Origin of the sequence: Peribacillus sp. YIM B13482, from assembly GCF_042787975.1 — a bacterium.
GTDB lineage: Bacteria > Bacillota > Bacilli > Bacillales > DSM-1321 > Peribacillus > Peribacillus simplex_A.
In genome coordinates, this window is sequence record NZ_JBHZPF010000032.1 from 1 (window position 1) to 54,490 (window position 54,490).

Here is a 54,490-nt window from a genome sequence, read left to right on the forward strand (position 1 = left end):
AACTCTAATGAATATTTTGTCATAAAAAATAGCACCTCCAATTGTTAGATAGTGTCTAACAATTGGGGTGCAGTTCATGATCAGGTCTTCTTTTTGTTGACATCCACTTCCCCTGCAAAGAGGATGCCGGGATGAAAAAAACACGGAGTGGGGCGAATCCACTCCATGTTTTCGTAATGATTAATTTTTCATCTTAAAATAGAAAGGTATCAAGTGAGTATGGTCCAGCTCCGGTTATCGCAACGCCAATCGCCACTGCAAGAATGGCAAGATTATATTCATACCCATTTTGAGTTGCCCAGTAGCCATTTGCTCCGTGGACTTTAACGATCGCAACGAGCATTGTAAGCGCAATTAATATACCTGCAAAGGGTGTAAGGAAACCTAAAGCAAATAAGGCTCCGCCAATAAGCTCTGATAGACCAGCGAATAGGGCCATGGTAACTCCTGGCTTCATCCCAATCGAGTCAAACCAGCCTCCAGTGCCTTTCAAGCCATGACCGCCAAACCATCCAAACAATTTTTGAGCCCCATGACCAACAAACGATAATCCGATTGCTAAACGTATAACTAATAAACCTATACCAATCATTTATGATTCCTCCTGGAATTTATATTGAATTTAGATATATTTAATTCGAGATTTATTTTTAAAAAAATATCGCAAATATTATCTCTAATTAAATTATCTTTAATTAAAGATAATATTTTTTGAGTGATTTGTCAAACATAAATTTAACTCTTATGGCTCATTCAACAGGAAAGGTTCTGAAAAAATCGGGTGAACTCACCTTGGAGCGAAACAATAAATCAGACACCGTAACACATTCATAGCCGTTTTTATATAAATAATCCAATGTCGATTCTAACGCCTCCACCGTTTGGGGACGGTCGCTCCAATCGTGCAGGAGAATGATATCGCCAGCTCGTAACGACTTAATGATATGATTGGAAATTTTATTTGGAGCAGGTCTTTTCCAGTCTTGGGGATCCTGATGCCAGGACCACAGTACAACCATATATCCTTTTTTTACAGCTGTATTGATGATTATATCGTTATAAAGTCCACCTACAGGACGATATAGCATAGGTTTGTATTTGGCAATATCCCAAATCACTTTAGCTGTTTTATCTAATTCAGAAGATAATAAATCAGCGGTCATATTTTTATCAAAATAATGATGATAGGTGTGATTGGCAATTTCATGACCTTCTTTTATTTCTCTCATTAAAATGCCAGGGTTACTTTTCACTTTATTACCAGAAACAAAAAAGGTAGCTTTGGCGTTATATTTAGCCAATATATCGAGGATTTGAGGTGTATACGAAGGATGTGGCCCGTCGTCGAAAGTTATGGCTACGATTTTTTCTTTCGTATTGCCCTCCCAAATAACATTACCTGTTTTTTCATATACCTCTCGACTTGAAGTAATGGCATGAATAATTGGAGTGTCAAATGATGAAAAAAGGATGAAAACTGATAAAGCCATAATTAAAGTCTTCAAACGAATGCCCTCCTGTACATGTATATAGGACATAGTATATGGAGTTCAATTTTATTTATTAAGGCGCCGGCCAAGAATAGGAGCCTGTTTAATATTGTTGATTGTAGGCGGAGGATGAAAAGGTTTAAAACTGTTTGTTACTTAAAGATATTTAAATAATGAACATTTGCAATTTGATTGTGTCCCTTTTATTGATGGTATTCAATTTAAGTTTTCCCTTTCATCGGCGTATATGAGGCTTTAAAACGCCATTTATTAAATAAATTCATATAGGATACCTTAGATGGATCCAATATTACCTGATAATCAATGTCAGTAATTCCATCATAGCTGGATTTCCTATTGTTCTTGTTGTGACAAACTATGAACCGACACAAGATGTTAATGTTGAAATGTGCATCCTTTTAATGAAAAACAGGCAGTGCGCCCGTAGCGTTTGCCTGTTTTTTATATAGAAAGAAAAGGTTATTCTTATGTATTCGAATGGAGAAAGAATCGAAAAAGGAGAGATTGACCGTTAAAATAAATCATATAATAACATGGGTGGTTATCAATGGGAGATGAACGGGATTAAAAACCTGTACCAGTTTTATAAAAAAGTTCATTATATTTATTTAATAATTGATCAAGTTGCTGGCTATATTCAACGGCAACATGGGAGTTTAAACCATCTTTAGCGACAATCTTGATAAGTTCATTTCTCTTTAATTCAATCTGTTCGAGAAATTCATTCTTTTTAGCCATTATATTTCCTTTCTGGCCCCAACATTTTTTCATGGTACCCTTTATTTATGTGTTCTGTTGTAAAATTTGTATGAATATAACAATTATATCGGCTCGGACTAATGAATTCAAATAAGTTAACTTAATGAAAATTAAGCTGTGGCCTCCTTCTCCTTTAAATGTTTGGCATTTAGTTGTCATTAAATATTCACAGTTCCATAAATGTATTTTTTTATCTTATTTGTTACAATGTTTATAGGTTGACATACATAGGAGTGAGCTCATTTGAATGATATTAATATGTTTTTAGCTTTTGGGGCGGGCTTCTTGAGTTTTATTTCGCCATGCTGCTTACCGCTCTATCCAGCCTTTTTATCTTATATCACTGGTATGAGTGTTGGTGAAATCAAATCCGAGAACGCCATGCTCCAAAGTAGAAGTATGCTGCATACTTTATTCTTCCTTCTTGGATTTTCTCTAGTTTTTATTGCAATTGGTTTTAGTACGACCTTTTTAGGTTCTGCTTTCTCGGATTACAAAGAATTGATTCGTCAGATTGGTGCGATCCTGATTATTATTTTTGGATTATTCATTGTAGGAATCTTTCAGCCGAAATCCTTGATGAAGGATAGTCGTTTTGAATTTAAAAACCGACCTAGCGGATATATAGGTTCGATTCTTATCGGACTTGCTTTTGCGGCTGGATGGACGCCTTGTGCTGGCCCACTATTGGGTGCTGTCATCTCTTTGGGTGCGACTAATTCTAGCGCTGCCATGAGTTATATGACTGCCTATATATTAGGCTTTGCCATCCCGTTTTTCATATTATCCTTCTTTGTCGGAAAATTGAAATGGATCAAAAAGTACAGCCAATACATCATGAAGATTGGCGGATATTTAATGATTGTAATGGGTGTGATTTTGTTTTTTAATTGGATGACCAAAATAATAGCAGTCCTGTCTAGACTATTCGGTGGCTTTACGGGGTTTTAGTCCATAATAAGTTATTTTTTCAAAATTATTCTAATGGGAGTTTCCTTGATTAGGTTTTATTGTGCTGTTCGAAATTTGATTCGACCTGGTGACGATGGATATTACCATGCCAATCATGAAGAAATTAAGAAGAAAATTTGGGCTGCAAAGGATATAATTATATTCTCGATGGGTCAGCAGAAAAATGGTGTTGAAGCTTGGGCGAAAGACTTTTATCGTCAAGCCTTTTGTCGAGAGCAGGGTATTAAATGCCATCAATAGGTCGCTAAATTAAAAACACGCTCCTTGTTTATCTCAAATAGGTAATATATACTTTGTTTATTCATTGAAGTCATATATAATTTTTAATGGTACTTACCTATTTTTAATTAAAAGGGATGGTTTGATGATATATTTATCAACAGGTATAGCGATTGTGATGGCTATGGGTGTTTTCATGTTACGGATGAAGGAAACGAAAAAACCAGTGAACGAAAAGAAAATCATCTTACCGCCGCTGTTTATGAGTACGGGTGTTTTGATGTTTATTTTTCCAATGTTCCGGGTCACTCGATACGAATTATTGGAGGCTCTTGTTGCAGGGATGTTGTTTTCCATCCTATTAATTAAAACATCCAAATTCGAAGTTAGAGATGAAAAAATTTATATCCTGCGCTCTAAAGCGTTTATATTCATATTGATTGGTCTCATGGTGATACGGCTGGTGGCGAAACTGATGCTGGGAAGCACGATTGAAGTCGGCGTCTTGAGTGGTATGTTTTTCTTACTTGCATTTGCTATGATCGTTCCATGGAGAATTGCCATGCTATATCAATACAAAAAAGTCAAAGCTGCCAGTTTAAGTGGAAGTAATATGGTGTGATACATGTAAAATAGGATCAAAGGGATAATCCAGGAAACCTGAGTCGATATCATAATGACTCAGGTTTTTTGAGCTTTTCAAGGCTGAATCATTGGCGCAGGAAGAACCCTAGTGATAACATGGCTTTAACCACATTTAAAGGAGATGTTGATAAAATGGTAGATGAGGTCATTTTAAATGATGTTCCACTGCATGTTACTGATTTTCTTACTGAAAATGTAAAGGATTCTGAAGGTAGAGAAATCAGAAAAGCCAGTTTTAATTTCAAGGTTACAAATAGTGAATATCATGATATTACAACACTGCTTTATCAAATGGTATTTGATTTAAAGATTCCTCAGTCAAACGAGGAATTTCGAGCAGAGATCTTTAACTATGCGACTTCGGTCACGAATCTTTATGAAGAAAATGCCGTAGGGGATTTTTCACTGGTCTTGCTGGAAGTGAACGATCCGGAATGATTACATTGCCAGTCTTGTAAAGATATGGGTTACTGTCTATAATAATAGTAACGATCATTCTATACATATGAGGTGGTACTTTGCTTAGTGGATGGTTTTTATGGTTTATTCTATTTTGGGTAGCCCTTTTAATTATTTTGATGAGCATAGGTGGCTTTTTCATGTTTCGAAAGTTCCTGAAAAGATTCCCCAAAGAAGACGGGAAATCCGATATGGATTGGGAAGAATACTATTTGGACCAAACAAAGCACTTATGGTCAAATCAACAAAAGGAATTACTCGAAGATTTAGTGAGCCCTGTACCGGAACTTTTTCGTGATGTTGCACGCCATAAAATTGCGGGGAAAATCGGAGAGTTGGCGTTAAAGGAAAAAGCGGGCGATATTACGGAAGATCTAGTGATACGCGGCTATATCATTGCCACACCAAAACGTGACCATAAATTTTTACAAAAAAAATTAGCTGAAAGAAAAGTGAATATGGGTCCATATGAACACTTATTCAGCTAATGATGAAAAGGGCAGACTCTTTTGAGTTTGCCTTTTTTTATTCTGAATAATTGAAAAGAATGGGACAGTGTGGTAATAATTAGAACGTTTGTACCCAAGCCATGCTATTCTTTAAATTTTTGATATAATAATAGTAAGTAAAAGTGAGGACGGAGTGAAACTATGAAATTTATCCATACGGCTGATTGGCATTTAGGGAAAATCGTACACGGGGTACATATGACAGATGACCAAAGGCATGCCCTTTTGCAATTCATAGAAATTGTTGAAGAAGAAAAACCTGATGCGGTTGTGATTGCCGGTGATCTTTATGATCGTTCGGTTCCACCGACTGAAGCTGTGGAGCTTCTTGATGAAATCCTTTATACGATTAATGTGAAAATGAATACACCAATCGTTGCAATATCGGGAAACCATGATTCTGCGGAAAGGCTTGCATTCGGTTCATCATGGTATCGTCATAGTCAGTTATACATTCATGGGAAATTGACAAAAATATTTGAGCCGGTTCGCATTAAGGGAGTGAATTTTTATTGTGTTCCATATGCAGAACCTGGAACGGTTCGCCATCTTTTTGAAGATGAAAGTATCCATTCCCATCAAGAAGCGATGAAGCGGATAACCGGAATGATTGCAGAGACTTTCAATAAGGATGAACCGAATGTCTTCGTAGGACATGCTTTTGTATTAGGCGGAAAAACGAGCGATTCAGAGCGAGTTTTGTCAGTAGGTGGTTCCGGATGTGTTTCATCAGACTTATTCGATGCGTTCGATTATACGGCACTTGGACATTTACATAGTCCTGACGCGATACGTCATCCTAAGGTGTTTTACTCTGGATCACTATTAAAATACTCTTTTTCTGAGGCCAAGCAAAATAAGTCGCTTTCCATTGTCGATATGCAAGAAGATGGTAGCTTCGATATACGCTATCGATCTTTGGCGCCCAAGCTGGATATGAGGGAAATATCCGGAACGATGGAAGAGTTACTAGATCCCGCTTTTTATCAATTGCAAAAAAAGGATGACTACTTGAAAATAACATTAAATGACGAGGGGTCACTCATCGATCCGATTAATCGTTTGCGCCAGATTTACCCGAATGTACTACATCTGGAACGAAAATGGGATTTGACCGACCTTAGAAGAAAAAAATCCTTCTCTTCTGTAAAAGATGAACGGAAATCAGAATTGGACCTGTTCGAAACGTTTTATCAAGAAATGACAGATCGGGACTTTGATTCTCAAAAGCAAGATTTGATGGTTTCGGTAATTGAAGCCGTGAAGAAAGAGGAGGCTTTGAAATGAGACCCCATATTTTAACGATGCAGGCATTCGGACCATATGCAGGGAGGGAAACCATCGATTTTAATTCCCTTGGAGAACGGACCATGTTTGTCATCTCGGGAAAGACAGGCGCAGGGAAAACAACGATATTTGATGGGATCAGTTTTGCGATTTATGGAAAAGCCAGTGGTGAAGACCGAAGCGGGCAAGATTTACGAAGTCAGTTTGCCGAAGATGATGTGATGACGGAAGTCTCGCTGCAATTTACCCTGCGTGGGAAAACGTATTGGGTGACCCGGTCACCGCAGCAGGAACGAAAGAAAAAAGCAGGAGAAGGAACGACAACGGTTGGAGCAAAGGCTGAATTATATGAGATATTGGCTGAAGGAAAAAAATTGCTTGGTGCGAATGTGCGTGAGGTTGAGGAAAAAATCAAATTACTCATTGGACTTGATGCCAATCAATTCCGGCAAATCCTGATGATTCCACAAAATGAATTCCGAAAACTGTTAACTTCCGACAGCAAAGATAAAGAACAGATTCTCCAAAAATTATTTCATACTGAACTTTATAAACGAATCGAAGAAAAATTAAAAGAAGAGGCTTCCATCCTTAGAAAGCAAAGTGAAAAAAGCGCTCAGAGGAGAATTGAATTAATGAAAGGCATCCAGCCTGGTAATCATGTAGAATTGCAGGCACAATTGGAAGCGGAAGTGCCTAACGAACAGCTGATCTTACCACTGTTACAGGAAGTCATTTTGGCAGCGGCAGAAAAAAAAGAGGATGTAAATAAACAAATACAGGAAAAGCAAAAAGCTCGTGATCAAGTAAATCAAGAGCTTTCAAAAGCGGCTGATTTAATCAATAGATTTTCGGAAAAAGAAAAACTTCGAAAAGAAAAGGAGAACCTTGAAGCAAAGCAGCCTGAAATGGAACTCGTGAAAGACCAAATTAAAATGGCACATAAAGCGGCTTCGCTTGAAAAGCAGGAACAATATTATTTGCGAATTGGCAAACAAGTCCAAGATGCGAATGCTGAACTTCAAAAGTTAAGTGTACAGGCCGAGAAATTACAGGCTGAACGCATTGAGAAGCAGGATTCCTATGAACAGGAAATGTTGAAGGAAAACCAGAGGGAGCAGGCCGTACGGAATGTTCATCAGCTTGAGCAGGTAAAAGAGGCTGTCATGACTTTTGCAAGCTTAAAAGCACAAGTTACGTTAGATGAAAAAGAGTGGCGAACTAGTAAAGGACTTCGAGAAAAAAATGTTTCGGAACATCTGGCAATCGAAGAGGAAGCAGAGAGAGTCACTCATGAAAAAACAGAAGTGGAAAAAGCGGCGGTTCTTCATCGTGAAAAGGAAATCGAAGCGGAAAGAAATGATCAATCGTTAATGAAAATAAAAAAGCTTCAAGAAGTTCTTTCCGAAGTTCAGAATACGAAGCGGGTTCTGGAAGAAAAGAATATTCGGTTCAAAGAGATTCAAAGAATTCAGATTCAGGAAAAGGAAAAACTGGAAGCCCTGAATCAAAACTGGCGATCAGGCCAAGCGGGTATGCTTGCGTCCATGCTGCACTCAGGGGAAAATTGTCCTGTGTGCGGTTCGCTAAGTCATCCAAAACCAGCGCAAATGCATGAGGATATGCCAACGGATATGGAACTGAAAGAGCAAGAAAACAGGCTGAAAACTGCAGAACAACAAAAAAGCCAAGCCGAAAGTGAATATTACCAAGCAAAATCAAAGTATGATGCACTGGCCGAGTCTTCAAAGGAAAAGATGATGGACTTACAAAATGACATGCCGGAGTTTAGGTTTGAAGACATTGATGATCATTTGAAACAGTTTATACAAAAAGGAAAAGTGCTGCAAGAGCAGTTAAAAGAATTGGTACGGAAAAAGTCATTATTTAATGATCTTGAAAGCAGGTTGCTGGAATTAAAAGCGAAAGCATCCCAGTTAAAGGAGAATCTTGCTTCTTTAGAAATTAAAGAGGACCAAGGGAAAACCAGGTATATTGAAAACTCTACAAAACTGACAGGTTTAACCGATTCCCTGCCAGACGGTATACGGACAGAGGAAGAATATAATGCAGCCTGCCAAATGGCTGTAAAAACGCAAAAACGCTTACAAATTGCTTTGGAAGATGCACAAAAAAACCTTCAAATGGTGAAAGAAAAAGAATCGGCAATCAATGCAAAAAAAGAATCCCTAAGTGGAAATATAGAGGCATTAAATCAAGAATTGAAAGAGGAACGGGAAAAGTTAATTACGGATATGACCAATCAAGGCTTTTCCAATTATAAAGAATATACAGCAGCCAAAAAGTCGGAAGCGGCTCTTGGGAGTTTAGAGGACCAAGTTATGCAGTATAATCAAAATTGGCAAAGTGTTTTAAGTCTGTTTCATGATTTGGAAATGAAGTTAAAAGATGTAGTCAAACCGGACCTTGAAGGATTGAAAAAGACATTTGATTTCATAGATGCAGAATTGGAGTCGCTACGCCAAAATCAGAATGAATTACATGCCGAAAAACGGACTAATGAAGAAATCGAAAGGAAATTGGCGCATATCAGGGAAGATCAGAAAAATCTGGATGAAAGGTACAGTATCGTCGGTCATCTGTCTGAGATTTCCAAAGGTCAAAACTCCTTCAAAATAACTTTTGAACGGTATGTATTGGCAGCCTTTTTGGATGATATCCTAAAAGAAGCCAATTCAAGATTACTGAAAATGACAAGCGGCAGATATCAGCTGCTGCGAAAGCTGGATCCTACACGCAGGAATATCCAGAGCGGTCTGGAGTTATCCGTGTATGACCAATATACAGGACAGGAGAGGCATGTCAAAACCCTTTCGGGAGGAGAGAGCTTTAAGGCATCCCTTGCACTTGCTTTGGGTCTTGCGGATGTCGTCCAGCAGAATGCAGGCGGGATCTCACTCGAAACGATGTTCATCGATGAAGGTTTCGGTACCCTCGACCCTGAATCTCTTGATCATGCGATTGAAGCATTAATGGATATACAAAGCACCGGGAGATTAGTCGGGATAATTTCTCATGTTCCAGAATTAAAAGAAAGAATAGATGCCCAGCTCCAAGTCATCTCGACACAGAAAGGGAGTCGTACGTCCTTCTATTTTGCTGGATAAATCAAGAAAAAAAGAATGGCTAAGGAGTGAATGTGGCTCCTATGCCATTCTTTTTAATTTTTAGGAATGAACTACTCTATGTTAATATCATCAGCTGTTTTTCCGGGGGAAAACTTATGGATGCGAATCACCAATATTGGATTTGAGAATTCAGCGGTAATTCTTCGTGAGCAAATCGAAAAGGGGAAAGGGATTTTTCTCTGTGTGGGTATTGTATCCGCTTTTTTTTCAAGTAATGGCTTATGAGTATCATCAACGATGATCGATAGCTCATTATCACGTAAACAAACTTTAATATCTTTCACATCATGATTTTCCAAAACCGCTTCCACCATATACTCATCGTCACTTTCGTATATATCAATTGAAAAAAGTTGATGATCCAACGCACAAGTTTCCGGATCCAGAAAAAACTTTTTTACCCATTCATCAAACTTTTCAACCTCATTCATTTGCAATCCATGTTGATTGTCTTGCATGTTGATACCCCCGGTTTTCCTTTGTTGTATTATATGTTGAATTATGAATGTGGTGATTGATAAAGTGAAAATGGATGATGGAAATATACAGGAAAACGTGGTTCAAAAAATGCAGGAATCAATGTATAAAAAGTATCCAACGATTTTTAGAAAAGTAACCAAAGCACAGGAACGAGGGCTGTGTGTGTATTAACGGGAATCATAAAGTAGAAGGAAGCTAACAGTGATGACCAATTCTAAATGAGCTGGTCATCTCTTTATTTACATGATCATTTTGATCTATAACGCGTCACCTCCATCTTAATATTCAAAACTAGGCTTTACTGCTGTCGAAATGAACAAGCTCAATCCTTGTTAGTACCGTTATAAATATCATAAGGAATGTAATTTTTAAATAACTCACCGCCGCCTCGTATTGGAATCTTAATGAAGAAAATACGCCCTCTTATCACTTCCCGAAATAGTGGAAATTGCTGTTGTTGCTGTAAAGGCGCCATAACCCAAAAAGACGCTCTTTAAAGCGCCCGATTGCTTACATTTAATGATTGAAAGAGATCACGATATTTGTAGATTAGCTTTTCATAGGATGTCGACTTCTTACTCTTTTTCTTCTGATTGGTCAAAATAGCAAACCTTACTTTAGGTTGAAAAAGGTGGAGGGGGGCGCTATTAATTGATCAAAGAAGTGTGGAAACAATTCCTCAATTGCTGCTTCTCCTCCTTTTAATAAAACATGAGGATGGTAGCTTTATGGCACTCTTTTGCCTAGCGGCTTTTCCCGTCCATCTTTCACCTGCTTCCAAGATGATTAATTCTCGAAAAGTATGTGATAGGGCTTGGCAGCTGTTTCCCTGCGATGCTTCCTCCGATAATTATTGCTTTCTCCAATATGATTCGTCCCCCAATCCCGCTGCAAGTATTCGTGTTCTCTCGATAAAACTACTTTCCTTATAGGTGAACATCAAATGAAGTCCCATCCACCAATAATTCGTGAGACTCACCATCTGCTATATCGTCGGTAGTGAATGAAAAGGACTTGAGCCCTTCGATTTTTTCTTCGGAATCGACTAATAAGCCAATTGTGCCTTTTCTTGTTTCTCCTGGTTGGTAATCTAATCGACTTACTTTTTTTGTCCCCATAAAAGTATCCCCGGAGTGGATGAAATTTTTAGAAGGCACATTATATGTAAGGTCATCATTGAAAGTAACATGTTCCATGCTGAAGAACTGCAGTTCCTTGGGCCCTTTATTTTCCACAGAATAAGTTATTTCAAGATAAGTTACCTCTTTGCCAATATCCGTTTTAGACCAGGCAGACTGCTGATCGATTTCCTCCATGGTTAAATTCTCTTTATAGTATATCGAATAGGCTTCTTCAAAACTCAATCCCGTATAGGATTTGAGCTCCTCCTTTACTTCATCTGTGAGTGAAGAAAATTGAATCATGCGGATATCCTTGACTGTGATGGCCATGGGAGCCAATTCAAATGACTCATTTATATACTTTGTTTCTAGTAATGTGAGTGTTCCCCAATCTTTTTGGCGGACCTTATCGCCGACTCTTTCAAGATGGGTCCCGCCATATTCCTGTACCTCAGGAATTTTGGACTCCTTGGCTTCTGCATTTTTCCGTTTTTCGGTTTTATTATCGCTGCCGAAATAATTGAAGGCTATAACACTTGAAAAAATAAGCAATAATCCAGCAATTATTGAAATGGTCCATCTTTTACGAATATTTGATCACTCCTTAAACTATCGATGTCATAAACTATAATATACCTTTTTTTCACAAATGAAGGAAGAACACCCATCTTGTTGCCGAAAATCGATATAGTTTGCATAGAAAATTTAACTGCATTCATGTTGCTATATAATTATTTCTCTTTTTATTAAGGCATTATTCTTTAATTAGACTACTGGGGCGTTATATCTTTTTATCAAAAGCGAAAACAATGTAAAAAGGAGAGAAAAACCAACAAGGGGCTTTTTGAGATAAGTAGGGGACATAACGGGCCATCTTCTTAGCGGAAGCAAAAGTCTTCATGAGCAACGGCTTTATTAATCTATGCGTAAACTTGCCGATCAGGAACTATTCTTCCCGTGCCGTCAGCGATTTTAGGCTTTTTTTTGGAGGAATCCGGATTCCAGGGCATCTGACGTCAAGATGGTCTGGCACAACATAATCTGGTGGAAAAAAAAAGAAAAAAGCCGTGGCTATTCATCTGGGGTACAATGGTCTTTCTGTCTTGATCTCTCCATCCTTGGTGTGTTTTCGCGAGATTTCTCAGCTATAGTACAAGCGATTTTATATTAAAGTCATATCATATTACAAGGGAAAATCCTGAGAAACTGAGGACATGCTAGGTAATGGATCAATGGATGATGAAAATGGCTTAGAAACGAACAAATAGAAAGGTCTTTACTTCCTGGATTTAATTTTTGCTTTGAGTTTCCAATATAAACAGCCAGAACTAAATCTTTTGTTTATTATTGATTCTTCTATGTACTTGTTTTTTCATCTACCTGGAAATCCATCTCTTTAGTCACAAATTTTTTAAAAAAAGGAGACGTATATGGAATGTGGCCAATTAACAATGGTAAGGAAAGGATACATCAGCCGAATAAAAGTAAAATGCTGTCCCAGCAAGAGATAAAAGCCATTGAGTCTTGGATATCTCAAATGTGGACATACCAATTTTATAAAACCGCAAGACAAATAGTGTTTACTGCTAGTAAAACGCTAAAAATCAAGCATAAAATGATTGGGTATGGTTTAAACCGAGTTGTCTATGATTTAAATAATGGCTATATATTAAAAATTGCATTATCAGAAGTAGGCTTAATAAGCAATGCAAATGAGGCCTATATATATAATAACTGTAAGAAGGAAGTCAAAAAGTATCTATGTCCGGTTAAAGAGTATGGGATGGGCTGGGTTATCATGAAGAAGGTGGACACGCAAGTGTCAATCATGGAATATACGAAACTGATCAAGTTGGAATTGAAATTCCTGAGGTACGGTATCATTCCAATAGATTTGCGTTTAGATAATGTCGGATTTACTAAGAATAATAAAATGGTTGTCATTGATTACGGTCTATTCACCATGGATCTCATAAGTCCTATGCTGCGAAGGTTAGTTTGATGATGTTTTATCCAATTTTTTGAGAATCCAAATCAATTAATCCCAATGTGAATAATAGAAATTTAATTTACAAATTTAACCTATTTGAACCATTTCACCGCGAGCATATTAATGGGTATTAAATATATTTAGGTAAAGACCTCGCTAGAATATTCAAATTGAAAGTTTTCACAAAGAAGTGGTGGTCAAAGAAGGATTGGGTAATTAGAATTTGGGTAATAATCTTAAAAGCTTCACGAATTTACTTAATTCCTAACATATTTTCACCAATAACAAAGTTGAGTGCTCCACATGTAGCGGTTAGTTCTGCAAGTAAAGGTTCTGACAAGTATTTTTTAATTACATTTGGATAGATTATTTCACCTTGGTAGAGAAACATTTCGGAAAAGGTTACGCCAACACCTAAAGTACTAGCTAAAACCATGCTAGTAAAACCATCAATCATTAAAAAAGTCGTTACCCTTCAAACCCATGTCAAGACAATGAATTTCCTATTACCAAGCATATAAAACCACCTTAATCAAGTATTCATCTGAAAGGTGGTTTTGTTATGCCATTCTTAACCATTTTGTGACCTATGTTTTCTAAATAAGGTAGTTCATTTTAAACTATAGCTAAATTGAATTTTCTTAGGTTCCATACAGTGAAAATGGAGAAAGTTGACTTATCAAGTTGTACCAACAAATGCCCGCTTGCAATTCCGGTCGAGCGATTCGTGCCGATACAAACAAGCACTAAAGGGTCTTGCTATCATTCGTCCCTTATTTTAAAGCTAATAAACTTCTGTTCCATCATTTCATTCATCGCATATTTGACGCCTTCTCGACCAACACCGCTGTCCTTCCAGCCGCCATAAGGCATATTATCAATCCGATAAGTTGGGATATCATTGATGACGACTCCACCTGTTTCCAAGCGTTCTGCCGCATAGAAAGCACGTTCTATACTTGGTGTCATCACTCCTGAGTTCAATCCGTAACGTGAATCGTTTGCATCCTTGATGGCATCATCCAGCGTTTCGAATGGGAAAATACAGACGATCGGACCAAATACTTCGAAACGAAATACCTTTGAGTCACGATTTACATTGGTTAAGACGGTAGGCACTAGTACATTGCCTTCCACTGTACCGCCGCACTCGATTTTTGCTCCTTCCTGTACTGCCTCGTCAATCCAACTTTGTAACCGCTCCAATTCTTTTTTTGAAATAACCGCTGTAATATTTGTATTTTCCTCCAGGGGGGAACCGATGACAAGCTGTTTTGTTGCACTGACGAATCGTTCTAAAAATTGTTGGTATAGTGATTTGTGGACATAAATTCTTTGGATCGAGATGCACACCTGCCCATTATTCGTAAATGAACCCATCACACTTCGTTGAATAATTTTATCGATGTCGACTCCTTCATCAATGATGAAAGGCGAATTGGATCCGAGTTCAAGGGTAAGCTTACGGAAGCCTGCCTGCTGCTGGATAAGGTGTCCGACCTCTACACTGCCTGTGAAAGTCACTTTTTTTACATGTGGATGGGTTGTCAACGCTTCACTTAAAACATCTCCCTTACCCGGAATGATGTTCAAAACTCCCTCCGGAAGCCCTGCTTCTTGAAAGATATCGGCAAGAACCAGTGCACTCAAAGGGGTTTGTTCGGCAGGTTTTAACACGATCGAATTACCAGCCGCAATAGCTGGACCAACTTTATGGGCGACAAGATTAAATGGAAAGTTAAATGGGGTAATTGCCGTTACGACGCCAATCGGGGTACGAATTGTGAAGCCAAAACGGTTTACCCCACCCACTGCTGCATCCATCGGAATTTGTTCCCCATAATTGTTCTTTGCCGCTTCTGCAGCAAAACGATAGGTCTGAACCGTACGATTCATTTCCTCACGAGCATTTCGAATCGTTTTCGCCGCCTCTAGAGAAACGATTTTCGCAAGCTCTTCACTGCGTTCTTCCATGATTGCTGCAGCTTTCACTAAAATTTCGGCTCGAGCATGCGCCGGGTAGGATCGGTATTTCTGAAAAGCTGCATTTGCCTCAACTATTGCTTCAATGGCATCCGCAGGCTCAGCCTGTCCGATTTGTGCAATTTCTTCATTTGAATGGGGATTAAATAACGGCTCATACGATTTAGCTTCCCGCCATTTACCACCAATCCACAATTGCCACTTTTTCTTCATCTGACATTCCTCCAATACTACATGTTTTATAATTTACAAATATAATCACCCAGTGTTTTCGAGAGCTTTACATTTTCCGAATAATCGACATCCACATCAATCAAGACAATTTCCTGACTCGAAATCGCTTCTTCTAATGCATGAAGCAATTCATCGGAATGGGTTACTTTCACTCCTTTAACACCAAAACTTTTTGCGAAGCTTAAAAAGTCTGGGTCGGTAAATTCAATCGCATTCGTACGATCAAATTTATTCAATTGCTTCCACTCAATTAGGCCGTATTTTGAATCATGGAAAATGACTATCACGAAGGCAAGGCCCAGACGTTTTGCAGTTGCCAATTCAACCCCATTCATTAGAAATCCGCCATCCCCTGTAACCGCAATGACAGGTTTATCAGGTTTTGCCAGTTTTGCCGCAATCGCACCGGGAATGGCAATCCCCATCGATGCAAAACCATTAGAAATGATAGTGTGATTAGGCTTTTCCGGTTGATACATCCGGGCCATCCATAATTTATGTGCACCCACATCAGAAATGACAATGGCATTTCCCTTTTCCGCCTTTTTCAAATCAGCGATAATCCGCTGAGGGATGATAGGGCTTCCTGATACATCATCTGAAGAATGAAATTTTTCAATAATTTGAGACCTTAATCTTTTCACTTCTGGCCAAAGCTCTTTTTTAACTACATCAGTGGTCAAGGCTTCAAGTGACTCTGTTACGTTCCCGACCAATTCAGCTTGAACGGGGTAATAAGCATCAACCTCAGCCGGTCGAGCATCAATATGAATAATCTGATTCATTGCCTCATCGTTCCAATACTTTGGCAAATATTCGACGAAATCATAGCCGACGGTGATAATAAGATCGGCTAAATCAAACCCGCATAGAACATAATCCCTTGCTTGCATCCCTACTGTAAAAAGGGTCAACGGATGGTTAGAAGGTAAAACTCCTTTGGCCATGAACGAATTCACAACAGGAATTTGTTTCTCTTCAGCAAATTTACGTAAGGACTCCGTAGCTCCATCGCGGATTACGCCATTACCAGCTAGAATAATAGGCTTTTTAGCGCGATTTATTAATTCTACAGCTTTTTTGATTTCTCCTTCGGCTGGATTGGATCTAGGCATTGGTGTAACCGGAAGTGGCTCACCTTCTGTATCCATCATTGCCACATCTTCCGGGAGCTCGATATGAACAGCACCCGGCTTTTCAATGACTGCAGTCTTAAATGCTTTACGGATAATTTCCGGAATCGTATGAGGCACCTTAATTTGTTGATTCCATTTCGTTACTTCCTTAAAAACTCCAATAATGTCCACATATTGATGCGACTCCTTATGAATTCGATCAAGCCCCGCCTGACCAGTAATCGCAACAACAGGGGAATAATCCAGATAAGCACTTCCTATCCCTGTTAATAAATTGGTTGCACCCGGTCCCAATGTACTCAAACAAACGCCAGGCTTTCCAGTTAGCCGCCCATAGATGTCTGCCATAAATGCTGCAGCTTGTTCATGGTGGACTAAGATAAATTTAATATCAGAGCTTATTAGAGAATCAACAAGATCCGTATTTTCCTCACCAGGTATCCCGAAAATATACTGAACACCTTCATTCTCTAAACATCTTATAAACAAATCAGATGCCTTCATACTATTCCCTCCTCGACCATTGATTTCTTCCCTATATGTTGGCTTTGCCTACATGAAATTATGTAATTGAGTATTAAAAATCTTTTCAATAATATTCGCTCCCTTGTATAAAGAGATTCAAGTTAGAGTAAATTAAATACAATATAATCATTACTAGGAGGGGTAAAATGGATATCGCAAGTCGTTTAATTATCATTTCATTTATTACTATTGCACTTGTTGTAATAGCACTTGTCATTTTTCTAGTCTATTTATTAATATTAGACCGAAATCAGAAGCATCACGCTATACTACGGAATTATCCAGTACTAGGGAGGGTCCGCTATTTTTTAGAAAAAATCGGACCGGAATTTCGGCAATATTTATTTAACGAGGATACTGAAGGGAAGCCATTTTCAAGAGATGATTATGAACATATTGTAAAAAGCTCAAAATATATGCGGGATGTAATCGGGTTTGGTTCAAAACGTGATTTTGATGAAGAAGGCCTTTTTGTTCGGAATGCTATGTTCCCCAAATTAACCGAAGAAGAAAAATTCGATAGAGAAACAAAGGTGATAACTAAAAGATATATCTTATTGAGAGATCCGCTTCTTATGCAGCGAAAGGAAAAATGGGAGGATGAGGAATCGTCTGCCTACTTATTACATGACCATGATGCCGTAATCATTGGCCCAAATACAAAACATCCATTTAGATTAAAAGGTTTAATTGGGATGTCGGCGATGAGCTATGGTTCATTAGGACATAATGCCATCACAGCTTTATCAGAAGGATTGGCTTTAGCGAAAGGCACATGGATGAATACTGGGGAAGGCGGACTCTCTTCTTATCATTTAAAGGGTGGCGTCGATATTATTATGCAGATTGGCCCAGCCATGTTCGGAGTGCGCGATAAGCATGGCGAAATGGATTGGGACGAGTTAAAGCGGAAAAGTGAAATTCCTCAAATAAAAGCATTTGAGGTTAAGCTCGCTCAAGGTGCCAAAACACGCGGGGGACATATCGATGCTGAAAAAGTTACTCCAGAAATTGCCGAAATTCGCAAAGTGGAACCATTCAAATCGATTGATAGCCCCAATCGTTTTCATCAGTTCAATGATGTACCGACAATGTGTGAATTCATTGAAAGAATCCGCAGCCATACGGGTAAACCTGTTGGAATGAAGATGGTTGTAGGAAGTAATGATAGCGTAGAGGAATTAGCCAAATATATGAAGGAAACCGGCAAAGGTCCGGACTTTATCACTGTGGATGGAGGGGAAGGCGGAACAGGAGCTTCTTATCAAGAATTGATTGATAGTGTCGGTTTGCCGATTAAATCAGCCCTGCCAATTGTTGTCTCCACCCTTCAAAAATATGGGGTACGCGACCGGGTTAAAATTATTGCTTCAGGTAAACTGTTCACCCCTGACCGGATTGCGATTGCTTTGGCGATGGGGGCTGATCTTGTCAATATAGCTCGTGGATTCATGATTGCCATAGGATGTATCCAAACATTGAAATGTCAATCTAATGCCTGTCCAGTTGGGGTAGCCACAACAGACCCAGAATTGCAAAGGGCTCTCGTAATTGACGAAAAGAAATACCGCGTCGTCAACTTTCTCGTGACACTTCGAAAAGGACTATTTCGAATTTCAGCAGCAGCAGGTTTGGATTCACCGGTTCATTTTCAACCTAAGCATATTAGTTATAAGGATGAAAAAGGCGTCGTGACATCACTGGAAACCATCATTCAGGAAATCAGGCAGCAAATAGGGTGAAATCCTGATTATTCTTTTCTCCTATTAATATTAACTTTACTTTCTGTTTATTATCTGCTTCCTGGTTTTGTGAAAAATAACAATGGGATGTTGTAAAATAATCAGTCCACTATCTACCAAGAATTCGCCTTTAAGGGAGGGTAAATTGTGAAAAATATGGGATGTCAATGCAGGTCCAATGTAGAATTGCAGCAACTTGTTGATGAGGCAAAAAAAATTACCGTTAAGGGAAACGTGGCAAACTATATACCGGCTCTTGAAAAGGCGAATCCTGGAGATTTATCTGTGGCTATTTACTATCCTGACGGAAAAAGATATTGTGCGGGGGATGTAAGTGTCAAAATGACCCTCCAAAGCATTTCAAAAGTATTGACACTTGCTATGGTATTAATGGAAAAAGGAGAGGACTATGTCTTTTCTTATGTAGGAAAAGAACCTACCGGTGATCCTTTTAATTCCATTGCCAAGTTAGAGACAAACAAGCCATCCAAGCCGTTAAACCCGATGATCAATGCAGGAGCATTGACTGTGACCCACATGGTTTCAGGTGACAATGTAAATGAGAGGTTTAAGCGTATTTTATATTTTATCCGGGAGTTGACCCAAAATCCTATTATCGATTTTAATGAAGCAGTTGCCAGTTCAGAATACAATACAGCAGACTTAAATCGGTCGTTAAGCTATTTTTTAAAGCAGCATAATGTAATAAACGAAGATGTGGAGGACTTAATCGAATTGTATTCGAAGCAGTGTGCCATTGAAATGGACAGTCAGGATTTGGCGAGGATAGGCTGTGTGCTGGCCATGAATGGGAAAGATCAGTTGACGGGAAAGCAAATCATCCCCGGAGACATTGCTCGTATTTGCAAGACATTCATGGTTACCTGCGGCATGTATAATGCCTCAGGTGAATTTGCCATTAATGTTGGCATTCCGGCCAAAAGCGGCGTGTCAGGAGGAATCATGGGGGCTGTCCCTGGAAAATGCGGAATTGGAATTTATGGTGCAGCGCTGGATGAGAAGGGGAACAGCGTTGCCGGGGTAAAACTCTTGGAAATGATGGCGAAAAAGTATTCATTAAGTATGTTTAATACTTAAACAAGGTTTCCTGTTGCACATTTATTACAGATAGTCCTACAGGTCATGTTTGAATATTCTCATAGAAGCCGTATAGTTATCTTTTTAGAATATGTATGATTTCGAAATGACTTCCCTTATCAAACTCAGTTTTGGGATATTGAATGTAGTTTCAAACTACGCATTTTCATATTGAATCCTTCATGCTTTAGCGAATGTTTAAGGTTATCTGTTACTAAGGTAACCGCCCCCCGGCTTCATTTCATATTATAATAAAATTTGTCCATTGCAGAGATAACAAATCTGTTTTTAGCTTGATGGAGATGTTGGGCCCTGCAACAAGTTGCTTTCATATTTAATCTGGTTCTTAATGCTGCGGCAACCTTTTTCTCGCGGGCAAAATGGATAGATTAAGAGTGTTCAAGAAGGAATAGTTAGTGAGTAAGTTTTTTGTAGACTAATAAATGAATAAAATAGATGACTTCTTTATTGATACTGGATAGCATTCGATCTAGTATTCGGTAGCTCCCACGTGATGCACGAATAAGCCCACGCATCGCTTTATACTTTCAAAATGTTTCATCAATCTTACAGATCGCCATTCTTTAAGAACAATCTAAGGGTACCAGAAAATTGTTTATCCTGGGTATATCCGATAAAGGCCATGTCGTCATATCATATGATTTTGTATAATTCCAATTTTTGTATTATTTTTTTGAATATTTAAAAAGTATTTGTTGGTTTCTGTAGTTTTATATTAGATTCTGTGGTTCCTGTGATAAATTAAAGCTACTTTTTAAGAGAAAATACTACATTAAATAACAATATCTGTGTTTTTGGGGTTAATGGCATACAAACTTCAAAGAACCGGCAGAAAGAAGCTTAATAATTCTCACAAATGAAAGAAAGTTAAAAGGAGAAACAAATATGAACGATCTACAAAAGCAAATACTCTTTTTCCTTGAGGAATGCAATAGAGAAAGGTGTGTAAGTAAAATTGCTGAAAAATACAATAAAAGTCTTGAAGTGATAAGGGCCGAGTTAGTGATACTTGTGAACAAAAACCTCATAGATATCAAAAAGAGTACGACTGGGAAGATAAGCAAAGCAACGATAAAGCCAGAAGGTAAACAATACTTCAGAGACGCTATTGCAATTGTTACTAAGGAGTCAGTACAAGGGCAAATCAATGAATTGAGACAAAAGTTGTCAACTCTGGAAGCCTCATTTCTACAAGCACAAGCGAATCCAACTGCGGAGAATAAACGGTCACTACTAAATAATGCGAATACGGTTCAATCAGTGGCTAATGGATTAAACTCATTTTTTAAAGCTGGAATGGATATCTTTAAGTAAATCGTTTGGTTGTTCCGTCATTAGCATCAAAAGAAAGAGTGGCTGATGCCTCCAATTTTTCTTCTGGGAGCTCTTGTACAATCTACATGCACCTGTGGCCAAAACAGGACTCGCTCATTTCTATTGTTTAGGTGAACGGGTTAGAGCAGAGCTGATGAGGTTAACTAATGAGTGTCATACATAAATACTTAATAACCAAAGTGTCCGAATCAGTTGAATAGAACTAAGTGGGTTTTACTGAAAAGGGAGCACATGGATGTGGATGTTTTAAGATTTAAAGAGCGTGAAACAAACGTAATCGGTGTAAATGACACAGTGAAAGATACAGGCGTTCCACGTTACTTGCTATAGAAAAAATTAATATAAAGAAAGCCTGCTTCCTTGAATATAAGGTTCGTAGGTTTTTTTTCACTATGCCTTAAGGAAATCTTCATGTCCTGAAAACACTCCATTTAATAGTGAACATAAATTCAAGGGCGATGAAATCCTGAGATTAAGCGAGTATTTGTGAGAAAATCATATTAAACTGAGGTAGTTGAAGAAGAAAAACCGGAAATTCGGTATGGACATTTGTAAATAAAAAGTGGGGTATGAAAAGATACTAATGGCAATAAACCGAAAAATTTAATTGTTTTGCTAAAAAGGGGATTGGTTCTATAGTGCAAGTAATAAATTAAAAATTAAACAATCTAAACCCTTTTGCACATTATCAAAAAAGGACAGATTCATTAAAGGGTCAAATCTGCCCAAAAACAAAGGAAATTTATCCATAAATTAATTGGGATTAAACGGAAATCTGTAAGTTGATAGGAAAGTTACGACTTTTCCTTCAGGTAAATCATTTTTGTACCAAAACCATCTATCCTATATCATATCAATATGTGTTATTTTCCAATGCTCATTTTTAATAAGTTGCTCTAAATTTTCTTTGTCTTCTTTTTTAAAGTAAGTGATCATTTTTTTATGATGCTCATTCATTTGTTCTAATACGGCAAAAAGTTTTTCTTCGTCTTTGCTCAAATAGATTTGTCTAACAAAACTGTTTTGTAAAGAATTAAGAAGGTCTATTAATGTATCGTTTTTACATTTATCAATATATACTTTATGGAATTGATTTTGGAATTGCTGATAATCCGAATAATTTTTTTGTGAAATTGACAGGTCAATTTTTTTAACCAGCTCTTCCATTAGTTCAATATCACTCTCTGTAATATGCGCTATAGATAATGAGGCTGCTAGGGCGTCCAGCACACCAACAACTTGAAAAACATCAAGCTTCTTCTTTGTATCAAGTTCTTTAACGATAAATCCCTTTCGAGGAAAATACTCAAGTAAATTTTCTGAAGCTAATTGTATCAAAGCTTCCCTTACAGGGGTTCTGCTTACTTCTAACTTCTCGCTTAGTGCTACTTCATTTACCTTATGATTAGGAAGCAATGTTCCATTCTGAATTTCTTCAGCAATATGATTATATACATGGTCTTTAAGTGATTGGTATCTCTTTTTGATAGTCCTTCTCCCCTATGCTAAAAATTGATACATTTATTATACAATATACAATATAAAATTGAAAATTCTTAATTTTTGTATAGCATAGGCTTCTAAATTCTTCAATAGCTCTACTGTTTAGTAATTATCGCAGCTCACTATTACCTGATCCCAATCAGTCTCTAAGTCCACATGAGGCGATGCTGCCATAGAAATTCAGAGCTTAAACGAATTGAGAGAACCACGGAGTGTGGGAACAATTGTAGTTTGGGTTTTAAGACTTCTACAAGGATATAGAATATTGAACATCATTAAAACTATACGTGTTAATTGAAAGTATTTTTAAGAGTAAACTAATAAAAATATATTGAAAAGGGGAAGAGTCCAGTGTATCATATGTCTTAATACGAATGATATTTCTGATTATTCAGCATATTATACAATATACAATATACAATATAACAAGAAAATATGCTGAGTTAATAGCTCTTCTAACAAAAGCACCTTCATATTAAAATTGGCAAAGAATAAATTTAAGCAGGTGAAAAAAAGGAAGTGGTGACTAGTATAAAGAAAAGGAGGGGGTAATTAATATACAATATACAATATACTAAAACATGTTGTGTTATTAGTTGCTAACAAAAGCACGTTCATAATAAAAATGGCAAAAAAAATGTAAGCACATAAAAAAGAAGCGAAAACTAGTACGGCAAAGGAAGCTATAAAAATACAATATACAATATATTATATAAATCCGAACAAAAAAGAGATGTGGTTGACAAAACTATGAAAATTAGAGGTGAAAGAACATGAGTGAGCAAAACTTTAAAGATATACAAGCCGGTACAAAGGCTGTATGGGCAGGAGAAAAAGAATCTCTTGCTTACAATGCAACTCAAGTTCCTGTGGTGCTAAGTGTTGCCTACAATTACGAGGACATAGACGAGTGGCATGAAGTGGCCATTGGAAAAAAGCCTGGGTATATCTACAATCGCATGACAAATCCCACTGTTCAAGCTCTGGAGGAAAAAGTGAGAATCCTCGAGGGAGCTGAGGAGGCAATTGGTTTCTCATCAGGAATGGCCGCTATAAGCAGCACACTATATACATTTTTAAGACCGGGGGACCGGGTTATATCGGTTAAAGACACTTATGGGGGAACCAATAAAATCTTTACCGAATTCTTACCGAATCTCGATGTAGATGTGCAGTTATGCAACACAGGAAATCATGAAGAAATCGAGGCTGAAGTGGCCAAAGGCTGCAAGGTTTTATATTTGGAGTCTCCAACCAATCCGACGATGAAGATCACTGATATTGAGAGAATGGTAAGAGCCGGAAAATCGGTGGGGGCATTGGTTATCATAGACAATACTTTTGCTACTCCCATTAATCAAAATCCAATTCAATTAGGAGTTGACATTGTAATTCATAGTGCAACTAAATTCTTAAGCGGACATGCCGATGCATTAGGAGGTGTTGCATGCGGTACCAAAGAACTGATGAAAAAAGTCTATCATTATCGAGAAATCAATGGAGCGACGATGGATCCTTGGTCAGCCTATCTTATTTTAAGAGGGATGAAAACGTTAAAACTTCGAGTACGCCAGCAAGAAAAGAGTGCAATGGAAATCGCAAAGTATCTGCAAAAGCAAAAGCTTGTAGAAGCGGTTAATTATCCTGGATTAGAAACACATCCTCATCACCATATTGCAAAGAAACAGATGAGGGGTTTCGGCGGAATTTTAAGTTTTGTATTGAAAGGTGAGATGGATGCAATAAAAATTTTATTGCCAAAATTACAATATGCAAATAAAGCCGGGAATCTTGGAGCTGTTGAAACTATATATGGACCCGCAAGAACGACCAGTCATGTGGAATGTACTCTTGAAGAACGTCAAGCTCTTGGTATCCCGGAAGGTTTGGTTCGTATCTCCGCAGGAATTGAGGATACGGAAGATCTTATTTCTGATTTGGAACAAGCTTTTGCCCATTTGGAATCACAACTACCAGTAACGGTAGCTGCAAATAAAGATATTAATAATGGAAGAGGTATGGGATATGACACATAAAATTGCTTTGCTTGGATTTGGTGTAGTCGGCCAAGGATTGGCAGAAATTTTACAAGATAAAGGTGAGTCTTTACGCAGTGAACTTGGCTTTGATGCTAAAATTGTTGCAATTTCCGATGTCATGAAGGGCTCTCTTTATCACCCTGAAGGGTTGGATATCTCTCAAGTATTACAAGTTGTAAAGGAAACTGGAAAGCTGGAGAGTTACCCTGAAACCCCTGGGTTGATAAGGGGGTGGGACAGCTTTAAGACAATCCTTGAGAGTAATGCGGATACCATCGTAGAGATCACTTTCACGGATGTAAAGACAGGACAACCTGCCATCGATCATTGTAAGACGGCATTTGAAAGTAAAAAGAACGTAGTAATGAGTAATAAAGGTCCCGTTTCTTTAGCTTACCAAGAACTAGCTGAGTTGGCCAAAAAGAATGATGTGCGATGGGGCTTCGAAGGTACTGTTATGAGTGGAACACCAGCATTGAAAATGCCTCTCGTCTCATTGGCGGGAAATAACATTTTTGAATTGCGGGGGATTTTAAATGGAACGACTAATTATATTTTGACCAAAATGGAAGAAGGATTGAGCTATAAGGATGCATTATTTGAGGCACAAGCTCTTGGCTATGCAGAGGCAGATCCTACTAGCGATGTAGAGGGTTATGATTCTCAGTATAAAGCTACTATTCTTGCTAATGTTGTGATGAATATTCCGATGAAACGAGAGGAAGTAGAATGTGTAGGAATTAGTCATCTTACACAGCAAGACATTCAATGGGCAAAGTCTGCAGGGAAAAGGTGGAAGCTTATTGCTGAATGTAAAAAGGATGGTGATAAAGTAATTGCAAAGGTAGGTCCTGAAGCTATACCTCTTACTGATCCTCTAGCTGGGGTTTTGGGAGCACAAAACGCTATTACGTATAACTGTGACTTGGCCGGTCCGATTACGTTGATTGGTGCCGGAGCTGGTCGCAAAGAAACAGGATTCTCTATTCTGATTGATTTAATCAATATGAGCCGTGGGCAATTATGATCTTATATACCACAAGTTATAAGCTGGAAAATTACTTATACGGGGTGATTATCGATGACACTTATTGAAGCGCTTACAAGGAAAAATAAGATGTTTCTTGCTGGAAAATGGGTATCCGGCGAAAAAATAATTGAAGTGCTCGATCCACAGGATAATAGTTTAATTGCAATCGTTCCTGCTGCTAATGAGAAGGATGTACTTCATTCCATTGAAGAGGCAAAAAAAGGAGCGAAAATAGCCGCGGACATGCCAACACATGAAAGAATCGCCATTCTAAATCGTGCTGCCGATTGGATCTATGAGCATAAGGAAAAATATGCAATGACCATCGCTCGTGAGGGAAGTAAGACCATTAAAGAGGCGAGAAAAGAAGTGGTGCGTTGTATCGAAACACTTCGAATTAGCGCAGAAGAAGCAAGGCGAATTAATGGCGAAACGATTTCCTTTGACCAAATGCCGGGAAGTGAAGATCGCATGGGTTATTATTATCGTTTCCCTGTTGGGATTATTGTAGCTATAACGCCTTTCAACGATCCATTAAATCTTGTTGCCCATAAAGTGGGACCTGCTATTGCTTCTGGAAATGCCATCATCGTAAAACCGGCACCCGCTACACCTTTAAGTGCTCTTTTATTGGCAGAAGCCTTTGAAAAAGCAGGTTTACCGCCTAAAGTATTGTCCGTCATTACGGGGTATCCGAGTGATATGGGCGAGAGTCTGATTACTCATTCAGCCATACGAATGATTTCTTTCACAGGAGGTCTCGCCACTGGCCAAGCGATCATGCAAAAGGCAGGTTTGAAAAAGATGAATTTGGAGCTGGGATCGAACTCACCGGTTATCGTTCTGGAAGACGCTGACTTAGAAGAAGCGGTTGAATCGACAGTATCCGGCGCCTTTTGGGCAGCAGGTCAAAATTGCCTGGGAGTGCAAAGATTATATGTTCAAGAAGATATTTATAGGGACTTTGTTGGAAAGTTTGTTAACCGTACTCAACAGTATCGAGTAGGCAATAAACTCTCAGAGGAAACCGACATGGGGCCTATGATTTCAGAGAAAGAAGCAAAGCGAGTTGAGAGTTGGGTTAATGAAGCTGTTGGGAAAGGCGCAAAATTGCTGTGTGGCGGCAAACGTCAAGGTTCTTTTTACTATCCAACTGTTTTAGAGAATGTTCCAGCAGATTGTAAGCTGGCAACTGAAGAAGTTTTCGGACCAGTTGTTACCATTCACAGTGTGCCCGATCTGGATACCGCCATTTTCCAATCTAACAATGTGGATTTCGGCTTGCAAGCAGGTATATTCACTCGTGACTTAAATATGGCGTTTGGAGCTATACGTGAATTGGATGTAGGCGGGGTTATGGTAAATGACAGCTCTGATTATCGTATAGATGCTATGCCTTTTGGGGGAGTGAAGGGTTCTGGTTTAGGCCGTGAAGGAATAAAGTTTGCACTTCAAGAAATGACTGAAATAAAAGTGGTTTGTTTTAAAGTTTCGAGCAAAAGATGATAGAAAAGGTTCATGTGATATTGATAGCTTTATAGGCATCGACCCGAGGTCAATCGTATTGTACTGCATCATATATATAAAGGAGGAGACTGGATGCTAGACGCCAATAGTACCGATCAAAATCTGTTGAAGCGTTCAATGAAAAGCAGGCACTTGTTCATGATTTCGCTAGGTGGGGTAATTGGAACGGGTCTTTTTCTAAGTACAGGTAATACGATTAATCAAGCTGGACCGGGAGGAACGATTCTCGCTTATTTGGTTGGTGGGCTTATCATGTATCTAGTCATGCTATGCCTTGGCGAATTAACTGTAGCTATGCCGGTAACCGGTTCGTTTCAAACATATGCTACGAGGTTTGTGGGTCCTGCTACCGGATTTACCATTGGTTGGCTGTACTGGCTTACATGGGTAGTTACGGTAGGTTCGGAATTTACTGCATCCGGTCTACTGATGAAGAGATGGTTCCCTGAAACTTCCGTCTGGATGTGGAGCGCACTCTTCGCGATTATACTTTTTCTGCTGAACGCCTTTTCTGTAAAATTTTTCGCGGAAACTGAATTTTGGTTTGCCGGCATTAAAGTAATTACTATTATTTTCTTTATCATATTAGGTGGAGCAGCGATGTTTGGCTTCATTCCTATGAACGGGAGTGCAGCTGCTCCGATGCTTTCTAATTTTACCGGGGAAGGGGGCCTTTTTCCAAATGGACTCCTTCCGATATTTATAACCATGATTTCCGTGAATTTCGCCTTTTCAGGAACAGAGCTTATCGGCATTACTGCTGGAGAAAGTGAAAACCCGGAAAAAGACATTCCACTAACCATTAGAAATGTAATTTGGCGAACTATGTTTTTCTTTGTTGGTGCCATATTTGTGCTATCTGGATTAATCTCCTGGAAAGAAGCGGGGGTGATTGAAAGTCCGTTCGTTATGGTTTTTGATAGCATAGGGATACCTTATGCAGCTGATATCATGAACTTTGTTATTATTACAGCTTTACTGTCAGTAGCAAATTCCGGTCTCTATGCATCTACCCGTATGTTATGGTCTCTTTCAAACGAGAAGATGATAAATCCTTTCTTAGGAAGGGTAACGTCAAAAGGAGTTCCGTTTAATGCTTTGATTGTAAGTATGGCAGTAGCCTGCTTGTCATTATTCTCTAGTGTAGTTGCACCGGATACAGTTTATATGGTGCTTGTGGCTATATCTGGATTTGCGGTTGTTGCAGTATGGATGGGAATTGCATTATCACAGTATGTGTTCCGTAAACATTATCTTAAAAAGGGTGGCGATATTAAAGATTTAAAATTTCGTACACCACTTTACCCTTATGTGCCCATAGCCGCTTTTGTTTTATGTTTCGCTTCTATTGTAGGTCTTGCTTTCGATCCGAGCCAACGGATTGCCCTGTATTGTGGAATACCATTCATTGCTTTATGCTATCTTCTCTACTATATAAAAAATCGGGGAAATAAGAATCAAATAGATTCTTATGGTGAATCAGATCAATATGTTGAGAATATTAAGTAGAGAGGGGCTGGCATTAGAAACCTATTACCGATACTAATAGGTCTATTGCGAAAAATGAGAAAGAATAGAAAGAATTACAAAATCTCCGGTTTGTTAAGCTATTAACCAAATAAGAATTTCAATTGACTCTACTCTGGTCAGACCTCTCTCTCTCGCAGGAAGGTCGGGCCTTTTTTGTCCATATTCATCGCTTAGACTCTACTCAAAATCTGTTTAACTTAGTTAACAGACAAGCCATTTGTCCAATTTTGGGCTATATTGAAAAACTCAATGAATACTGATGATTTTAGCGATAGTAAGGCTCTTTGGAACTGTCGGGCAGTTTGGTGAAAACTGAGAGTGAGGTCTTTAAGGGACTGGTAACTTGCAGCGGATTTTTACGAAAGATGCTTTTCTAAGACAAGCAATTTCTTTTAGTTCGTCCACGTATTCTTGCCAAATGTGACGAGACACTACTTTTTGATGATCTTTACTTTCCGTACTTTTGTATGTCTTTCACCATTATTAAATGAAAGAGAAATATATGTCGGCCTCCATTTTACGAACCAAATGGTTCTCAGGCACCAGTTGATCTAACGTAATCATTTCAAGTTGATTGGAACGGGTGTGGGACTCTTTCGGGAAAGGCGAGTGCCCTACTTTCCACACTAATTTCAATCTCCGAATTTTTTAAAAAAGCAATTATAAACACTATATTTTGTTTTTATAAATGATTTTGTTTACATCGTATCTTACTGTTTTATGACCTTCTATTATTCCTTTTCCCCAAGGCTATAAGCATAACATCTAAATACCTATCAGAAATTTGTAAGCCGATTTTAATGCTAGTTTAGATTAGTAAAAGGGAAGCATGTTACAAAGGGCTTTTTGTGCAACATGCTTTTATTAGCCAGTTTAAAGAATCATAACTGATGACACAACGCTTGCCACTTTTTTATCATCTTGAAATAAATCAGCGAGTAGATAAGCTGTTTTTTTTCCGATTCGATCTACTTTTGCTTCAACCTGTACGTCTCCTAATCTTACTGGCCGATGAAAGGTAGTATGTAAATCAATAGATGCGAAGGATTGTCCGATACTTAATTTAGAAGAAATAGCATAAGCCATTATAATATCTGCCGCAGAAGTGACAAATCCACCCATTGCTACACCGTTTCCGTTTATAAATTTTTCATCCACTTTCCATACACCCCTTGCAATTCCTTCCTGGGCATAATTTGCTTTAATCTGTAACGTTAAATCACAATTCGGAGGCTGTTTTCCCTCTGTTAAAACTTGTAAAAGTGCGTTTCCTTCAAATGATTTCTCCATAAAATTGCCCCCTTAAATAAGTTAATACTACAATACAGAATATTCTAACATATCCAATGGTGTTAAATGACATTGAAGTTGTTAAATTTACAAATAAAGTAATTGGAGAATAATACGAATCACTTTTGATTGAAACTTATTAATCACTGATTAAAACTCTAAAAGAATTTTACAGTATAGGAAGGCAAATTACGGCTTTTACCTTAGTTTTATTAAGTTTGCTTTTTACACCTAGCCGATTAGAAGACACATATCCCATCAAAGTAAATATTCAATGATCTCCTAATCTCTATTTGACTATGAGAAGGAATTTCTTCTTATAGTCATTTTTTGTAGACCAATTTAAATATTATCTGAATGAAAAATTTGCTGCTTAGATCTGATATTTATAATTATCTAAAAAATCAAAAAATACTTCTTTTTCTAATTTTATTATGATAATGTGTACATAAAGTATTTGATTCAACATTTTTTTAAAAAGAAGTATTTAATTCACCAAGAGAGGAGATATGCTATGGAACAGCCATCTTTTAAATTATTAGTGAAAGAAAAATTCCACCATTTATCGGGAGGTCAAAAAAAAGTTGCCGCTTACCTAATTGAAAATTTGGATGAAGCCGCCTTTAAAACTGCTTTTCAAATTGGGCAAAAAGCGGAGGTTAGTGAAACAACGGTCATTCGGTTTTCCTATTCATTAGGATTTGAAGGGTTTAGTAAAATGCAGGCAAGAATTCAAAAACAGCTACTGCACCAAAATCAAATAGATATACCCAATAGGGATACCAATCTCCGCATTGATGACAATCAAGATCCATTTACCAAAGTGATAGAAAATGAAGTTCATATTTTAAGACATCTATTAGATCATACGAACGTTCAGGATATATGGAAAGCAGTCGATGTCCTGATACAGGCTGACCAAATATTAATTGCAGGACATCGGATTTCCCATGCCGCCGCCTATTGGTTCTCCTATACGCTAAGTTCATTAAGGGAAAATGTAAGTTTATGTTCGCCAACAGGTGACTTCTATGAAAAGTTCTGTAACCTCACTAACAAGTCAGTATTAATTGTTTTTTCCTTTCCAAGATATGCGAATGAAATAGTAAAAGTTGCGGAGTGCGCAAAAGAACAAGGGGTTTGTTTAATTGTAGTTACAGACCGCCTCCTGTCACCTGTTGGTCGTATCTCTGATATTGCACTGACAACTGAAGAAAATGCAGAAACCGGAACCAATTCAATCGCTTCCGTCATTAGCTTATTGGACTTGGTTATTGCAGGCATACATGAAAAAGACGCAAAACGAATTCATACCCATCAGCAAAAATTAGAAAGGCTATATTCAAGTTATGAAGTGTTTAATGAATGAGTTTTTAATAAAGTTAAAATTCATTTAAAGGAGGTAAATCAATATGAACCCAATTCAATATATTGATCATCATCAAGAATTATTGGATCCCAGGCCTCTCAAAAAGGGTTGTGGCATAGAGGGCTGAAATGGATGCGCTTGTTCAGGAAGTAAATGGAGTTGCAACGGCCAATCAGTCATGTGGACACGATCCACATAGCACAATCGTTTTATATTTATATTTAGCGTTGGCCATTGCCTCAGCGGAATCCGGCCTAAACTTACTCTCCGATTTATATTTCAGCCTGCGGAAGAAAAAGGAGAAGGCGCTCTTTAAATGATCAATGATGGCGCATAATTAACACAGTAATACTGGCGGCGGAAGAAGAGAAGTTTTCACTATAAAAATTTAATGAAGAGGTGTTTCATGAAAAATACCGCACTCGCATCACAAACGGATGTCCAAGCAGCTTCTGATGGAAAACAACTGGAGCGCAAACTCAAACCAAGGCATCTTTCCATGATTGCAATCGGCGGAACCATTGGAACAGGGCTATTTTTAGCAAGCGGTTCCATCATTCATACTGCGGGTCCTGGAGGAGCTGTAGCTGCCTATATTATTGCCGGGATCATGGTTTTCTTTCTGATGACAAGCTTAGCGGAAATGGCCGCCTTTATTCCTATTACAGGCTCTTTTAGCACATATACATCAAGGTTTGTCGATCCGGCTTTGGGATTTGCGATCGGATGGAACTATTGGTATAACAATGCAATTGTAGTCGCTCTGGAATTAGCAGCTTCCTCCCTGATCATGAAATTTTGGCTCCCTTCTGTCCCGGGCATCATTTGGAGCGCATTATTTCTTGCAATCATATTTGGACTGAATATCTTATCGGTAAAAGGATATGGAGAATCAGAATTCTGGTTTGCCATTATAAAAGTTTTAACGATTATCATTTTTATAGCAGTAGGATTATTAATGATTTTTGGAATAATGGGCGGTCATGCAGTAGGTTTTGAAAATTTCACCAAAGAGGAAGCACCGTTTAAAGGTGGCTTTTTATCCATAATAAGTGTCTTTATGGTGGTTGGATTTGCTTTTCAAGGCACCGAGTTAGTAGGAATTGCAGCCGGGGAGAGTGAAAACCCGAGAAAAAATATTCCCAAGGCTATTAAGCAAATCTTCTGGAGACTGCTCTTGTTTTATGTATTGGCGATCATTGTGATTGGATTTCTAATCAGCTATAACGATCCGCGTTTGTTAAGCTCGGATATTGAAGATATTGCGGTAAGTCCCTTCACTCTAGTTTTTCAAAACGCAGGGCTTGCTATCGCTGCCTCCGTTATGAATGTGGTAATTCTTACTTCTGTTCTTTCAGCTGGAAATTCCGCCATGTACGGAGCTTCTCGCGTCCTTTGGGTGCTGGCGAAAGAAGGAAAAGCCCCTTCGTTTCTAAGAAAAGTGAATGCAGGCGGGATTCCAGTGAACGCTGTGTATTTTTCTACCATCGTTGGGATGGCAGCTTTTCTAACCTCTCTTTTCGGTGAAGGCACTATTTATACTTGGTTATTAAATGCTGCAGGACTATCCGGCTTTATATCCTGGTTAGGAATTTCGATTACACATTATCGATTCCGGAAAGCGTTTATTGCACAAGGAAGAGATTTGAAAGATTTGCCTTATGTATCAAAATGGTATCCATTCGGTCCAATATTAGCCACAATTTTATGTGTTACGGCTATCCTGGGACAAAATTATTCTGCTTTTTTCGGCTCTGAGATTGACTGGTATGGAATATTAATTTCTTATATAGGGCTTCCTTTATTTCTCCTGGCTTTTCTAGGCTATAAAATCGTAAAGAGAACAAAAATGATTCCATTGCAAGAAGCTGATTTCAGTAATCGGGAATGATTTCTTTGTCAAAAAGATAGGGAAGTACTACATTTTATTTTAAATAAGGGGTAAAGTGCCTAGCCCGACAAGCGATCAGCCGTTCAACTACCCTGACCAGCTTATGGTTGTTTGGGCAATCAAGGCGCTTGGGATTTTCTTAGGAGGTTGACCATGACGAAAACACAGGAAATTATAATTCGTCCCCTTCATCGAATTGAAGAACTTGAGGACGTAAGAAAGCTAGAATGTAACATTTGGGGGGATGCTGATTCAATTCCCTCACACCAAACCATAACAGCAGTGAAAAACGGTGGTTTGGTTTTAGGAGCTTATTGCAAGGATCAGCTGATTGGATTTCAATACAGCTTTCCAGGTTTCAATGGTAAATCAGCCTATCTTTGTTCACATATTCTAGGCATAGATGAGCAATTTCGCAACAAAGGAATAGGGGAGAAGCTAAAACTAGCACAACGTGAAGAAGCGATAAAGCTCGGCTATTCCCTTATTACCTGGACATACGATCCGTTAGAAAGTATTAATGGGTATTTAAATATAGGCAAGCTTGGTGGGGTCTGTTCTACATTTATCGCAAACTGCTATGGTGAAATGGAAGATCTAATAAACAGTGGAGTTCCTTCTGACCGCTTTCTTGTCGAATGGCATATTGGCAAGAAGGAGATAACGGATTCTAGAGGAAGCGGAATCGCGCTGGACTTAGTATTAGTAATGGAGAACTCGCTTATTCAATGGGATACCATTGATAAGGGAATGCCTGTTCCTTCTTTCACTCTTGGGCTGCCTGAACCAGAATGTGATACAGCTTATGTGGCCATTCCAAAGGATTTCCGAACAATAAGAACCACAAATATTCAAGCGGCCAATGAATGGCGAATGAAATCCAGGGACGTTTTTACCGATTTATTTCAGCAAGGATGGCAGGTAACAGATTTTATAAAGAATTCAACGACAGAAATTCCAGTTCAGTTTTATGTACTAACAAAGAAATAAGCAGGTAGATTTAATAAGAGCCCGTAATTTCAGGCTGCTGTCAGCCTATGCTGCTGTCAGCCTATTTAATAAAAAATTGGTAAGACTGTGTCTTTTACAGGTTTATCACAAAAGGAGAATTTCCAAGTGAAAATTAAACAAGTTATTTTAAGGCATCTTAAGCTAGACTTGCTTGAACCTTTTACAACTAGCTTTGGGACGGAATACGATAGGGATTTTATCCTTGTAGAAGCAAAAAGCGATGATGGCATTTCCGGTTGGGCTGAATCGGTTGCGATGCTCGACCCCCTGTATAATGAAGAGACCTTAAAAACAAACTGGCATATACTCGAAGATTATCTAATTCCAATTATTCTAAAAAATGAAATCCAGCATCCTGATGAAATCTCTGAAAAATATTTCGCCCATATTCGCGGCAATTATATGGCAAAAGCCGCTTTAGAGGGTGCTGTTTGGGATTTGTATGCGAAAAAGAAAAATGCTTCTCTCTCGAGTGTGTTAGGTGGAACAAAAAAGAAAATTGAAGTGGGGGTAAGCATCGGAATTAAGGACTCGATTGATTCGACTCTAGATATGATTGAAGCTTGTCTCGGTGTAGGCTATAAACGGTTTAAACTTAAAATAAAACCGGGCTGGGATGTTGAATTAATAGACAAGGTCCGAAAAGTATATCCAGAAATCCCTCTAATGGCAGATGCAAATTCAGCTTATACCTTACAAGATATAAACCGGTTATCCGCCTTGGATGATTTTAATTTAATGATGATTGAACAGCCGCTTGCCTATAACGATATCATTGACCATGCAGATTTACAGTCAAGGTTAAAAACACCTATTTGCCTGGATGAGAGCATTCACTCATTAGAAGATGCTAGAAAAGCTATTAAATTAGGCAGCTGTAAAATTATTAATATTAAGATTGGCCGCGTCGGAGGCTTGACTGAATCTAAGAAAATCCATGATTTATGTCTTAAACATGAAATTCCACTATGGTGTGGGGGGATGCTGGAATCAGGCATTGGAAGAGCGCATAATATTGCAATTACTTCCCTGCCAAACTTTACCCTTCCTGGAGATACAGCAGCTTCCTCCCTCTACTGGGCAGAAGATATTATTGACCCTGAAGTTACCGTAGAAAACGGAACGATCACGGTTCCAGAATTGCCCGGAATTGGCTATGAACCAAGTTTGGGAAAAATCAATAAGTATACGATAAACAGTCAAACATTTAATTTAAGTTAGAATAGGTCGGTAGACAACATCTATCTCCTTATTGTAAAGGCCATTTCCCAAAAGGGAAGCAGGCCCTTAATTTTTTGAACTCTTATTTCATCCACTGGGTTTTTCCGAAAGCATCAAACTTAATCAATAGCCCGTTCGTAAAAGTACACTTTTGCGAACGGATAAAAATCTATCAAAATCGTCTTGTTTAACATTCGTGAAAGTGTGTTTATAGCTTGCGGACGTTCATTTTATTACATAAAGTGAACGGTGTTAAAGAATGATATGAATAGAAAAAGGGTTTAGAATTACACATTCTAAACCCTTTACCCCTGCTCAGCATAAAAAACGTCTTATATTCGCGTATATGGCGTTTTTTATCCCACAAAGTTCTTAGGTGAAAAGTTCCGAATTCTAAAACCTGAGTTTTTTGATTGCAGAAATCGTAATGTATGATATACCTCTCATTGTAGTTTTTATAAAAATGATAAACCGAAATGAATGCTTGATTTTGGTTTTGGTGGAAGAAGGACAAATTATTTAAAAGTAGAATTTATTAAATTAGAAAAAATATGTAAGAGAGGTATACCAATGACTGTATCATTAATTCCAATTTCTAAAGATAAAAAGCATATTTTACAGAACTTGTATTCACTTTATTTATACGACCTCTCAGAGTATACCGGCAGTTTAGAGATTTCATCTAATGGTTCCTTTGAATTTGATTCATTTGATTTAATTTGGGAGAGAGAAGGTTTATCCCCTTATTTACTAAAAAAGGATACAACAATTGTTGGATTCTTATTACTATTGGAAAGACCTTTTTTAGAAAAAGACTATGATTACAGTATTAATGATATTTTCATGTTGAAGAAATATCGAAGAAAAGGTATCACAATAACTTTGTTAAAAGAATTGTTTGAACAAAAAAAGGGGAAATATTATGTGCTTGAATTAATTAGTAACAAACCTGCTATTCTATTTTGGAAAAGTGTTTATAGTAAACTTAATATAGCCTTTGAAGAAAAGAAACAGAATGTTGATAATGAAGAATGTTTAATTCAATCCTTTCAAATATTTTAAAGCTTATTAAACCATTATTAATCCTTATTGAATGAATGGATGCGTTAGCATTCCTATGGTTTGGTATTTTGCAACTTTGAAAAAATAGGGCTCCTCTGTAAGATATTAAGACACCACTCTAACTCAAAACCTTAAGCGGAACCCCAATATGAAATTTAAAATGCAAGATAAACAAAACCAACTAATAGAGAGAATTTTCGATAAACACCGTGTGGGTGGAGTGGATATTGCCCAATGATTACATATGGCTAGAGCAGTAAATTTCCGTGGAATTGTAGCCGGAGATCCATTTGCATTTGAAAATAATGAAGATAGATTCGCTAGTTTATTAAAATGGATGGATAAGCTTTAAAGATTAAATAAACTGGAGGCAGCAATCGTGGGAATGGAACCAACCCCTTCTTTACCTAACTGCATGTAGGTTGACAGGAGGATTGCCACAACACAGTTTATTTTGAGAACCTCGTATAACTTTTTCTTTTGAAGGAGGAATGAATAATGGTCATTATGGCGGTTGTCGTGAGTTGAATCTTGATCATAGAAGAGATGGGACCTTTATATTTCATTCTTACTCTGATTATTACTTTGCATACTTTTCTTATTCACTTTATGAGCAGGATACCTCAACAAGGCAGTCGAATATTCATTAGTATAAAGCCGGCCTCATTTTCGAGAGGCTTAATTGGAGGGTGAATATGGAAAAGCACGAACTGGAACAAGTTATAAAAAATGCAGATAGGGCAATAAATAACGAGGACTTCGATCAATTGATGGATTTCTATTCAGAGGATGCAACTTTAGTTGTCAAACCTGGAACATTCGCAAAAGGGAAAGATGAAATACGTCGGGCATTCGTTGCTATCGCTGATTACTTTAATCATAGTTTAATCGTCAAACAAGAAAAGATGGCAATAATCGAAACGGGTGATACGGCATTGGTTGTGGCAAAAGCCCAGCTTAGTGCCAATCAAAAAGACGATTCCGAATTCTCTATGGAAAGAACCGCGACATATGTATTTAGGAAGGATTCCATTGGTACCTGGCGCTGCATAATCGACAACTCTTATGGTGCTGAAATAATTGAAGAATTAGTGTAATTTCTGAAAGCTGCCGAATTAGGTGGCTTTTCATTTTTTACTAAGAGAATCAATAAAATAAATATCGTTTACTAATTGCGTTTTAGCAACCCAAAAGAAGCCCAGCGCGTTCTTTCCGAAGTCGTATGAGGAAACTTACAAATACAGTTAATATGGGTAGTACAGTGCCAATAGATCACTTTTGCCTAATTATTTGAGAAACTAAGACCATCTTTCCTAATGGGTTCCAATTCCTTTTAATCACCCTTCAAAATATAAAAGACTCATAAATTATTTACCAATATATTGATTAAGGAAATGTGCTATTGCTGTATAGGCAGTAATTTTATTATTTAGTTTTACGATGGAATGACCTTCATTTTTAAAGTGGATAAAATGTACAGGATGATTTCGTGCCATTAATTTATTTACAATTTGTTCAGATTCTTCTATTGGGACCCGTGGATCATTACACCCGTGGAGTACCATCAGTGGACTGGTAATCCGGTCAGTTTGATTCAATGGATCAATCAAATCATAAAAGTTTCCGTCCTTTTCAATAGTTCCATATTCAGCTTCACGAAGTTTACGTCGCCACGGACTGGTTTTTTTAAGAAAAGTTCTGAAACTTGAAATCCCAACGAGATCAATTGCAGCAGACCATAATTCCGGGTAATGGGAAATGGCTGCAAGAACCATAAAGCCTCCATAGCTCCCTCCCATAATGGCAACTCTATTAGGATCAGTGCTTCCTTCTTTCTTTAACCAATCTACTAATGAAACAAGATCTCTTACGGAGTCCATTCGTTTACGAACATCATCAAGATGAGTATATGTTTTTCCATATCCTGTACTTCCGCGAACGTTGGGAGTAATTACTGCATATCCAAGGCTTAGAAAATACTGCAGAACTGGATTGAAAACCGCCCGAATTTGGCTTTCAGGACCCCCATGAACATATAGAATAACTGGAATTTTTTCTGTCTGGGTATTTGGCTTGAAATAAAATGCAGGTACTTGGAGATTGTCAAAAGACTTAAATGAAATAAGAGTAGGTTCAATTAATTTATTTTCCAAAAGCTTTGACTGAAGAGATTGAGTAAGCCGTTCTGTCTTCATTTTTCTTAGATCAACCTGCCATATATCAGAAGGATAGGCAGGCCCATTGAAAACGTAGGCTAACTTTTGATTGTCGGGTGAAAAAGTTAGGCTAGTTAACACCCCCATTGGTGTCTGCCATGTATAAAGGGCACTTGATTTTAGATCTAAAAGAATGCCTCTTGAAATACCTCCTTCATTAATTGAAAAAGCTAACTTGGATTGATCTTTACTCATAGCGAGGCCTTCAAAGTCCCACTGTCCCACCTCCAGCCAGGTGATATTTTTTGTTGAAAGATCAATGATCGCGAGCCCAAAAAATTCCCTATCTTGATTTGTTAATAAATAGAGATGATCTCCATCCTTGCTGAAATGAGGGTTTTTATAGCTTGCTTCACCCTGATGATCTGTTAACCAGTTCATTTCTCCTGTGCATAGATTCAGTAAACCTAAATCGTTATCCAACTGGGAATTTGTTTTCCGAATCAATAACGATTTACCATCAGGAGACCACATGATGGAGGAATAGAGACCATCCTTTGACAAAACCATTTGTATTTCTAATGTTTCGACATTTTGAATATAGATATCGAAAAAGGCAGGATGTCGACGATTGCTTGACCAGGCAATCCATTTTCCATCAGGTGAGTGACCCCCATATTCATGTTTATGTTCAGGTGAGTTGGTAAGCGGAATCAGTACACCATCACTCTTGAGTAAAAACAGTTGTTGCTTCTCATTACCGCCAACATCCATTCCGATAAATAGGCCGCGCTGTGATGAACTGTTTAAGTATTTAAAAAAAGTGATTCGTTCATTAGTAAAAGAAGTTTGGGTTGGTTCTCTTATATCGAAATCCTTTGTCCAAACCTGCGGTAAACCAGAATAATCAGCAATAAAGATTATCTTATTACTTTTAGGATCATAAATAGGGTTACTGACAGTACCAACACACAAATATGATTTGATGCCAATTTCTTTCATACATTCCTCCTTAAAATATGCTGAAAAAAGAGAGGTATTGGTATAGCCCAAATAATAAAAAAGCTGAGTCAAAATGATCTAATTACGTCTCACAACCATTATATTTAGATGCATTATATATCATGCACTTAATATCTTGGCTATGGGTGCCAAAATCGTTGCGAACAAGATTTTCTGAAAAGTTTAAAAATGTTTCTCCATATTTCTTTCAAAAGAGTGAGCTATTTTAGTTTTTAATCATCAGTCCAGAAGGGAAACCCTGCTAGCATATTTGGTGTCAAAAAAAGTTTATTGGAATTTTTGTGACACCCTTTGTTTTTTAAATACTTATAATACAGTCGCCTGTTATTGAAACCATCGATAAAAATTCCAAATAAGGAGCATGAAGATCATGTAGCCGAAAAGGGAATAAGAATGATGCCATGCTTCGCTATGAGTAAACAATCCTAAATTCTCAGCAAACGGTTCGGAAACACCTATACAAAGTCCAATCAAAACGATAAACAGGATTCTTGAAAATTTAGTCAACGTTTTTGCGATCCATAAAAAGAGCGTAGTAAAGATTGGCAATATCAATAATGTAAAAGCAACATTGATTGTAAATATATCTGGGAATGGTCTTGCTGGAAAGGCATACATTTGTTTACCGACAAACAGTAAGTCTAAATAAGTCCCGATGAAACAAGAGAGAACTATGGTGGCAACAAAAGCCCGAAGGTTACTCGTCTTCTGCTTCTTCTCGGAGTAGGACGTTTTTTTTTGCCAGAATGGCAAGTTCAATTTTTTCAAGCGTTTTGCAGTACTCATCATAAACCTCCCCATCTGTATTTTCTTCCTTATCGATTAAGTAGTCCATGATTTTCCAGTCCTCAAACCAGTCTTTGCTTTCTTCCTCTTCATGATTAATATCTTTCCATGTGTATATTAATCGCGGACTGTATAAACGATCCGCACCTTTTCTTAATTGGCACTTTTTTGTTCGACGTTTATAAAACGCACGGGGGAATGATTCGTTTACATCATTAAACAAATGCGACCAGTAGTCTTTTCGCGAACCGGTATGTGGATGATCATGTGCCCATTCTACTACTCCTGATAAGATGTTCTCACTCCTAAACAGCTGTGAGTATAATCGCTTGCCCAGCAATATTCGCTCATGTAGGGAGGTGAAATGCGTCATTGTATTCCCGACTAGCGATGTTTTTTGTTTGGTTTCATCCTTATAGAATGGAAAAAGAATATGGTTAAAGCGAAAAAAATCATAAAGTTTGAATCCAATACTATTTAGTACCGTCTTTTTAAAATGGGTATTTTGAAAGACACTTTTTTCTAAATAGCTTTGTTCATTAATAACGGTGGCAATGGCTAACATATAGTGGTCGCCCTTTCTCCAAAAATGGTTCCACAACGTTTCCATAAAAGTTGATACATTGAAAAATGGTAGAAGATGAAACAGTCTTTTTGATCTTTTGACACTTTGTTCATACAACAAAAATTGTGGGTACACATCTTGGAAGATTAACCAGTTCCCTCGTTCCAGAAAAGAAAAGAAGATAAGTTGATCTTTTTCCGATAAAAGTCTTGTATATAACTCCCCTTTTAAATCCGTCATATTCCAACCGCCATTACGCGATACCATATGTCCAAGTAGTGCCCAGTGTATTTCTGGGTAACGGAGATAAAACTGAAAATAGGCATGTGTTCGGGTCACATTATTACTGTTGTGTTGTCTTGTTCGTTCTTTAATTTCATGTATTAACATTGTCTCTTCTCCCGTTAATTCCCGCGGTTTAACAGAAGTCTGTTTTTTACCTTTTTTCTTTAATTCATCTTTTACATCTAAAAGAGAATAGGGAATCGTTTTGGAAAAGCCGTTCCATTCCCTTTTCCTATCGTTGTGTTGCATCCTACTTCCTCCCATAAACACGAATGTTCTTCTTTTAAGTCCCAATAGGTTTTCGTGATAACCATCAGATGATCAAATTTTTTTAATCTTTTAACCTTCTAGTAAGGATTTTTTAAAGGTATTTTAACAATGCAGCTACCATCAGTTTATTACGGATGTTAAGAACAAATGATGATCGTTTTATCGTACAAGAGGTAGCGCGCACATTTTAATGTTATTTGTACTATGAAAAATCATGAGTATTTAAAGGATTCAAAGTGGACGCGAAGGGAATAGATGGATTGGTATGTGTGACATGTAATCTTTCAAGGTGATTCTGATTTTTTCTAGGACTTTGTGGGACCATATGTGAAAACAAAGTACTTCAGGAAGGGGTTCTATGAAAAATATTGTATTGATTTCCTTATTTCTCACGTTTGTGTTCGCATCTCATGCTTTCGGTAAGCAACTAGAAGTGCCCATCTTGATTTATCATTCGATTGACGAGTTTAATGGGCAGGGTTCTAAGGAGTTATATGTAACCCCGAAGAATTTCGAGAAACAAATGTTGTATTTGCGAGACCATGGCTTCACATTATTAACTTTTGATCGATGGCAAGACATTAATAAAGTAAACAAACCCATTTTCATTACCTTTGATGACGGGTACAAAAACAATCTGAATGCATTCGCAATCTTTCAAAAACTGAAAACCGAACGTTTTAAACCAACTGGCACCATTTTTGTTATTTCTGACTTTATCGGTCGTTCCAACAGATTATCGAAATCGGATTTAAAACTGATGGCTGATTCGGGGATAATCTCAATCCAGTCTCATACTGCTACACATCCCGATTTGACGAAAATAAAAAATTATGAATATGAACTGAAAGGGTCCAAAGATAAAATTCAAAAAATAACGGGCAAACCAGTTAATGTTCTTGCGTATCCTTACGGGAATTTCAACGATAAAGTCGTAGCAGAAACGAAGAAATACTATTTGTTTGGACTTACGACAACTCCTGGACCATTTATTGAGAAGGGTATTAAAGATGAACTCTATCTTTTACCACGAACCTATATCAAGTATTCAAGTACTCTTAATGACTTTTCAAAGATAGTTGACAGAGAATGAAGCAGGTAATTGCTTTATTTAGAAAATGGGCACAGAAACAAGGGGAAACATCAAAAAAATGGGGAAATTAGAGGAGTTAACACCGTTCATAAAATTTTGAACGGTGTTATGTATGTTTTTAACTTGCATTTTAAATAATTTATTGTGCCTTTACACGTACACGGGTACTCTTTTGTATATATACTTTGTGAAATTATTTAGTTTGACAATATACCCCTATAGGTATATTATGAACTCATAAGTTAGGAGTGAGTAAACTAAGAGTAAAAAGCACAAATTTTATTTATTGTAATATTTTTACTTATTTTGGTCCCGTTTTTGTATAAACGGTATGTTCCTGTTAAGAGTTTTTTGAATGAAGTACAGGATTTTTTGGATATTAGGGCTTCTAATCATAAGTGTGACAATGTGATGAAGAGCTTTTGAATATCTCTTATGCCTATTTGAAATGTTTTAATGAAGAAATCCCACATGAAAACATTCATGTAATTGCTTCTTATAAATTGGAAGTGAACTTGGGGCTGCGTTTCTTAATTGGAAAAGGAATTATGGTAACCAGTTATGTGATTCAGTGATTGTGTTTGTAAATAGATGGGTGGGCAGAATATGGAATATGATAAAAGTGTCCTTAATCGCTTGAAGCGGATTGAAGGACAAATCAAGGGAGTTATTGGAATGATGGAGCAGGGGAAAGATTGCAGGGAAATCATCACTCAGTTAGCTGCTGCACGTAATGCCATCGATAGGAGCATGGGTGTTATCGTAAGTGCCAATCTAGAACAATGCGTTCGGGAAAATGTCGAAAAAGGTGAAGGCACTGAACATCTTGTCAAGGAAGCTGTTGAATTATTGATTAAAAGCAGGTAAAAGAGCACCTGACCTAAAAAAGGAGAGAGTTATTCATGGCTTATATTTTACAAGTTGATTTTAAAATGGAAGGGCCATTTGGTCACGAGATGGTGGAAGGGTTTGCTGGCTTAGCTAAAAGCATCAATGATGAAGAAGGTGTGATCTGGAAGATTTGGACCGAAGAACGGGAAGCAAAGGAAGCTGGTGGCATATATCTGTTTGAGTCAAGGGAATCAGCCTGTAAGTACTTGACTATGCACACAGCACGTTTAAAAGGTTTTGGCATAGAGGAGGTTAATGGGAAAATATTAGAAGTAAATGAAGGTTTGACTCAAATCAATCATGGCCCAATTAAATAAAAAAATTTATGAAGGATAGAAAATTCTATTTAAAGAAGGTTGACCAACAGTATTTTTCGTCATATTATATACCCTACAGGGTATATAGAAATGAATGTTTTTTTAACGAATTATATACCTATACAGGTAATTGAAATAGGCTTAGGGGGAAAAATATATGACTGAAAAGAGAAGAACGACGATCATTTTATTTAGTGGTGATTATGATAAGGCAATGGCTGCTTATATCATCGCAAATGGTGCTGCAGCCTACGATCATGAAGTGACCATCTTCCATACATTCTGGGGATTGAATGCTTTAAGGAAAGATGAGCCGCTGTCATTAAAAAAAGGCTTTCTTGAAAAAATGTTTGCAAAAATGATGCCCCGTGGTTCTGATAAAATGGGTCTATCCAACATGAACTTTGCTGGAATGGGGCCGAAAATGATCAAGCACGTGATGAAAAAACATAATGCCATGTCACTCCCGAATTTAATTGAGTTGGCCCAAGAACAAGATGTGAAACTGATTGCCTGTACGATGACGATGGATTTATTGGGCTTGCAGCAAGAGGAATTAATGGATGGAATAGAATATGCAGGTGTAGCGGCTTATTTAGCCGAAGCAGAGGATGGAAATGTAAACTTATTTATATAAATTGGGGTACCGGAGGGATGAGTTCAAATGGGAACTATATTTAATATCATCATATTGGGTGTCATCGTTTGGTTTTTATATCAGCGATTTGTTCCGGCAAAGGGGATAAAAAATATAAATGCGGCTGAGTTAAAAGCGGCGTTGAATAACAAAGGAAGTAAGCAATTCATTGATGTCCGTACTCCTAATGAATTTAGGGGCAATCATATTAAGGTCTTTAAAAATATACCTTTAAACGAACTTGGCAAAAGGGCACAAGGACTTTCAAAAGATAAAGAAGTTGTTGTGATTTGCCAAAGCGGGATGCGGAGCAGTAATGCATGTAAAGCTTTGAAAAAACTCGGATTTAATGAAGTCACCAACGTAAAAGGCGGCATGAATTCTTGGCGCGAATAAAAGGAGGATATTATAAAGATGAAAGAAATTTTACCGAATGAAGTGAGTGCATTATTGAAGGGAAACTCGCCAGTCCATATTATTGATGTGCGGGAGGTGGATGAAGTAAAGGCAGGGAAAATACCAAATGCTTTGAACATCCCGTTGGGCCTAGTGGAATTTAGAATGCAGGATCTGGATAAATCAAAAGAGTATATCATGGTCTGCCGGTCAGGGGGCAGAAGTTCAAGGGCAGCGCAGTTACTTGAGGATCATGGATATAAAGTGTTGAACATGGTGGGCGGCATGAATGAATGGGAAGGTCCCATAGAATAATTTTTAAAGCTAAATATACCCCCATCTCTATAAAAAACACAAGGAGGAAATAAAATGATTAAAACAAATTTCGTTTTGGATGCTAAAGGTTTAGCTTGCCCAATGCCAATCGTAAAAACGAAAAAAGCCATGCACGGCCTGGCAGCAGGGGAAGTGCTTGAAGTTCAAGCGACTGATAAAGGGTCAACTGCCGATATGAAAGCCTGGGCCGAAAGTACAGGTCATCAATATTTGGGTACGGTTGAAGGGGGGACCACGCTAAAACATTATCTTCGGAAAGCAGGCGGAGAAGAGCAACAAGAGAAGAAGCATCAAAAAGTCATTTCAAATGACGGCCTTCTTCAAAAAATCGAAGAAAATCAAAACACAATCATCCTTGATGTACGAGAAGCGGCAGAGTATGCTTTCAATCATATTCCAACAGCTAAATCCCTCCCGATGGGTGAATTGGAACAACGTATGCGTGAATTGGATAAAGAGTCCGAGATTTTCGTGATTTGCCGTACTGGCAGCCGAAGTGATCTGGCTGCACAAAAACTGACAGCAGCTGGATTTGAACAGGTATTTAATGTTGAACCAGGCATGAGCCAGTGGAATGGTCCTACCCAAAAATCAGTGAATGAATAACAGAGACTTAAAATGGAGGAATATATCATGTCTAAAGAAGTGGCTATAATCGCAAGTAATGGTGGGTTATTTGACGCATATAAAGTGTTAACATCGCAACGGCAGCGGCAGCAACGGATCAAGAAGTGGCCATTTTCTTTACTTTCGAAGGCTTAAACTTAATTCATAAAGAAGCAAATGTACAACTGCCAATGCCTGAAGGTAAAGATCATTTTGCCGAAGGATTTAAAAAGGCTAATGTTCCTTCCATTCCAGAGTTAGTTACTATGGCCCAGGAAATGAACGTTAAGTTTATTGGGTGTCAAATGACTATGGATGTTAAGGGGTTGGAAAAAGAAGTTTTCGTTGACGGCATCGAAGTGGGTGGAGCGGTCACATTTTTAGAGTTCGCTAAGGATGCTGATGTAACCTTATCCTTTTAATGTAAAAAAATTGAAATGTTAAATACTATAGGGGGTATAAAGAATGGCAGTTAATCCAATGACAGCGGCGGAGGTTTCAAAGAAAGTAATCAATAAAACGGACTTATTCATTTTGGATGTTCGAAATGAAAGTGATTTTAACGATTGGAAAATGGAAGGGGAGAATTTTGAATTCCTTAATATCCCTTACTTCGATTTACTGGATGGCGTTGAAGAAATCATCGATCAAATTCCGGCACATAAGGAAATCCTGGTTGTATGTGCAAAGGAAGGCTCATCCGTTATGGTAGCTGAGATGCTTTTTGAAGCTGGATTGGATGTTTCTTACTTAAAGGGTGGAATGAAAACATGGAGTGAACATTTGGAACCGGTGAAAATCGGCGAGTTGACCAATGTCGGAGAAATTTACCAATTTGTGCGACTTGGTAAAGGCTGTTTATCATACATGGTCGTTTCCAATGGTGAAGCAGCCGTTATTGATTCCACAAGAATGATTGATGCCTACCTTGATTTCGCCGATGGTATCGGAGTGAAAATTACACATGTTCTAGATACACACCTACATGCCGATCACATTTCAGGAGGAAGACGAATAGCGGAAAGGACAAAAGCAGATTACTGGCTGCCGCCAAAAGATGCAGCTGAGGTAACTTTTGAATATCAGCCATTAGAAAGCGGTAAAGTGATAAAGATCGGTCATTCAGCGATTGATATCGAAGCATTATACTCCCCTGGCCACACCATTGGCTCCACATCTTTTGTGGTCGATGGAAAATACCTGCTTTCCGGAGATATACTATTCATCGATTCCATTGGCAGACCGGACCTAGCGGGATTGGCTGAAGATTGGGTAGGGGACTTGAGAGAAACACTGTATACACGTTATAGGGAACTATCGGACGAGTTAATCGTATTGCCATCACATTTCATGATCATTGATGAATTGAATGAAGACGGAAGTGTCGCTAAAAAGTTGGGAACGCTGTTTGCTGAAAATCATGGAATGAACATTGCCGATGAAATAGAATTCAGAGAGCTGGTAACAGGTAATTTACCACCTCAACCGAACGCTTATCAAGACATTCGCGAAACCAATATGGGGAAAATCGAGCCCGATGATGAAAAACAGCGCGAAATGGAAATCGGACCAAATCGTTGTGCGGTTCGCTAAACCTGATAAAAAATGAAGCCAATAGGAGAGATGAAAAATGATTTCAGATAAAGTGTTAGATGCTAGGGGACTTGCATGTCCAATGCCGATTGTTAAGACGAAAAAAGCGATGAATGATTTGCAAACCGGACAAGTGCTGGAAATACATGTAACCGATAAAGGAGCTAAAGCCGACTTAGCTGCTTGGTCAAGATCCGGTGGTCATGAACTAGTGGAAACGGCAGAAGAAAATGATATACTGAAATTTTGGATCAGGAAAGGCTGATAAGAGAAGGGAACCATTAGGGTTCCCTTCTTTTAAGGGAGGCAGGTACAATGGATATCATCTTTATCATTACCATCTTTTTAATTGGTTTTATAGGTTCATATGTTTCTGGAATGCTCGGCATCGGGGGCTCGATTATAAATTATCCAATGCTTCTGTTTATTCCCCCCATCTTCGGTTTAGTGGCATTTAGTGCCCATGATGTAACAGGGATAAGTGCTGTACAAGTCTTATTCGCTTCCATCGGAGGTGTATGGAGCTATCGTAAGAGCGGACATTTAAATAAAACGCTCATTTTCTATATGGGGATCAGCGTTCTAATCGGAAGCGTGGTTGGAAGCTTTGGATCACAATCGATGTCGGAAGACGGAGTGAATATCGTCTATGGCATTTTGGCTTTGATAGCGGCTGTCATGATGTTCATTCCGAAGAAAGGCATAGATGACATTCCCTTGGATCAAGTTACCTTTAACAAATGGCTTGCGGCCATACTTGCATTAATCGTTGGATTAGGGTCTGGAATAGTCGGGGCTGGAGGGAGCTTTCTATTAGTTCCCATCATGCTCATCGTTTTAAGAATTCCAACCAGGGTTACGATCGCGTCTTCATTAGCAATCACATTCATTTCATCCATTGGTGCAACAGCAGGGAAAATCTCAACAGGGCAAGTTGATTTCTATCCGGCATTGATCATGGTTGTTGCTAGTTTAATAGCATCTCCGCTTGGGGCGATGGCCGGTAAAAAGATGAATGTAAAAGTCCTGCAAGTCATATTGGCTCTATTGATTCTAGCGACGGCTGTGAAAACATGGATAGGGATTTTGTATTGAGGCACGTTCCTTGACAGGGAAGGGGTCGTGGGTTCGAATCCCTCACAGGTCATCAACTAACAAAGGCTCAAATCTTTGATATCACAGGGGTTTGGGCCTTTTTTCTGGATAGAGAAGGAGTAAAACGTATTACGGGACAATAATTGGTAATAATTAATATTTCAAGGAACTTTGGATAAGTCTTTTGCTTATTCAGCTAACGATTGAGGTTAAAAATAAGACCGTATTTTTGGCTTTTCTTTAAAAGGTGCATAATCATATTCTTCGGTAAAACCCAATTTACTATAATGTGTTGGATTACCTTTACTACCAAATACCATGCACGGGAATACTTCTTGGAAGCTCTGAGCATGACGCATGAAGAATATGTAAAATAACGGCAAACGATGTAAGACTTCAGAGATAAATTTCCAGCTCACAGAGAGTGTGTGGTTACAACGAACCTGTCCCCTACTTTGATATTGCGCATAATGTAGCACTTCATTACGTTTCTTGGATTGAAAAGTATAATAAAATGCCTTCACCTGAAATGATGGTAGAACAATTTCAAGAAGAATTACAACCAATGATAGTAAGTTTTAAAGTGAAATAAATAGAGGGAGGAAAGTATGAAAGAGTAATTTAAAGCAAATTCCTTTAGGGGTTCTATTAGGGATTAATCACACTTCTCGTAGGACTTACCCTCCACTTTAGTATTATATAGTAAATATTTCCTTTATTTTTTACTATGTGATTTTAATATCTCAACAGTTTATTATATTGATAAAGGAAGAATAACTTAATCTACTACTATAATGAAGAGTCTTTAAAAGGGAAGTGATAGTTAAATGATTTATATAAGCGATATCGAAAAGATAATTAATAACACATTAAATGAGCACAATTTGGATATTATTCATGAGTTTGACAATAATCTAAGTGCACCTATGAGTTATAACGTATCGACCAATACTATAAAATTCAATTACCTTCAAGTTAACGGTTATAAAGGGAAAATTAGAATTAAAGAGACAGAGGAAGACTTTGTTAAAATTATTCTTTATCGTATGATTGGTTATTATTTAGATTTTAAGAAAAACAAACATGATTTAAGGATTTTGATGTATGGTAACGAAGAAGAAAAAGAAAAGCTAAAATCTGAAATAGAAACTAATGCTTGGGAATATGGGAGAACATTAATACCTGAACAACTATTGGAGTCATATGATAAAGTTCGTGAATTAGATAAAATGCTAATAAATTAATGTACTCTAAGAAAATGGAGACCCGACTTTAAACTAAAACAAGAAAAAGAAGCGCAAATTATTAGTGTTAGAGAACATCCAGAGTATAAAGAAAAAGCAATAAAATATTTTCAGTGCAAATGGGCAAACGAAAACACTATGAAAGTATATGAGAACTGTATTACACACAGCATAACAACGGATAGTCCGTTTCCTATTTGGTGTTTAATGGAGGACTCTGGTGAAGTTATTGGCTGCGCAGGTCTTATTAGCAATGATTTTATTAGTCGTATGGATTTATGGCCTTGGTAAAAAAGCCACCCTCAAAATAGGTGGCTTGTGATATTTGTCATTCTTGTTTATAAATAAAGAACCTGCTTTATCAAAGTCATTGATAGTATACCCTCTGTTAATTTTCATGAACAGCAATTCTCCAATTACTTAGGAAACTTTATAAATAATAACACCACTAATCCTGAGATATATTAATAACAGCAATAATGCAACAATGCATATCGTTCCGATTGAAGCTAAAACATTAAGGATTTTATTTGCTTTTGTACTAAACAGCTTACAAAATACAATATAAACTCCAACTCCAATAATTCCACCTAATGTATTTCCCATAAAGTCAGTTATATCGCTAGCTCCTATAGCAAAGAGGAATTGCAATACTTCAAATAACAAACTAACTCCTGCTATTACTGCAATCTTTTTCAAGAAAGACCCAATTGGTTTTAGCATACTGATATAAATTCCAAATGGGATAAATGCAAGTACATTATAGATTATTTCATTAAAATCTATTTGATTATTAATATTAGCTGAACCAGCAAAAGGGATTAAGTTGATTTCCCTAAAATCCGGCAAGCCTTGAAATGAAAATTGCATTTTAAAGACTATAATCCATGTTAATGTAAATAAATATACGGCCAACAAGCCAGCAGTTATTTTATTTTGATTTTTCCATATAAATCCTCAATTCCTAATTCTTTTTCAAATTTTTAATCTAAGCTTTATTCCTACTTTACACTACGCTATCATCTCCGATAGGTTTTCAGCTATTTCTTCTGATAATTTTATTTCACTATTAAGTAACTGGTATCCGGTTGTTAAATCTTTGTGTGTAAATAAATTTATGATATCCGATTTTATACCAGCTTGTTGAACAGCATATTCACTGTTTAACAAAAGCAGATTCCCTTGATAGATCTGCTCTTCGTAATCTCAATCTTTTAGGAATTTTCAGTAGCTGTATTATCATTTTGTTCATATTTTCAATCCCCTACTTTATCTTGGGATATCGGTAATATATTAAAAATAAAAACTAGAAATAATGCACCAAAATCCCCGCTTTTTCATTTTTAGTCTCCTCCTTGATGTCACTTGTTTATAGGATAGGAAAAACTTTTAAAATAAAAAGTGGGGTAAATATTAAATTTTTCTTAAATTTTCACTTGGATTTTATTATTAATCTTCTTAAGAATCCGCCATTGGTAATTGTGTCTTTAAAATAAAATTGCGATGTTTGTAAGAAAGATGCGAAGTTTTGAATAAAGTTGTGATACTTTGATTAAACTTTTTTAGAAAACTGGAGAGTCCATTCAAAAAGAAAGGAAACCATTATGATTAATCTTTTTTCAAAATGGTTTCCTTTTATTAGCCATAGCTTGTGGGTTTACAGAAAATTTTTAATCAATCTTTATTCAAAACCAACACCAATAATTGATGGATTTTGACATATCGCCAGTGAAATATGTAATCACGTAGATAAAATAAGAATCGCTTTTCTTAATAAACTTACGGGTGCTTTAGTTTAATAAAGAGAAATAAGAAGATAATAAAAGAATTACCCCCTTCACAACGATTAGGAATAACAGATAATGTATTATATTAAAGATATAATATATTTCCGTTAGATTTCTGGTTAAACTTGTAACGAAGGGGAAATTTTTTATGAAAATGTTCGGTGGGTTCATTCTCTTTTTTATAGGTCTGGTTTCTTTTATATCCCTATTGATTTATGGCTATAAAGATTTTAAGGCAGATGAATCTAAAACTTCAAATAAGGTGATTTTTTTAGTTTTAGGAATACTTGATACTTTTTTTGGTACTGGTGGTGAATTAGTAAGGTCTTGCTTTAATATTATCACTTGCAGCTATCCTTATTGGTCTTGTGATTATGGGGATATTTATTAATACGGTTTGAATGTGTTTTACTGGTATTTCATTTACTAATTATACATCTAATATTAATGCGAAAGTTTGTGAAATATTGTACTTAAACTATCAGGTGCGTTAGCTGAAGATCAGAGCTGTCTTTAAGGCAGCTTTTTCGTGGGCACGGCATGGGTGCAATCTATAGGGTGAAAGTCCCGAACTATGAAGGCAGTAGTAGTGGTTAACTTAATGCGAGGGTGTCCACGTTGACGTGGAATCTGAAGGAAGCAAGCGGCAAACCTTCGGTCTGAGGAACACGAAATTCATATAAGGCTAGGTATCATTGGATGAGTTTGCGAAACAAAACAAAGTCCTTACTGCCTAAGGTGGTACAGAGTAAATGAAGCAGATAGATGGAGGGAAAGATTGCACTCTTACCCGGGGAGGTCTGATGACAGCCAAGTACACTTGGTGACAGCTGAATCATCAGAAGTCAACAGAGGTCATAGTACTTGTCTACTCGAGAAGATAAGGAAGGACCGAACAGATTAAGGAGGATGAATACTAGGCGTTCGTTATCTGCGAAGAAGCAAACAATTCCTAACGGAACTTATTTGAAGGAAGATGTGGTGAATACACGGGGAACTTCAAAGAAAGAGGGCAAGCCCTACAAGGTGGCCGTGATCGCCTGCGCCCACTTAGCTTCTACATCACGTTTATGCCATCCTTACCCGAGGCGAGCCCTATCGCACATAATCAATAAATTCCATAAACCTCCACGTCGATGGAGGTTTATTTGTCATTTCCATAAACATTATAACAAAAAATCTTTTAGGTACCAAGGCAGATCTGCTTGACAAACATTAGCTGGTTTTTGTGCTTGTTTTGCAGGATGAAAATATGTTAGCTACCAATTTTTCTGTAGCAGGGCTGAGGACTTTATTTTTTTTGCGGATTAATCCAACAGGTAAAGCGAATGAAATATCATCGATGTCACGAATAGCGTATTGGTGTGAATTGGCAACGAAATTGCTAGGTAGCATAGCAATACCAAACCCTTGTAATACAAGATTTAAAACCATCTCCATGTTTGCTGCATCGTAATTAGAGTGTAAATGAAAGCCATGATGAAGAAAAACATGCTCTATTTTTCGCCGATAAACACACAATTGTCCAGTTAAAATGAAATTTTCATCTTCCAAATCACACATGTAAATTTTTTCTTGTGTAGATAATGGATGGTCGATTGGCAGTATCAAACAAAGCTTTTCTTCAAATAGCGGATAAAATTCAAGATTTAATTCTGGTGATGGAGGGGGACATAAGGCAATATCAAGTTCGTTAGCGATAATCCGTTGACTAAATTGTTGGGTTACGCCACTTTCGATGGAAAGACAAATTTGTGGATGTTCTTTCATAAACGTTGTTAGTACGGAAATCAAATTTGTTTTGCCAATGGAATCAATTGCTCCAATCCGAATAAGTCCTTTCTGACCGATTGAAAATTCTTTTGCGGTTTCGGTGATTACATCCACTTGATTTAATAAAATATCTGCCTGTTCTTTCACAAGTCTTCCGGCTTCGGTTAGCACCATTTGTTTTCCTTTACGCTCAAACAGTTCGATGCCGAGTTTTTCTTCTAATTGATTGATGTGTAGGGTGATGGTAGATTGTGCGTATTGTAGCTGATTTGCTGCTTTTATCTGACTACCACATTGGACAACAGCTTGAAATGTCTGTAACAAACGAATTTCCATAATTCATTCCTCCTGAAGAATAGTTCATTTTTGTTCATATTGACTAATATATCATCGTAAATTACTATTTGTATAGAAGGAGATGATAACATGAAAGATTTATTTTCCGTTGATATCACAAACAGTGAGTGGAAATTTGTTATGGATGGTATAGAACAAATTCCATTACGAGATGAGAATGGTGAACTGCGTTATGTCGTGCGATTTGCACCGGGGGCAAAATTCCCTCAACATACGCATAAGGATACCGAGGAATTATTCGTATTAGATGGGGCTCTTATCAGCAATGATGTTGAGTATGGAGCAGGTTCTTATCTCTGTTATGGACCTAATACAGAACATGAACCATGGTCTGAAAAGGGTTGTTTGGTTCTTGTAATGGAACGTAATGCAGGATAGTGTTTTTCTGTTTCTGTTTTTTTGTGTAGGAAATAATTAATTTTTATTGTTTTCATGCAAACTGGATTGTCAACACTAAATCAAACAACCTTTTTAAGGGACAACTTTTTAAATTCTAGAGGGCTTACGTAGCCTAAAGTTCCATGAATTCGCAACTTATTAAACCAGTTCACATAGTCTCCAAATTCGAGTGTAAGCTGAGCTAAGCTTGCGAATGTTGTTTGATTGGCGAACTCAGTCTTAATGATTTTAAA

49 protein-coding genes and 5 pseudogenes are annotated in these 54,490 nt (G+C 37.6%); 36 read left to right on the forward strand and 18 right to left on the reverse strand.

Features of this window, described 5'->3' with window-relative positions:
* Positions 1 to 193: 193 nt before the first annotated feature.
* From ACFX4L_RS15585 to ACFX4L_RS15595, 3 genes are all read right to left on the reverse strand, one after another.
* Complete coding sequence (locus ACFX4L_RS15585; protein WP_377385034.1) at positions 194 to 592, reverse strand: DoxX family protein; 399 nt, start codon at positions 590 to 592, stop codon at positions 194 to 196.
* A 157-nt stretch (positions 593 to 749) separates the two neighbouring features.
* A complete protein-coding gene (locus ACFX4L_RS15590) occupies positions 750 to 1,490 on the reverse strand; it encodes a polysaccharide deacetylase family protein (protein WP_377385082.1) in 741 nt (246 codons plus the stop codon).
* Positions 1,491 to 2,075: 585 nt separating this feature from the next.
* Positions 2,076 to 2,249 carry an aspartyl-phosphate phosphatase Spo0E family protein gene (locus tag ACFX4L_RS15595; RefSeq protein ID WP_076368851.1) on the reverse strand — a complete coding sequence of 58 codons (174 nt, stop codon included), beginning with the start codon at positions 2,247 to 2,249 and terminating at the stop codon, positions 2,076 to 2,078.
* Between the two features lie 264 nt (positions 2,250 to 2,513).
* On the opposite strand from ACFX4L_RS15595, the gene ACFX4L_RS15600 reads away from it, so the two are divergent.
* The 6 genes from ACFX4L_RS15600 (at position 2,514) to ACFX4L_RS15625 (ending at position 9,489) form a co-directional block, all read left to right on the forward strand.
* Positions 2,514 to 3,221 carry a cytochrome c biogenesis protein CcdA gene (locus ACFX4L_RS15600; protein ID WP_284471086.1) on the forward strand — a complete coding sequence of 236 codons (708 nt, stop codon included), beginning with the start codon at positions 2,514 to 2,516 and terminating at the stop codon, positions 3,219 to 3,221.
* A gap of 385 nt (positions 3,222 to 3,606) precedes the next feature.
* Complete coding sequence (locus ACFX4L_RS15605) at positions 3,607 to 4,083, forward strand: CcdC family protein (RefSeq protein ID WP_377385037.1); 477 nt, start codon at positions 3,607 to 3,609, stop codon at positions 4,081 to 4,083.
* Positions 4,084 to 4,238: 155 nt separating this feature from the next.
* Positions 4,239 to 4,544, forward strand: a complete 306-nt coding sequence (locus tag ACFX4L_RS15610) for a DUF3219 family protein (RefSeq protein WP_377385038.1) — start codon at positions 4,239 to 4,241, stop codon at positions 4,542 to 4,544.
* An 80-nt stretch (positions 4,545 to 4,624) separates the two neighbouring features.
* The gene (locus tag ACFX4L_RS15615; RefSeq protein ID WP_089363245.1) at positions 4,625 to 5,053 is read left to right on the forward strand and encodes a DUF2621 domain-containing protein; all 429 of its coding nucleotides are present in this window, start codon (positions 4,625 to 4,627) and stop codon (positions 5,051 to 5,053) included.
* A gap of 162 nt (positions 5,054 to 5,215) precedes the next feature.
* Positions 5,216 to 6,361 carry an exonuclease SbcCD subunit D gene (locus tag ACFX4L_RS15620; RefSeq protein ID WP_377385040.1) on the forward strand — a complete coding sequence of 382 codons (1,146 nt, stop codon included), beginning with the start codon at positions 5,216 to 5,218 and terminating at the stop codon, positions 6,359 to 6,361.
* Positions 6,358 to 9,489 (forward strand): AAA family ATPase, encoded by a 3,132-nt coding sequence (locus ACFX4L_RS15625; RefSeq protein ID WP_377405604.1) that lies wholly within the window; start codon positions 6,358 to 6,360, stop codon positions 9,487 to 9,489. The genes ACFX4L_RS15620 and ACFX4L_RS15625 overlap by 4 nt, the downstream gene beginning before the upstream one ends.
* A 71-nt stretch (positions 9,490 to 9,560) precedes the next feature.
* On the opposite strand, the gene ACFX4L_RS15630 is transcribed toward ACFX4L_RS15625, so the two are convergent.
* The 3 genes and pseudogenes from ACFX4L_RS15630 to ACFX4L_RS15640 all read right to left on the reverse strand — a co-directional run bounded on the left by ACFX4L_RS15630 (position 9,561) and on the right by ACFX4L_RS15640 (position 11,663).
* Positions 9,561 to 9,968, reverse strand: coding sequence for an Hsp20/alpha crystallin family protein (locus ACFX4L_RS15630; protein ID WP_061462741.1), 408 nt, complete (start codon positions 9,966 to 9,968; stop codon positions 9,561 to 9,563).
* A gap of 643 nt (positions 9,969 to 10,611) precedes the next feature.
* Positions 10,612 to 10,859 (reverse strand): annotated as a pseudogene (locus ACFX4L_RS15635) (glutamate synthase); the annotation flags it as partial.
* Between the two features lie 57 nt (positions 10,860 to 10,916).
* A complete protein-coding gene (locus ACFX4L_RS15640) occupies positions 10,917 to 11,663 on the reverse strand; it encodes a hypothetical protein (protein ID WP_377405606.1) in 747 nt (248 codons plus the stop codon).
* An 883-nt stretch (positions 11,664 to 12,546) separates the two neighbouring features.
* Between ACFX4L_RS15640 and ACFX4L_RS15645 the strand changes: the two genes are divergently transcribed.
* Complete coding sequence (locus ACFX4L_RS15645; RefSeq protein ID WP_377385046.1) at positions 12,547 to 13,113, forward strand: hypothetical protein; 567 nt, start codon at positions 12,547 to 12,549, stop codon at positions 13,111 to 13,113.
* Between the two features lie 241 nt (positions 13,114 to 13,354).
* Here ACFX4L_RS15645 and ACFX4L_RS15650 read toward each other — a convergent pair whose 3' ends face one another.
* The 3 genes from ACFX4L_RS15650 to ACFX4L_RS15660 all read right to left on the reverse strand — a co-directional run bounded on the left by ACFX4L_RS15650 (position 13,355) and on the right by ACFX4L_RS15660 (position 16,958).
* The gene (locus ACFX4L_RS15650) at positions 13,355 to 13,558 is read right to left on the reverse strand and encodes a DUF554 family protein (protein WP_377405608.1); all 204 of its coding nucleotides are present in this window, start codon (positions 13,556 to 13,558) and stop codon (positions 13,355 to 13,357) included.
* Positions 13,559 to 13,863: 305 nt separating this feature from the next.
* On the reverse strand, positions 13,864 to 15,297 hold the full coding sequence (locus ACFX4L_RS15655) for an aldehyde dehydrogenase family protein (RefSeq protein WP_377385048.1): 1,434 nt from the start codon (positions 15,295 to 15,297) through the stop codon (positions 13,864 to 13,866).
* A 26-nt stretch (positions 15,298 to 15,323) separates the two neighbouring features.
* Complete coding sequence (locus ACFX4L_RS15660) at positions 15,324 to 16,958, reverse strand: acetolactate synthase large subunit (RefSeq protein WP_284471077.1); 1,635 nt, start codon at positions 16,956 to 16,958, stop codon at positions 15,324 to 15,326.
* Between the two features lie 167 nt (positions 16,959 to 17,125).
* Here ACFX4L_RS15660 and ACFX4L_RS15665 point away from each other — a divergent pair, with 167 nt between their 5' ends.
* From ACFX4L_RS15665 to ACFX4L_RS15675, 3 genes are all read left to right on the forward strand, one after another.
* The gene (locus tag ACFX4L_RS15665; RefSeq protein WP_089363253.1) at positions 17,126 to 18,721 is read left to right on the forward strand and encodes an FMN-binding glutamate synthase family protein; all 1,596 of its coding nucleotides are present in this window, start codon (positions 17,126 to 17,128) and stop codon (positions 18,719 to 18,721) included.
* 156 nt (positions 18,722 to 18,877) lie between these two features.
* Positions 18,878 to 19,819 (forward strand): glutaminase A, encoded by a 942-nt coding sequence (gene glsA, locus ACFX4L_RS15670; protein ID WP_377385084.1) that lies wholly within the window; start codon positions 18,878 to 18,880, stop codon positions 19,817 to 19,819.
* Positions 19,820 to 20,725: 906 nt separating this feature from the next.
* The gene (locus ACFX4L_RS15675) at positions 20,726 to 21,154 is read left to right on the forward strand and encodes a hypothetical protein (protein ID WP_089363254.1); all 429 of its coding nucleotides are present in this window, start codon (positions 20,726 to 20,728) and stop codon (positions 21,152 to 21,154) included.
* A gap of 864 nt (positions 21,155 to 22,018) precedes the next feature.
* Here ACFX4L_RS15675 and ACFX4L_RS15680 read toward each other — a convergent pair.
* Positions 22,019 to 22,663, reverse strand: coding sequence for a GntR family transcriptional regulator (locus ACFX4L_RS15680; RefSeq protein ID WP_377405614.1), 645 nt, complete (start codon positions 22,661 to 22,663; stop codon positions 22,019 to 22,021).
* A gap of 788 nt (positions 22,664 to 23,451) precedes the next feature.
* Here ACFX4L_RS15680 and ACFX4L_RS15685 point away from each other — a divergent pair.
* From ACFX4L_RS15685 to ACFX4L_RS15700, 4 genes are all read left to right on the forward strand, one after another.
* Positions 23,452 to 24,714: a cystathionine gamma-synthase family protein gene (locus ACFX4L_RS15685; protein WP_377385052.1), complete on the forward strand. Its 1,263-nt coding sequence runs from the start codon at positions 23,452 to 23,454 to the stop codon at positions 24,712 to 24,714.
* Positions 24,704 to 25,744: a homoserine dehydrogenase gene (locus tag ACFX4L_RS15690; protein WP_377385054.1), complete on the forward strand. Its 1,041-nt coding sequence runs from the start codon at positions 24,704 to 24,706 to the stop codon at positions 25,742 to 25,744. Before ACFX4L_RS15685 ends, ACFX4L_RS15690 begins: the two co-directional genes overlap by 11 nt.
* Before the next feature lie 54 nt (positions 25,745 to 25,798).
* A complete protein-coding gene (locus tag ACFX4L_RS15695) occupies positions 25,799 to 27,253 on the forward strand; it encodes an aldehyde dehydrogenase family protein (RefSeq protein WP_377385056.1) in 1,455 nt (484 codons plus the stop codon).
* A gap of 93 nt (positions 27,254 to 27,346) precedes the next feature.
* On the forward strand, positions 27,347 to 28,783 hold the full coding sequence (locus ACFX4L_RS15700; protein ID WP_377385058.1) for an amino acid permease: 1,437 nt from the start codon (positions 27,347 to 27,349) through the stop codon (positions 28,781 to 28,783).
* 894 nt (positions 28,784 to 29,677) lie between these two features.
* Here the strand turns inward: ACFX4L_RS15700 and ACFX4L_RS15705 are convergent.
* The gene (locus ACFX4L_RS15705) at positions 29,678 to 30,094 is read right to left on the reverse strand and encodes a PaaI family thioesterase (protein WP_061462759.1); all 417 of its coding nucleotides are present in this window, start codon (positions 30,092 to 30,094) and stop codon (positions 29,678 to 29,680) included.
* Positions 30,095 to 30,608: 514 nt separating this feature from the next.
* Between ACFX4L_RS15705 and ACFX4L_RS15710 the strand changes: the two genes are divergently transcribed.
* From ACFX4L_RS15710 to ACFX4L_RS15745, 8 genes and pseudogenes are all read left to right on the forward strand, one after another.
* Positions 30,609 to 31,463 carry a MurR/RpiR family transcriptional regulator gene (locus ACFX4L_RS15710; protein ID WP_061462761.1) on the forward strand — a complete coding sequence of 285 codons (855 nt, stop codon included), beginning with the start codon at positions 30,609 to 30,611 and terminating at the stop codon, positions 31,461 to 31,463.
* Between the two features lie 119 nt (positions 31,464 to 31,582).
* Positions 31,583 to 31,776: pseudogene (locus ACFX4L_RS15715) on the forward strand (M20/M25/M40 family metallo-hydrolase); the annotation flags it as partial.
* A gap of 93 nt (positions 31,777 to 31,869) precedes the next feature.
* Complete coding sequence (locus tag ACFX4L_RS15720; protein ID WP_089363260.1) at positions 31,870 to 33,354, forward strand: amino acid permease; 1,485 nt, start codon at positions 31,870 to 31,872, stop codon at positions 33,352 to 33,354.
* Positions 33,355 to 33,507: 153 nt separating this feature from the next.
* Positions 33,508 to 34,344, forward strand: coding sequence for a GNAT family N-acetyltransferase (locus ACFX4L_RS15725; RefSeq protein WP_377405610.1), 837 nt, complete (start codon positions 33,508 to 33,510; stop codon positions 34,342 to 34,344).
* Positions 34,345 to 34,470: 126 nt separating this feature from the next.
* Positions 34,471 to 35,586: an o-succinylbenzoate synthase gene (gene menC / locus ACFX4L_RS15730; RefSeq protein ID WP_284471068.1), complete on the forward strand. Its 1,116-nt coding sequence runs from the start codon at positions 34,471 to 34,473 to the stop codon at positions 35,584 to 35,586.
* Positions 35,587 to 36,156: 570 nt separating this feature from the next.
* Positions 36,157 to 36,648, forward strand: a complete 492-nt coding sequence (locus ACFX4L_RS15735; protein ID WP_284471067.1) for a GNAT family N-acetyltransferase — start codon at positions 36,157 to 36,159, stop codon at positions 36,646 to 36,648.
* Between the two features lie 148 nt (positions 36,649 to 36,796).
* Positions 36,797 to 36,997: pseudogene (locus tag ACFX4L_RS15740) on the forward strand (IS110 family RNA-guided transposase); the annotation flags it as partial.
* A gap of 346 nt (positions 36,998 to 37,343) precedes the next feature.
* Positions 37,344 to 37,745, forward strand: a complete 402-nt coding sequence (locus ACFX4L_RS15745; RefSeq protein WP_284471066.1) for a YybH family protein — start codon at positions 37,344 to 37,346, stop codon at positions 37,743 to 37,745.
* A gap of 270 nt (positions 37,746 to 38,015) precedes the next feature.
* On the opposite strand, the gene ACFX4L_RS15750 is transcribed toward ACFX4L_RS15745, so the two are convergent.
* From ACFX4L_RS15750 to ACFX4L_RS15760, 3 genes are all read right to left on the reverse strand, one after another.
* Positions 38,016 to 39,806: a S9 family peptidase gene (locus ACFX4L_RS15750; protein ID WP_377385064.1), complete on the reverse strand. Its 1,791-nt coding sequence runs from the start codon at positions 39,804 to 39,806 to the stop codon at positions 38,016 to 38,018.
* A 345-nt stretch (positions 39,807 to 40,151) separates the two neighbouring features.
* A complete protein-coding gene (locus tag ACFX4L_RS15755) occupies positions 40,152 to 40,613 on the reverse strand; it encodes a CBO0543 family protein (protein WP_284471064.1) in 462 nt (153 codons plus the stop codon).
* Complete coding sequence (locus tag ACFX4L_RS15760) at positions 40,525 to 41,712, reverse strand: DUF2515 domain-containing protein (protein ID WP_377385066.1); 1,188 nt, start codon at positions 41,710 to 41,712, stop codon at positions 40,525 to 40,527. Before ACFX4L_RS15760 ends, ACFX4L_RS15755 begins: the two co-directional genes overlap by 89 nt.
* 379 nt (positions 41,713 to 42,091) lie before the next feature.
* On the opposite strand from ACFX4L_RS15760, the gene ACFX4L_RS15765 reads away from it, so the two are divergent.
* From ACFX4L_RS15765 to ACFX4L_RS15820, 12 genes and pseudogenes are all read left to right on the forward strand, one after another.
* Positions 42,092 to 42,826: a polysaccharide deacetylase family protein gene (locus tag ACFX4L_RS15765; protein WP_377385068.1), complete on the forward strand. Its 735-nt coding sequence runs from the start codon at positions 42,092 to 42,094 to the stop codon at positions 42,824 to 42,826.
* A gap of 606 nt (positions 42,827 to 43,432) precedes the next feature.
* Complete coding sequence (locus ACFX4L_RS15770) at positions 43,433 to 43,693, forward strand: metal-sensitive transcriptional regulator (RefSeq protein WP_284471062.1); 261 nt, start codon at positions 43,433 to 43,435, stop codon at positions 43,691 to 43,693.
* Positions 43,694 to 43,728: 35 nt separating this feature from the next.
* A complete protein-coding gene (locus ACFX4L_RS15775; protein ID WP_377405612.1) occupies positions 43,729 to 44,034 on the forward strand; it encodes a monooxygenase in 306 nt (101 codons plus the stop codon).
* Between the two features lie 157 nt (positions 44,035 to 44,191).
* On the forward strand, positions 44,192 to 44,671 hold the full coding sequence (locus ACFX4L_RS15780) for a DsrE/DsrF/DrsH-like family protein (RefSeq protein WP_061462784.1): 480 nt from the start codon (positions 44,192 to 44,194) through the stop codon (positions 44,669 to 44,671).
* 27 nt (positions 44,672 to 44,698) lie between these two features.
* Positions 44,699 to 45,067, forward strand: a complete 369-nt coding sequence (locus ACFX4L_RS15785; RefSeq protein WP_284471060.1) for a rhodanese-like domain-containing protein — start codon at positions 44,699 to 44,701, stop codon at positions 45,065 to 45,067.
* 18 nt (positions 45,068 to 45,085) lie between these two features.
* Positions 45,086 to 45,382: a rhodanese-like domain-containing protein gene (locus ACFX4L_RS15790; RefSeq protein ID WP_125162037.1), complete on the forward strand. Its 297-nt coding sequence runs from the start codon at positions 45,086 to 45,088 to the stop codon at positions 45,380 to 45,382.
* A 54-nt stretch (positions 45,383 to 45,436) separates the two neighbouring features.
* Positions 45,437 to 46,009, forward strand: a complete 573-nt coding sequence (locus ACFX4L_RS15795) for a sulfurtransferase TusA family protein (protein ID WP_284471059.1) — start codon at positions 45,437 to 45,439, stop codon at positions 46,007 to 46,009.
* Between the two features lie 27 nt (positions 46,010 to 46,036).
* Positions 46,037 to 46,431: pseudogene (locus ACFX4L_RS15800) on the forward strand (DsrE/DsrF/DrsH-like family protein).
* A gap of 43 nt (positions 46,432 to 46,474) precedes the next feature.
* Positions 46,475 to 47,602, forward strand: coding sequence for an MBL fold metallo-hydrolase (locus ACFX4L_RS15805; RefSeq protein ID WP_377385073.1), 1,128 nt, complete (start codon positions 46,475 to 46,477; stop codon positions 47,600 to 47,602).
* Between the two features lie 37 nt (positions 47,603 to 47,639).
* Positions 47,640 to 47,867 (forward strand): sulfurtransferase TusA family protein, encoded by a 228-nt coding sequence (locus tag ACFX4L_RS15810; RefSeq protein WP_089363273.1) that lies wholly within the window; start codon positions 47,640 to 47,642, stop codon positions 47,865 to 47,867.
* 50 nt (positions 47,868 to 47,917) lie between these two features.
* The gene (locus tag ACFX4L_RS15815) at positions 47,918 to 48,697 is read left to right on the forward strand and encodes a sulfite exporter TauE/SafE family protein (protein WP_284471057.1); all 780 of its coding nucleotides are present in this window, start codon (positions 47,918 to 47,920) and stop codon (positions 48,695 to 48,697) included.
* A gap of 827 nt (positions 48,698 to 49,524) precedes the next feature.
* Complete coding sequence (locus ACFX4L_RS15820; RefSeq protein WP_284471056.1) at positions 49,525 to 49,941, forward strand: hypothetical protein; 417 nt, start codon at positions 49,525 to 49,527, stop codon at positions 49,939 to 49,941.
* Positions 49,942 to 50,361: 420 nt separating this feature from the next.
* Here ACFX4L_RS15820 and ACFX4L_RS15825 read toward each other — a convergent pair whose 3' ends face one another.
* Positions 50,362 to 50,859: a VanZ family protein gene (locus ACFX4L_RS15825; protein WP_377385076.1), complete on the reverse strand. Its 498-nt coding sequence runs from the start codon at positions 50,857 to 50,859 to the stop codon at positions 50,362 to 50,364.
* 96 nt (positions 50,860 to 50,955) lie between these two features.
* A pseudogene (locus ACFX4L_RS15830) lies at positions 50,956 to 51,242 on the reverse strand (D-Ala-D-Ala carboxypeptidase VanY); the annotation flags it as partial.
* A gap of 634 nt (positions 51,243 to 51,876) precedes the next feature.
* Here ACFX4L_RS15830 and ACFX4L_RS15835 point away from each other — a divergent pair.
* Positions 51,877 to 52,119 carry a hypothetical protein gene (locus tag ACFX4L_RS15835; RefSeq protein WP_377385078.1) on the forward strand — a complete coding sequence of 81 codons (243 nt, stop codon included), beginning with the start codon at positions 51,877 to 51,879 and terminating at the stop codon, positions 52,117 to 52,119.
* Positions 52,120 to 52,943: 824 nt separating this feature from the next.
* Here ACFX4L_RS15835 and ACFX4L_RS15840 read toward each other — a convergent pair.
* Positions 52,944 to 53,837: a LysR family transcriptional regulator gene (locus ACFX4L_RS15840; RefSeq protein WP_377385080.1), complete on the reverse strand. Its 894-nt coding sequence runs from the start codon at positions 53,835 to 53,837 to the stop codon at positions 52,944 to 52,946.
* 90 nt (positions 53,838 to 53,927) lie between these two features.
* Here ACFX4L_RS15840 and ACFX4L_RS15845 point away from each other — a divergent pair, with 90 nt between their 5' ends.
* Positions 53,928 to 54,236 (forward strand): cupin domain-containing protein, encoded by a 309-nt coding sequence (locus ACFX4L_RS15845; protein ID WP_002094998.1) that lies wholly within the window; start codon positions 53,928 to 53,930, stop codon positions 54,234 to 54,236.
* An 80-nt stretch (positions 54,237 to 54,316) separates the two neighbouring features.
* Here the strand turns inward: ACFX4L_RS15845 and ACFX4L_RS15850 are convergent, their stop codons facing one another.
* The gene (locus ACFX4L_RS15850; RefSeq protein ID WP_377405616.1) at positions 54,317 to 54,484 is read right to left on the reverse strand and encodes an IS3 family transposase; all 168 of its coding nucleotides are present in this window, start codon (positions 54,482 to 54,484) and stop codon (positions 54,317 to 54,319) included.
* Positions 54,485 to 54,490: the final 6 nt, after the last annotated feature.

Coding starts and splice junctions, on each gene's coding strand:
- ACFX4L_RS15790 (WP_125162037.1), top strand. CDS start 45,086: ATGAAAGAAATTTTACCGAATGAAGTGAGTGCATTATTGAAGGGAAAC.
- ACFX4L_RS15795 (WP_284471059.1), top strand. CDS start 45,437: ATGATTAAAACAAATTTCGTTTTGGATGCTAAAGGTTTAGCTTGCCCA.
- ACFX4L_RS15625 (WP_377405604.1), top strand. CDS start 6,358: ATGAGACCCCATATTTTAACGATGCAGGCATTCGGACCATATGCAGGG.
- ACFX4L_RS15675 (WP_089363254.1), top strand. CDS start 20,726: ATGAACGATCTACAAAAGCAAATACTCTTTTTCCTTGAGGAATGCAAT.
- ACFX4L_RS15720 (WP_089363260.1), top strand. CDS start 31,870: ATGAAAAATACCGCACTCGCATCACAAACGGATGTCCAAGCAGCTTCT.
- ACFX4L_RS15765 (WP_377385068.1), top strand. CDS start 42,092: ATGAAAAATATTGTATTGATTTCCTTATTTCTCACGTTTGTGTTCGCA.
- ACFX4L_RS15775 (WP_377405612.1), top strand. CDS start 43,729: ATGGCTTATATTTTACAAGTTGATTTTAAAATGGAAGGGCCATTTGGT.
- ACFX4L_RS15755 (WP_284471064.1), bottom strand. CDS start 40,613: ATGAGTACTGCAAAACGCTTGAAAAAATTGAACTTGCCATTCTGGCAA.
- ACFX4L_RS15725 (WP_377405610.1), top strand. CDS start 33,508: ATGACGAAAACACAGGAAATTATAATTCGTCCCCTTCATCGAATTGAA.
- ACFX4L_RS15645 (WP_377385046.1), top strand. CDS start 12,547: ATGTGGCCAATTAACAATGGTAAGGAAAGGATACATCAGCCGAATAAA.
- ACFX4L_RS15685 (WP_377385052.1), top strand. CDS start 23,452: ATGAGTGAGCAAAACTTTAAAGATATACAAGCCGGTACAAAGGCTGTA.
- ACFX4L_RS15735 (WP_284471067.1), top strand. CDS start 36,157: ATGACTGTATCATTAATTCCAATTTCTAAAGATAAAAAGCATATTTTA.
- ACFX4L_RS15820 (WP_284471056.1), top strand. CDS start 49,525: ATGATTTATATAAGCGATATCGAAAAGATAATTAATAACACATTAAAT.
- ACFX4L_RS15620 (WP_377385040.1), top strand. CDS start 5,216: ATGAAATTTATCCATACGGCTGATTGGCATTTAGGGAAAATCGTACAC.
- ACFX4L_RS15705 (WP_061462759.1), bottom strand. CDS start 30,094: ATGGAGAAATCATTTGAAGGAAACGCACTTTTACAAGTTTTAACAGAG.
- ACFX4L_RS15690 (WP_377385054.1), top strand. CDS start 24,704: ATGACACATAAAATTGCTTTGCTTGGATTTGGTGTAGTCGGCCAAGGA.
- ACFX4L_RS15650 (WP_377405608.1), bottom strand. CDS start 13,558: ATGATTGATGGTTTTACTAGCATGGTTTTAGCTAGTACTTTAGGTGTT.
- ACFX4L_RS15655 (WP_377385048.1), bottom strand. CDS start 15,297: ATGAAGAAAAAGTGGCAATTGTGGATTGGTGGTAAATGGCGGGAAGCT.
- ACFX4L_RS15760 (WP_377385066.1), bottom strand. CDS start 41,712: ATGCAACACAACGATAGGAAAAGGGAATGGAACGGCTTTTCCAAAACG.
- glsA (WP_377385084.1), top strand. CDS start 18,878: ATGGGATGTCAATGCAGGTCCAATGTAGAATTGCAGCAACTTGTTGAT.
- ACFX4L_RS15770 (WP_284471062.1), top strand. CDS start 43,433: ATGGAATATGATAAAAGTGTCCTTAATCGCTTGAAGCGGATTGAAGGA.
- ACFX4L_RS15695 (WP_377385056.1), top strand. CDS start 25,799: ATGACACTTATTGAAGCGCTTACAAGGAAAAATAAGATGTTTCTTGCT.
- ACFX4L_RS15700 (WP_377385058.1), top strand. CDS start 27,347: ATGCTAGACGCCAATAGTACCGATCAAAATCTGTTGAAGCGTTCAATG.
- ACFX4L_RS15585 (WP_377385034.1), bottom strand. CDS start 592: ATGATTGGTATAGGTTTATTAGTTATACGTTTAGCAATCGGATTATCG.
- ACFX4L_RS15590 (WP_377385082.1), bottom strand. CDS start 1,490: ATGGCTTTATCAGTTTTCATCCTTTTTTCATCATTTGACACTCCAATT.
- ACFX4L_RS15780 (WP_061462784.1), top strand. CDS start 44,192: ATGACTGAAAAGAGAAGAACGACGATCATTTTATTTAGTGGTGATTAT.
- ACFX4L_RS15845 (WP_002094998.1), top strand. CDS start 53,928: ATGAAAGATTTATTTTCCGTTGATATCACAAACAGTGAGTGGAAATTT.
- ACFX4L_RS15805 (WP_377385073.1), top strand. CDS start 46,475: ATGGCAGTTAATCCAATGACAGCGGCGGAGGTTTCAAAGAAAGTAATC.
- ACFX4L_RS15665 (WP_089363253.1), top strand. CDS start 17,126: ATGGATATCGCAAGTCGTTTAATTATCATTTCATTTATTACTATTGCA.
- ACFX4L_RS15785 (WP_284471060.1), top strand. CDS start 44,699: ATGGGAACTATATTTAATATCATCATATTGGGTGTCATCGTTTGGTTT.
- ACFX4L_RS15610 (WP_377385038.1), top strand. CDS start 4,239: ATGGTAGATGAGGTCATTTTAAATGATGTTCCACTGCATGTTACTGAT.
- ACFX4L_RS15710 (WP_061462761.1), top strand. CDS start 30,609: ATGGAACAGCCATCTTTTAAATTATTAGTGAAAGAAAAATTCCACCAT.
- ACFX4L_RS15835 (WP_377385078.1), top strand. CDS start 51,877: ATGAAAATGTTCGGTGGGTTCATTCTCTTTTTTATAGGTCTGGTTTCT.
- ACFX4L_RS15810 (WP_089363273.1), top strand. CDS start 47,640: ATGATTTCAGATAAAGTGTTAGATGCTAGGGGACTTGCATGTCCAATG.
- ACFX4L_RS15750 (WP_377385064.1), bottom strand. CDS start 39,806: ATGAAAGAAATTGGCATCAAATCATATTTGTGTGTTGGTACTGTCAGT.
- ACFX4L_RS15605 (WP_377385037.1), top strand. CDS start 3,607: ATGATATATTTATCAACAGGTATAGCGATTGTGATGGCTATGGGTGTT.
- ACFX4L_RS15630 (WP_061462741.1), bottom strand. CDS start 9,968: ATGCAAGACAATCAACATGGATTGCAAATGAATGAGGTTGAAAAGTTT.
- ACFX4L_RS15660 (WP_284471077.1), bottom strand. CDS start 16,958: ATGAAGGCATCTGATTTGTTTATAAGATGTTTAGAGAATGAAGGTGTT.
- ACFX4L_RS15815 (WP_284471057.1), top strand. CDS start 47,918: ATGGATATCATCTTTATCATTACCATCTTTTTAATTGGTTTTATAGGT.
- ACFX4L_RS15840 (WP_377385080.1), bottom strand. CDS start 53,837: ATGGAAATTCGTTTGTTACAGACATTTCAAGCTGTTGTCCAATGTGGT.
- ACFX4L_RS15595 (WP_076368851.1), bottom strand. CDS start 2,249: ATGGCTAAAAAGAATGAATTTCTCGAACAGATTGAATTAAAGAGAAAT.
- ACFX4L_RS15745 (WP_284471066.1), top strand. CDS start 37,344: ATGGAAAAGCACGAACTGGAACAAGTTATAAAAAATGCAGATAGGGCA.